We start from the raw sequence: 44,958 nt of genomic DNA, 5'->3' as shown, positions 1-44,958 counted from the left end.
CGAGGCGCAGGCCGCGCAGGAGGAACAGCGCCGCGCCGATGCCGAATTGCAGGCGCAGGCCGAGGAACGCGCCCGCCGCCAGGCAGCCGCCGACGCCGCTGCCGAGGCGCAGGCCCGTGCGCAGGCCGAGGCCCGCGCCCGCGCCCAAGCCGAAGCCGAAGCGCAGGCCGCAGCAGCACGCAACCAGCGCTATCGCCCCGCCGAGGTCGACGAGGAACCCGATGTCGTCGCCGCCGTCCCCCAAAGCGCGGTGGGCAATGCGGCGGCCTCCGCCACCGTCAAGGACGGGATCCGGCTGAACAGCACGCAGATCATCGGGACCATCGGCGCGGGCCGCGCAAGCCGCGCGCTGGTGCGGCTGTCGAACGGGCGCGTCATCACGCTGCGCATCGGCGACAAGATCAACGGCGGCACCATCACCGAGATCAAGGACAGCCGCATCATGTACAACAAGCGCGGCCAGGTGCAGGCGCTCGGGGTGCTGAACGGGCAGTAACCCTCAGCCGTCCAGCGGCGTGACCGAGAAGCCTTCGCGGGCCAGAAGCGCAAGCACGCCGTTCTTTCCCGGCAGGTGCAGCGCGCCAAAGCCTGCGACGATCCCCTTGCCGTCGCGCGCGGCATCCTCGGCCCCCTCGACCAGCGGATCGATCCAGGCGCGGTTCCGGTTGTCCATCAGGCGGGTCTGGGCAAGCTGCATCTGGCGTTCGATCTCGGGTCGCGGCAGGGCCTCGTTGCGCAGGGCTTCGAGGCGACCGAACTCCCAGATCTTCCAGACATCGCCCGCGAAATAGGCGTCCGCCAGGGTCACCGCGTAATCGTCGGCCAGCGTGGCCGAGGGAAGCGCGGCGCGGATCATGTCGATCTCGTCCTTGGGGCTGAGCCCGTCGAAGATGTCGAAGATCGTGTCCCAGGGTTCAAGCGCGCGGACGGGCACGCCGCGGGCCTCGGCGCCTTCGACCAGCTGGCGGTCCAGACCCTCGACCTCTCCGCCCCCCATCGAGCGGATCATGCAGGGTGAGACGCCCAGGATCATCGCCGCATACCAGGGCCGCATCCGCGAGGCGACGACCGCGGGCGTCCCGCGATCCTCCATCGCCGCCGACAGGGCCTGCCATTCGTCGGGGGTCAGGCGCTCCGGCAGGGTCGGCCCGTCGGTATCGACCATCAGCGTCGGGTCGCTGCGCAGCGCGTCGGTCAGGCGGGCCTCTTCCTGGGGGCCAGCCTCGACATAGAGCGCAGCGGCATCTTCGATGCGCGGCAGGATGCGGTCCAGCGTGGCACGATGGCGGGGATCGTCGAAGTGATAGGTGCCGACCAGCGTGATGTGCTGATCGCCCCGACGCGCCTGCCACAGGATGCCCCGACGATAGGGAATCTTGGCGGTCGCGGCCTCCAGCTCCTGCGCCTCGGAGGGGGTCAGATCGGCGAACAGGTTGCGCCCCTCGCAGCCCGATGCGGCATGGGACGCCCCTGCCCCGAACAGGCTGATGACAAGGGCAATCAGGGATTTGCGCATGGGTGCGGGCCTTCTTCGACAGGCGGTTTCGCGCAGGCTGTCACAACCGGTCGGCGGCTTCCAGTGGCGGGGCGGAAAAGCCATCAGAATACCGTTGACAGTCTGGTGAGCCTTTCCTAGATCAACGTCATTGGCACTCGCAGCCAGTGAGTGCCAACAGCAACAACACTGCAACCTGAAAGATCGGAGTGTTCAAATGGCATTCAAACCGCTGCAAGACCGCGTGCTGGTCCGTCGCGTCGAATCCGACGAGAAGACCAAGGGCGGCCTGATCATCCCCGACAGCGCCAAGGAAAAGCCCGCAGAAGGCGAAGTCGTCTCGGTCGGCGAAGGCGCACGCAAGGATTCGGGCGAGCTGATCGCACCTTCGGTCAAGGCAGGCGACCGCGTCCTGTTCGGCAAATGGTCGGGCACCGAGGTTTCGGTCGATGGCGAGGATCTGCTGATCATGAAGGAAGGCGACATCCTGGGCATCATCAGCTGATCGCCCGATCGCCGAACCTTCCAATCTAATTTCAGGAGAATCAAATGGCTGCGAAAGAAGTCAAGTTCAACACCGACGCCCGCGACCGGATGCTGAAAGGCGTCAACATCCTCGCGGATGCCGTCAAGGTGACCCTCGGCCCCAAGGGCCGCAACGTCGTAATCGACAAATCCTTCGGCGCACCGCGCATCACGAAGGACGGTGTCTCGGTCGCCAAGGAAATCGAACTGTCCGACAAGTTCGAGAACATGGGCGCCCAGATGGTCCGCGAAGTCGCTTCGCGCACCAATGACGAAGCCGGCGACGGCACGACCACCGCGACGGTCCTGGCCCAGGCCATCGTCAAGGAAGGCATGAAGGCGGTTGCCGCCGGCATGAACCCGATGGACCTGAAGCGCGGCATCGACCTGGCAACCGCCAAGGTCGTCGAAGCGATCAAGGCAGCCTCGCGCCCGGTCAACGACACCGACGAAGTCGCTCAGGTCGGCACCATCTCGGCCAACGGCGAAGCCTCGATCGGTCGTCAGATCGCTGACGCCATGCAGAAAGTTGGAAACGAGGGTGTGATCACCGTCGAAGAAAACAAGGGCATGGAGACCGAAGTCGAAGTCGTCGAAGGCATGCAGTTCGACCGCGGCTACCTGTCGCCCTACTTCGTGACCAACCCCGACAAGATGGTCGCTGAACTGGAAGACGCCTACATCCTGCTGCACGAGAAGAAGCTGTCGTCGCTGCAGCCGATGGTTCCGCTGCTGGAATCGGTGATCCAGTCGCAGAAGCCGCTGCTGATCATCGGCGAGGACGTCGAGGGCGAAGCCCTGGCCACGCTGGTCGTCAACAAGCTGCGCGGCGGCCTGAAGATCGCAGCCGTCAAGGCACCGGGCTTCGGCGATCGCCGCAAGGCCATGCTGCAGGACATCGCGATCCTGACCGGCGGTCAGGTCATCAGCGAAGACCTGGGCATGAAGCTGGAAAACGTGACCATCGACATGCTGGGCACGGCCAAGAAGGTCACGATCAACAAGGACAACACCACCATCGTCGACGGTGCTGGTGAGAAGGCCGAGATCGAAGCCCGCGTCAGCCAGATCCGTCAGCAGATCGAGGAAACCTCCTCGGACTATGACAAGGAGAAGCTCCAGGAACGCGTTGCCAAGCTGGCAGGCGGCGTCGCAGTCATCCGCGTCGGCGGCATGAGCGAGATCGAAGTCAAGGAACGCAAGGACCGCGTCGATGACGCACTGAACGCGACCCGCGCGGCCGTTCAGGAAGGCGTCGTGGTCGGCGGCGGTGTCGCACTGGTTCAGGGCGGCAAGGCCCTGGAAGGCGTCACCGGCATCAACAGCGACCAGGATGCGGGCGTCGCGATCGTTCGCCGCGCACTGGAAGCACCGATGCGCCAGATCGCCGAGAACGCAGGTGTCGACGGCGCCGTCGTTGCCGGCAAGGTCCGTGAATCGACCGACAAGGCCTTCGGCTTCAACGCGCAGACCGAAGAATATGGCGACATGTTCAAGTTCGGCGTCATCGACCCCGCAAAGGTCGTCCGCACCGCGCTGGAAGACGCAGCATCGGTCGCCGGTCTGCTGATCACCACCGAAGCCATGATCGCCGAGAAGCCCGAGCCGAAGGGCCAGGGCGGCGCACCCGACATGGGTGGCATGGGCGGCATGGGTGGCATGGGCGGCATGATGTAATCATCCGCCTTGCCAACCGGCAGGTTCGGGGGCGTCCTTCGGGGCGCCCCCTTTCTTTTGCGCAAGGCCCCGCCCGGCGCGCATGCAAAAGGCCGCCCCTGAAGGGACGGCCCTTGTCTGGAACGGTGGGTGCGGATCAGATCACGCTGCCCTCGACCCCCATCGACTTGCACATCGACTGGAAGCGCGAATGAGCGACCTCGCCCATCAGCGCGCGCCCGGCCGGGGTCAGCTTCAGTTCCAACCGGTTGTCGGGCTTCAGGGTCAGGCGCCCGGCCTCGGCGGGGTCGTCGGTCGCGAACATCGCGCCAAAGCGCATGGCCTTGCCGGTGATCTCGGCGGCCTTGATCTCATCCTCGGGGAGAAGGTCGAACAGCGGGGCAAAGCGCGATTTCGCGCGGCTGTTCTTGTAGCGGTGCAGCAGCGCCAACCCCAGGTAGACGCGTTCAGGGTGGCTGAGCGCGGCCATGTTCGCGCGGGTCACGTTGTCGAAGCATGCCTCAGCGCGGTAATCGGGATGCGTCCGCCAGGCAGTGTCGTGCAACAGGCAGGCGGCCTGCATCAGCCGGTCGCGTTCGGGCGTGATGTCGGGGAACAAGGGCAGAAGGAAGTGATACAGCTTCTTGCCGAAACCCGGCATCCGCGCCATCTGCTTCTCGGTAAAGCGGGCGGCCTCGATCAGCGGGTCGCGCTTGCGCAGCGTCGTGGACATGTGCTCGTACAGCAGCCCCTCGCGGATGCCATAGCTGCTGATGTCCAGTTCCTCGGGCTGGAAACGGTCGATCATCCGGCCCAGCACGCGCGAGGCCAGCGGCACCAGCTCCATCCGCGAGGACGAGATCCCGGTGCGCGAGCGCAGGTCCTGCAGGTCGGACTTGCCGATCCAGTCGATCGTTTCCCTCGCGGCGTCGGGGGTCATGCGATATTCGTGAAGGACGGTCATGGGATAGCCCGTCCGCTCCATGTCCAGCCGCGCGATGGCACGCCACGACCCGCCGACCAGGTACAGCCTGCGGTGATCCGTGCCCATGTGGTCGGCCAGTTGCGCAAGGATGCCGTCGATATGATCGGACAGCGCCTCGTCCGCGATCTGCTGCAGGCGGAACGGCCCCAGCTGCGAGGTCACGCGACGACCGATGCGGCCCTGCGACACCTCGGCCAGCTCCATCGAGTTGCCGCCGATATCGCAGACCAGGCCCTTGGCGTCGGGCCAGCCCAGCAGCACGCCCTGAGCGGAGAGCCGGGCCTCTTCCTCGCCGTCGATGACCCAGATCTTCAGACCCAGCTTCTTCTCGATCCGCGCCTGGAAGGCGGGGCCGTCCTCGGCCTCCCGCATGGCGGCGGTGGCGACGCAGGTCATGCTCTCGACGCCCATCGACCTGGCCAGCGACGCGAAACGCGTCAGCGCCTCATAGGCGCGCTCGACGCCCTTGGGGTTCAGGCGGCCGGTGCTGGCCATGTCCTGGCCAAGGCCCGCCATGACCTTCTCGTTGTAGAAATAGGCCGGCGACCGCGCGGCGCCGTCGAAGACCACGAAACGGACCGAGTTCGAGCCGACATCGACCACGCCCACCCGCCTCAGCGCCCGCTTGGGCAGCTTGCGGAATTTCGGGCCGAAAGGGTCGATCTTTCGACCGCCGGAGGTTCGCACGCCGTTCATCTTGCGCCTCTTGTTTCGTCGTCCTGATGGTCCTGCCCGCTGCCGGGGCAGAGGTCAATCCGCACCATGCGTCAATTCCGGGACATCCGCAGCCCCCGCCGTCCCGCGCCCGGACAGCGACGGGTTCTCCATGAAGAAGCGGTGGCAGTTGAACAGATCCTCTCGCCCCTCGGGCAGGAAGCGCAGGAAGCGGCCATCGGGTTGCAGGATCCAGCTCTGGGCCTCGTCGGCCATGTTCGCGGCCATCACCTGGTTCACGATCTGGGCCTTGACGGTATCGTTCATGCATTCGACCAGCGTCTCGACGCGGCGGTTGAGGTTGCGGTCCATCCAGTCGGCCGAACTGATGAAGACCCGCCCCTTGGGCGAGGGTAGCCCGTGGCCCGCGCCGAAGCAGACGATGCGGCTGTGTTCAAGGTATCTGCCGACGATCGACTTCACGCGAATATTCTCGGACAAGCCCTTGATACCGGGTCTTATTCCGCAGATGCCGCGGATCACCAGGCTGATCTTGACGCCCGCCTTGCCGGCCTCGTACAGCGCGTCGATCACCTCGCCCTCGATCAGCGAATTCATCTTGGCCCAGATCGCGGCGGGCCGACCCTGGCGGGCATATTCGGCCTCTTGCCGGATCATCGAGATCAGATAGGACTTCATGTCGATGGGCGCGATCGCCAGGTTCTCCAGCCCCTCGGGCTGAACATAGCCCGAGAGATAGTTGAAGACCTTCGTCGCGTCCCGCCCAAGCGCAGCATCGCAGGTGAACAGCGACATGTCGGTATAGATCCGCGCCGTGATCGGGTGATAGTTGCCGGTCCCGTAATGGGTATAGGTGACCAGCGCGTCGCCCTCGCGCCGGACGACCGTGCTGATCTTGGCGTGGGTCTTGTAGTTCACGAAGCCGTAGACGACATGCGCGCCCGAACGCTCCAGCCGGCGCGACTGGCGGATGTTCGCGGCCTCGTCGAAGCGGGCCTTCAGTTCGACCAGCGCGGTGACGGACTTGCCGGCCTCGGCGGCCTCGCACAGCGCGTCGACGATGGGACTGTCGCGGCTGGTGCGATACAGGGTCTGCTTGATCGCCAGCACATCGGGATCGCGGGCCGCCTGCGCAAGGAAGCGGACCACCATGTCGAAGGTCTCGTAGGGGTGATGCAGCAGCATGTCCTTGTGACGGATCGCCGCGAACATGTCGCCGTCATGGTCCTGCACCCGTTCGGGCACACGCGGGGTGAAGCCGGGCCACATCAGTTCGCGCCGGTGGTCCAGAACCAGTTCCTTCAGATCGGCCATGCCCAGAAGGCCCTCGACCTCGATGACCTCCTCGTGGCCGACCTCCAGCTCGTCCATGATCAGGCGGCGCAGGCGGTCGGGCGCTCCGGCCGTGATCTTCAGGCGGATGACGCTGCCGCGGCGGCGACGCTTCAGCGCGGTCTCGAACTCGCGGACCAGATCCTCGGCCTCTTCCTCGACCTCGAGATCGCTGTCGCGCAGCACGCGGAAGCTGCAATGCCCAACATCGCGATAGCCGGGGAACAGGCTGCTCAGATGCATCAGCAGCAGGTCTTCCAGCTTGAGGAACCGCTGGCCGCCCGGCAGCGGGACGAAGCGCGGAAGCTGCGCGGGGATCGGCAGCAGCGCCTGCATCTGCCGCCCGTCGGTCTGCCGTGCCAGTTCCAGCGCCAGCGAGAAACCGGCATTCGGGATGAAGGGGAACGGGTGCGCCGGGTCGATGGCCAAGGGCGACAGGACGGGAAAGACCTTTTCCTGGAAATAGGTGTGAAGGAAGGTCTCCTCGGCGACGGTCAGGCGCTGGCGCGACAGGATGACGATGCCGGCCTGCTCCATTTCGCGGCGGAGGCGGTTCCAGACGCCCTGCTGCGCGGCCATCAGGCGGCGCGCATCGGCATTGATCAGCGACAGCTGCTCGGACGCGGTCAGCCCGTCCTCGGAGGGCGAGGTGCTGCCTTCGCGGACCAGTTCGCGCAGACCCGCCACGCGGACGGTATAGAACTCGTCGAGGTTCGTCGCGCTGATCGACACGAAGCGCAGGCGTTCCAGCAGCGGCACGCGCGGGTTGCGGGCCTCGTCCAGGACCCGCCAGTTGAAGCTGAGCCAGCTGAGTTCGCGGTTGAAGAACCGCGCCGGTCCCTCGGGCACCCCGCCCGGCATCTCGTGGGGTTCGGGAAAGGGCGAACGAAGAAAGTCAGCTTGGGTCATCGGTTCCACGGCTCTGGTCGTCGGGGTCCATAGATGCCCCGCGCCCCGTCAGCTTGTCCAGCAGATCAGAGGCGAGGCGACGGGTCGGCGGGGTCTTCTGCGCCATCGCCGCGCGGTCCATCGCGGCGACCAGCCTGCGGGCAAGCCCGAGGTCGCGATCCATGTGCAGCACCAGCCAGTCGATCAGCGGGGCCGCGACCTGCAGCTGGCGATCCGCGAACAGCTTGACCAGAACGGCGGCCAGAAGCGCCTCGTCCGGTGGCCCAAGGCGCACCTGCGGCATCGCATCCATGCGCGATTGCAGGTCCGGCAGCGAAAGTCCCCAGTCGCGGGGCACCAGCCGCGCGGTCAGCAGAAGCAGGCATTCCCGCGCGCCGCACAGGTTCCACAGGTGGAACAGCGCCTCCTCGGCGCCGGCGGCATGGCCCGCGTGGTCGGCATCCTCGACCACGACGGCGCCGCGTTCGACGGCCAGCGCATCGGCGGCATCGGTCCGCAGCGCGGCGCAGCCGATCCGGCGCGCGCCGTTCTCGGCGGCCCAGAAGGCGGCCATGTGCGATTTCCCCGCGCCCTCGGGACCGATCAGCAGCATGCGGCCACCGGGCCACAGATGCGGGTGGTCAAGGACGCGCAGCGCGTCCTGGTTGGCGGGGGCTGGCAGGAAATCGGCCCGCGCCTCGGCGGGCGGCGTCGTCAGGTCCAGCGTCAGCTGGCGATGCGGCGCCCCGGCATTCACGCCGGATCGCCCTCCGCGACCTCGACCCGCAGCGCCTCGCGATAGGTGCCGGGGGGCACGATCTCGACCAGCAGGGGTTCGGGGGTGACGGCATCGTCGCCGATCCCGGTATAGAGCGCGCTGGCGCGGTAGCGTTCGATCGCGAAGCGCGCAAGGACGCCGACCGCCGCCGCCATCGGCACCGCCATCACGAGGCCCACGAAGCCGAACAGCGAACCGAAGACCGACAGGGCCAGCAGCAGCCAGACGGGATGCAGCCCGACATGGCTGCCCACGATCTTGGGCTGGAGATAGTTCCCCTCGACCACCTGCCCGACCGCGAAGATGGCGACCACGGCCCCGATCCACAGCGGATCGCCCCAGAAGCTGAACAGCGCGACGCCGATGGCGGTCACGCCGCCGATCAGTACCCCCACATAGGGGATGAAGGACAGCACCGCAGCCATGATCCCGATGAAGAAGCCGAAGGGCAGCCCCACGAACATCAGCGCCAGCGCGTACCACGTCCCCAGGATCAGGATCACCGTCGCCTGCCCGCGCAGGAAGCCCGACAGCGCGTCGTCGATCTCCGATGCAAGGCGGCGGATCGTGCCGGCATGTTCGCGCGGCAGCAGCTCGTCGATGCGCGCGACCATGCGGTCCCAGTCCAGCAGCAGGTAGAAGGACACCACCGGCACGATCACCAGGATCGAGATGGTCCCCAGGATGCCGCGCACCGATCCGAGCACCTTCGAGGCCACGTTGCCCGCCTGCTCGCCCAATGCGGCCTGAAGCTCGGTCAGGGTCTCCTGAAGGCCCGCATCGGTCGGGATCATGCCGGGAAAGCGCGACTCGACGAAGGCGCGGCCCTGGCCCAGCATCTCGGGGGCGGTCTGGATCAGCGCGGTCGCCTGCCGGATCAGCAGCGGAAGGATCAGCAGGATCAGCGCCACGGCGACCAGCACGACGACGAAGGTGATGACGACGACCGACATCGTGCGCGACAGGCCCATCCGCTCCAGCCGGTCGGCGACGGGATCCAGAAGATAGGCCACGCCCGCGCCGATCATGAAGGGCAGGATCGCCTGCCCCAGAAGCCACATGGAAATCAGCAGGATCGCCGCGGCAAGCCCCCACCAGATGATCTGCTTGCGAACGGGAACGCCCATCGGATGCCTCATGGTAACACGGGTGCGAATGTGCCGCCCCGCAGCGCCGGTTGCAAGCCGCATGACCGGCTGGTTCTTGGCATCGGCAGCCCGATCCGGTAACGCGGGGACAAAGCTGATCGAAGGATTACACGAATGCGTCTGTCGCGTTATTTCCTGCCCGTGCTGAAGGAAGATCCCAAGGAGGCCCAGATCGTCAGCCATCGGCTGATGCTGCGGGCGGGGATGATCAAGCAGCAGGCGGCGGGCATCTATTCCTGGCTGCCCATGGGCTTCAAGGTCCTGCGCCGGATCGAGCAGATCGTCCACGAGGAACAGATCCGCGCCGGTCACGTCCCCATGCTGATGCCGACGCTGCAATCGGCCGACCTGTGGCGCGAGAGCGGCCGCTATGACGATTACGGCGAGGAGATGCTGCGCATCAAGGACCGCCAGAAGCGCGACCTGCTCTACGGCCCCACGAACGAGGAGATGATCACCGACATCTTCCGCAGCCACGTCAACAGCTACAAGGACCTGCCGCTGACGCTGTACCACGTCCAGTGGAAGTTCCGCGACGAGATCCGCCCCCGCTTCGGCGTGATGCGTGGCCGCGAGTTCCTGATGAAGGACGGCTATAATTTCGACCTGACCAAGGAAGACGCGCTGCACGCCTACAACCGTCACCTCGTCAGCTATCTGCGGACCTATGAACGGATGGGCCTGCAGGCGATCCCGATGCGCGCGGATGGCGGCCCGATCGGCGGCGATTACACGCATGAATTCCTGGTCCTGGCCGAAACCGGCGAATCCGAGGTCTTCTATGACAGCGAGATCACCGAGCTGACCTTCGGCGACCGGCAGATCGACTATGACGATCATGCCGAATGCCAGGCCGTGCTGGAGGAATTCACCAGCCGCTATGCCCGCACCGACGAGACCCATGACGAGGCGATCTTCGCCGAGGTCCCCGAAAATCGCCGCCGCACCGCGCGCGGGATCGAGGTCGGCCAGATCTTCTATTTCGGGACCAAGTATTCAGAACCGATGGGCGCGACGGTCGTCGGCCCCGACGGTGCGCGCGTGCCCGTCCACATGGGCAGCCACGGCATCGGCGTTTCCCGCCTGCTGGGCGCCATCATCGAGGCCAATCACGACGACCGCGGCATCATCTGGCCCGAAGGCGTGACGCCCTTCCACGTCGGCATCGTTAACCTCAAGCAGGGCGACGCCTCGACCGACAGCGCCTGCGACGCGCTCTATGCCGAGCTGACCGCGAAGGGGTTCGAGCCGCTCTATGACGATCGCAACGACCGTGCGGGCGCGAAATTCGCCAGCATGGACCTGATCGGCTTGCCCTGGCGGATCACGGTCGGGCCGCGCGGGCTTGCGAACAACAAGGTCGAACTGACCAGCCGCCGCACCGGCGAATCCGAGGAGATGTCCCCGCAAGAGGCCGTCGCCCGCATCGAGCAGATCTATCAGCCCGTGCGCGACCGCGCAGGTCCCGGCCTGTAACCACGATCAAGACCGCGGCCCCGTTGCGGGCCGCGGTCCCCCGATCCTGAAATCTGACGAAAGGTCAGTAGGATCGACGATACATCACGCTTTCTTTTTCAGAATCGCCCTTCTAGGCTGCCCCAAGGACAATGTTCCAACTGGGAGACAACCAAATGAAGAAGATTCTTCTCGCGACCGCCGCCGGCGCGCTGATGGCCGGTGCCGCAGGCGCTGAAGAGATCAAGCTGGGCATCTCGCTCGGCTTCACGGGTCCGCTGGAATCGATGTCGCCCGCCATGGCGCAGGGCGCCGAACTGGCGATCAAGGAAATCAACGACAGCGGCGCCTTCCTCGACGGTTCGACCGTGACCGCCGTGCAGGGCGACAGCACCTGCATCGACGCCGCCGCAGCCACCGCGACCGTCGAACGCCTGATCACCGCCGAGGGCGTGAAGGGCATCGTCGGCGGCATGTGCTCGGGCGAGACGATCGCCAGCCTCGAGAACGTCGCCAAGGCCAACGGCATCGTCATGATCTCGCCCTCGGCCACCTCGCCCGCGCTGACCGACATCGAGGATGACGGCCTGTTCTTCCGCACCGCACCCTCGGACGCCCGCCAGGGCGAGGTGATGGCCGAGATCGTGCTGGAAAAGGGCATCGAGACGGTCGCCGTCACCTATACCAACAACGATTACGGCAAGGGCCTGGCCGACGCGTTCGAGGCCGCCTTCACCCAGAAGGGCGGCACCGTCACCGTCAACAGCGCGCATGACGACGGCAAGGCCGACTACTCGGCCGAGGTCGCGGCACTGGCGGCTGCGGGCGGCGATGCGCTGGCGGTCGTGGGCTATGTCGACCAGGGCGGTTCGGGCATCCTGCGCGGCGCGCTGGACAGCGGCGCCTTCGACACCTTCGTCTTCCCCGACGGCATGGTCGGCCAGGCGCTGGCGGACAATTTCGGCGACGAGATCGAGGGCAGCTTCGGCCAGAACCCCGCAGCCGAGGGCGAAGGCCGCGAGACCTATCTGAAGATGGCCGAAGAGGCCGGCTACGACGGTTCGGGCGCCTTCTCGGCCGAAGCCTATGACGCGGCGGCGCTGATCATGCTGGCGATGGCCAAGGCGGGCTCGTCCGATCCGGCCGAATACAAGGGCGCGATCATGGATGTCGCCAACGAACCGGGCGAGCAGATCCTGCCGGGCGAACTGGCCAAGGCGATCGAGATCATCAATGGCGGCGGCGATGTCGACTATGTCGGCGCGGCAGCCGTCGAATTCGTCGAGCCGGGCGAAAGCGCGGGCACCTTCCGCGAAGTCACCTTCGAGGGCGGAGAGATGAAGGTCGTCGGCTATCGCTGATCGGCACGCCTGACCTGATGGCCCGGCGTCCCCATGACGCCGGGCCATTTTTACAATTGATACAGCCCCTTGGGCGCAAATCCTTATCCATCGGATAAGGTCGGGGAACGAAGGATGATAAGGGTCGAGGACCTACACAGACATTTCGGCGGCTTTCACGCCGTCGACGGGGCCAGCCTGACGATCGAGACCGGATCGATCACCGGGCTGATCGGCCCCAACGGCGCGGGCAAGTCGACGCTGTTCAACGTGATCGCGGGCGTGCTGCCCCCGACCTCGGGGCGCGTCTTCATGGACGGGCAGGACATCACCGGCCTGCCCCCTCACGAGCTGTTCCACAAGGGCCTGCTGCGGACCTTCCAGCTGGCCCATGAATTCGCCAGCATGACCGTGCGGGAAAACCTGATGATGGTCCCCGCGGGCCAGTCCGGCGAGACGATCTGGAAGACCTGGTTCCAGCGCGGTCGCATCGCGCACGAGGAACGCGCCCTGCGCGCCAAGGCCGACGAGGTGCTGGACTTCCTGACCATCAGCCACCTGGCCGACGAGAAGGCGGGCAACCTGTCGGGCGGCCAGAAGAAGCTGCTGGAGCTGGGCCGTACCATGATGGTGGACGCCAAGATCGTGTTCCTGGACGAGGTCGGCGCGGGCGTGAACCGCACGCTGCTGATGACCATCGCCGATGCGATCATCCGGCTGAACAAGGAACGCGGCTATACCTTCTGCGTGATCGAGCATGACATGGATTTCATCGGCAAGCTGTGCGACCCGGTGATCGTCATGGCCGAGGGCAAGGTGCTGGCCAAGGGCAGCGCCAGCGACATCATGCAGGACGAGGCCGTGATCGAGGCCTATCTGGGCACCGGTCTGAAGAACAAGGACATGGTGGGCGCATGAGCGGACAGAACAGCTTCGGCAATCGCGGCAACCGCGATGCATCCGTCGTGAACACCCGTGGCATGGGCACGATCGACGGCAGCCGTCGTTCAGGCCCCGTGGGCGAGGGGCGCGCCGGCGATCCCTTCCTGATCGGCGAGGGCATGACCGGCGGGTACGGCAAGGGCGCCGACATCCTGCACGATTGCACGATCTCGGTCGAGAAGGGCCAGATCGCCGTGATCGTCGGCCCGAACGGCGCGGGCAAGTCCACCGCGATGAAGGCCATCTTCGGCATGCTGAACCTGCGCCAGGGCAGCGTGCGGCTGAACGGGCGCGACATCACCGCGCTGAACCCGCAGGACCGCGTCAAGGCCGGCATGGGCTTCGTGCCGCAGGTGAACAACATCTTCCCCTCCATGACGGTCGAGGAAAACCTGGAGATGGGCGCCTTCATCCGTGGCGACGACATCCGCCAGACCATGCAGCAGGTCTATGACCTGTTCCCCGCCGTCGCCGAGAAGCGCAAGCAGGCGGCAGGCGAATTGTCGGGCGGGCAGCGCCAGCAGGTGGCCGTGGGCCGCGCGCTGATGACGCAACCGCAGGTCCTGATGCTCGACGAACCGACCGCGGGCGTCAGCCCCATCGTCATGGACGAGCTGTTCGACCGCATCATCGCCATCGCGCGTGGCGGATTGCCCGTGCTGATGGTGGAACAGAACGCGCAACAGGCGATGAACATCGCCGACAAGGCCTATGTGCTGGTGCAGGGCGCGAATGCCCATACCGGCACGGGAAAGGAACTCATGGCCAATGACGAGGTGCGCCGCACCTTCCTGGGGGGCTGAGCGATGGATATCCTGAACGCCCTCGTGGTCTTTCTGAACTTCGTCTTCATCCCCGCCGCCGCCTATGGTGCGCAGCTTGCCCTGGGTGCGCTTGGGGTCACGCTGATCTATGGCATCCTGCGGTTTTCCAACTTCGCGCATGGCGACACGATGGCCTTCGGCACCGCGCTGGTGATCCTGGTGACATGGGGCCTGCAGGCGCTTGGGGTGGGCTTCGGTCCGCTGCCCACCGCGCTGATCGCCCTGCCCATCGGGATCGCGCTGACATCGCTGATGGTGCTTGGCACGGACCGCGTGGTCTATCGCTTCTATCGCAGGCAGAAGGCCGCGCCGATCATCCTGGTCATGGCCTCGGTCGGCGTGATGTTCGTGATGAACGGCCTGACGCGCCTGATCATCGGCGTGGACGAGATCCGCTTCGACGACGGCGAACGCTTCATCGTGACCGTCCGCGACTTCAAGGCGATGACCGGCCTGGACGAGGGGCTGGCCCTGCGCAGCACGCAGGCGCTGACGCTGGTCGTGGCCTTTGCCGTGATGATCGCGCTGTTCTGGTTCCTGAACCGCACCAAGTCCGGCAAGGCGATGCGCGCCTATTCCGACAACGAGGATCTGGCCCTGCTGTCCGGCATCGACCCCGAGCGCGTGGTCCGGCAGGTCTGGATCATCGCGGCCGCGCTGGCGACCATCGCCGGCACGCTCTATGGTCTGGACAAGTCGTTCAAGGCCTTCAACTATTTCCAGATCCTGCTGCCCATCTTCGCGGCGGCCATCGTGGGCGGCCTCGGCAGCCCCCTTGGCGCCATTGCGGGCGGGTTCCTCGTGGCCTTCTCCGAGGTGGCGATCACCTACCCTTGGCTGAAGATCGTGGGCTATGTCGCGCCCTGGTATGAACCGGGCGGGCTGATGCAGCTGCTGGGCACGGAATACAAGTTCGCCGTCAGCTTCGTGATCCTGATCGTGGTGCTGCTGTTCCGCCCGACGGGCCTGTTCCGCGGCAAATCGGTGTAAGGGGGTCATCATGGCAAGCAATCGTCAATCCACCGCATCCGCCAGCCCCTGGCGCGCCCCGATCCTGTTCGGCATCCTCGCCATCCTGTTCGTGCTGGAGGGGACGGTCCGCAACGACCTGTTCTCAGGCAGCTGGAACACGTCGCTGGCGATCCTGAACATGGGGCTGATCTCGGCCATCACGGCATTGGGCGTGAACATGCAGTGGGGCTATGCCGGGCTGTTCAACGTGGGCGTCGTGGGCTTCCTTGCGATGGGCGCGCTGGCGCCCGTGCTGGTATCCCTGCCCCCGGTCGAGGGGGCATGGCAGGCCGGCGGCCCTCGCCTGATCCTGTCGCTGCTGGCGGGCGTGGGCATCCTTGCGCTGGCCCGCATCGTCTGGGGCCGGACCCGCAAGGGCTGGGCCGTCGCGCTGGTGCTGCTGGCGGGCTTCTTCCTGTTCCGGTCGCTGTTCGACCCCGCGGTCCTCGCGATCGAGGGGAACAACCCCGCCCGTCACGGCAATATCGGCGGGCTGGGCCTTCCGGTGCTGCTGTCCTGGCTGGTGGGCGGCGTCTTTGCCGCCGGGGCGGCCTGGGCCATCGGCAAGGTGGCACTGGGGCTGCGCTCGGACTATCTCGCCATCGCCACGCTCGGCATCGGCGAGATCATCGTGGCCGTGATGAAGAACGAGGACTGGCTGGCGCGCGGCGTGAAGAACATCACCGCCATCCCGCGCCCCGTCGCCTACGAGGTGGACCTGCAGCAGAACCCCGACTTCGTGGCCTTCGCCCAGGGCTGGGGATTTTCCGCGACCGAGGCGTCGGGCATCTGGGTCAAGCTGTCCTACATGTCGCTGTTCCTTGTCGTGCTGCTGGTCCTGATCCTGCTGGCCGAGCTGGCGCTGAAATCGCCCTGGGGCCGCATGATGCGCGCCATCCGCGACAACGAGACGGCGGCCCGCGCGATGGGCAAGAACGTCACCCGCCGCCACCTCCAAGTCTTCGTGCTGGGGTCGGCGGTCATCGGCATTGCCGGTGCGATGATGGTGACGCTGGACGGGCTGGTCGCGCCGACGGGCTACAACCCGCTGCGCTATACCTTCCTGATCTGGGTGATGGTCATCGTGGGCGGGTCCGGCAACAACTGGGGCGCGGTTCTGGGATCGGTGCTGATCTGGTTCCTGTGGATCAAGGCCGAGGTCTGGGGCCCCGCCGCCATCGCCGCGCTGACCGGCCCGCTGGCCGATGGCCCGCTGAAGGAGCACCTTCTGGACAGCAGCCCGCACATGCGCTTCATCGCGATGGGCGCGGTCCTGCTGGCCGTGCTGCGCTTCGCCCCAAGGGGCCTTCTGCCCGAGAAGTGATGCCGACAGGGGCGCCCCATCCGGGCGCCCCTTTCCTCAGGCGCGGCAGTCGTTTCCAAGAACGACGCTGTGCCAGATGCGCCCATCCGCGCCGCGCGCGACCCCGCTTCCGATCTCGAATGACAGCTGACCCAGCACCTGTTCGCGGTTCGGACCGGGGATCAGCCAATCGGCGACGGTTCCTTCCGGGCTGGTCCCGCCACCGACCAGCTGCACCACGCCGCAGGTCGGATAGCCGACGGCCCGCGCCCGATCCACGACATTGCTGCCATTCGATCCCGCGACATCGGCGCGCCCCATCAGCGCCATGTCGCAGGCATGGGACTGCGCGATGCGGTCCAGCGCCTCGGTCCGCGCAAGGACGGTCTTGCCCTCGGCCACGCGCGCGGCTTCCACGGCCTGCGCAAGGCGGTCGGCGGCGGCCGCGTCGCCCACGCAGCTGGCGGCCAGCGACTGTTCCATCGGGTCGGCCACAGGCGCGGGCGCGATCCGGTCGCAGGCGCCAAGCGCGCCCAGGGCTGCGATTGCTGTGATCGAGGCACGGAACATGACGGAACCCTTTCGGATCGTTGGATGAACGGTTTGCAGGCGATTTCAGTCCCAACCCCATGCCATCGCACCGGTTCCCCGGATTGACGGGCGCGAAACCCTTGCATGGCCGCGCGGGCGCGCTTAAAGCGCATCCATGACCCAGCATCAGCGCCTTCTCATCATCGACTTCGGCAGCCAGGTGACGCAGCTTATCGCGCGCCGCCTGCGCGAGCTGAACGTCTACTGCGAAATCCATCCCTTCAACCTGCTGACCGACGAGAAGCTGCGCGAGATCGACCCGCGCGCGATCATCCTGTCGGGCGGCCCCGCCAGCGTGACCGAGACCGGCAGCCCCCGCGCGCCGCAAGCGGTCTTCGAGCTGGGCGTCCCCGTCTTCGGCATCTGCTATGGCCAGCAGGTCATGATGGAACAGCTGGGCGGCCGCGTCGAGGCGGGCCACCACGCCGAATACGGCCGCGCCTTCATCGCGCCTGCGCCTGGCCACAAGGGCGACGGCATCTTCGCGGGCCTCTTCGACGCGGGCCGCGAGGAAGTCTGGATGAGCCATGGCGACCGCGTGACCGAGATCGCGCCGGGCTTCGAGGTGATCGGCACCTCGCCCAACGCGCCCCTCGCGATGATCGCCGACGAGGCGCGCCGCTTCTATGCCGTGCAGTTCCACCCCGAGGTGCACCACACCCCGAACGGCCGCACGATGCTGGAAAACTTCGTCAGGATGGCGGGCTTCACCGGCGACTGGACGATGGCGTCGTACAAGGACGAGGCGATCCGCAAGATCCGCGAACAGGTGGGCGACCGCAAGGTCATCTGCGGCCTGTCGGGCGGCGTGGACAGCAGCGTCGCCGCCGTCCTGATCCACGAGGCGATCGGCGACCAGCTGACCTGCGTCTTCGTCGATCACGGCCTTCTGCGCCTGAACGAGGCCGAGGAGGTCGTGGAGATGTTCCGCGACAACTACAACATCCCGCTGATCCACGCGAACGAGGCCGACCTGTTCCTCGGCTCGCTCGAAGGCGTTTCCGACCCCGAGGTCAAGCGCAAGACCATCGGCCGCCTGTTCATCGACGTGTTCCAGAAATACGCGGGCGAGATCGACGGCGCCGAGTTCCTGGCGCAGGGCACGCTCTATCCCGATGTCATCGAGAGCGTCAGCTTCAGCGGCGGGCCTTCGGTCACGATCAAGTCGCACCACAATGTCGGCGGCCTCCCCGAGAAGATGGGCCTGAAGCTGGTCGAGCCGCTGCGCGAGCTGTTCAAGGACGAGGTCCGCGCCCTTGGCCGCGAGTTGGGCCTGCCCGACAAGTTCATCGGGCGTCACCCCTTCCCCGGCCCCGGCCTTGCCATCCGCTGCCCCGGAGAGATCACCCGCGACAAGCTGGAGATCCTGCGCAAGGCGGATGCGGTCTTCATCGACCAGATCCGCAAGCACAATCTGTATGACGAGATCTGGCAGGCCTTCGTCGCGATCCTTCCGGTCCGCACCGTGGGCGTGATGGGCGACGGTCGCACCTACGACTATGCCTGCGCGCTGCGTGCGGTGACCTCGGTCGACGGGATGACGGCGGATTACTATCCCTTCACCCATGAATTCCTGGGCGAGACCGCGACGCGCATCATCAACGAGGTCAAGGGCATCAACCGCTGCACCTATGACATCACCTCGAAGCCCCCGGGCACGATCGAGTGGGAATGACCTGAGAACTTGGGGAACGCGCAGGGCAACTTGCGCGTCCCTTTCGTTCAGGGGGTGCCATGACGCGATTGATACTGGTTCTGGGCGATCAGCTGTCCGACGATCTGTCCGCGCTGCGCGAGGCGAAGGACGGCGATGTCGTCGTCATGGCCGAGGTCATGGACGAGGCGTCCTATGTCCGCCACCACCCCAAGAAGATCGCGTTCCTGTTCGCGGCCATGCGCAAATTCGCCGAGCACCTGCGCGACAAGGGCTTCACCGTCGCCTATACGCGGCTGGACGACCCCGAGAACAGCCAGAAGATCGGCGGCGAATTGCTGCGCCGCGCGGCCGAACACGACGCGTCCGAGGTGATCGCGACGGAACCCGGCGAATGGCGCCTGATCGACATCCTGACCTATCTGCCGATCACGGTGCGCCAGCTGCCCGACGACCGCTTCTATGCCAGCCACAAGGATTTCCAGGACTGGGCCGAGGGCCGCAAGGAATTGCGGATGGAGTGGTTCTATCGCGAGATGCGCCGCCGCACCGGCCTCTTGATGGAGGATGACGAGCCTGCGGGCGGTCAGTGGAACTATGACCACGACAACCGCAAGTCTGCCGAGGCCGACCTGTTCCGCGAAGGCCCCCCGCGCTTCGAACCAGACCGGATCACCCTTGAGGTGCTGGATCTGGTCGAGCAGCGTTTCCCCGACAATTTCGGCGACCTGCGCCCCTTCGACTATGCGACCGACCGGCAGGGCGCGCTGAAGGTGCTGCGCCATTTCATCGACAACTCGCTGGACGAATTCGGCCCCTATCAGGACGCGATGCTGCAGGACGATCCGCATCTGCACCACTCGATCCTGTCGCCCTATATCAATGCGGGCCTGCTGTCCCCGCGCGAGGTCTGCGACCGCGTCGCCAAGGCCTATGCCGAGGGCAAGGTGCGCCTGAATTCCGCCGAGGGCTTCATCCGCCAGATCCTTGGCTGGCGCGAATACATGCGCGGCATCTATTTCATGCAGGGGCCGGATTACACCAACCGGAACGAGCTGGGCCACGACCGCGATCTGCCGCCGCTGTACTGGGGTGCGGAAACGCGGATGAACTGCCTGTCGCAGGCGGTGGGCCAGACGCAGCGCCTCGCCTATGCCCATCACATCCAGCGCCTGATGATCACCGGCAACTTTGCCCTGCTGTCCGGGATCGACCCGCACCAGGTCCATGAATGGTATCTCGAGGTCTATCTTGACGCCTATGAATGGGTCGAGGCCCCGAATGTCATCGGGATGAGCCAGTTCGCCGATGGTGGCATCGTCGGGTCGAAGCCCTATGTCAGTTCCGGCAACTATATCAGCAAGATGTCGGATTACTGCAAACACTGCTCCTACAAGGTGACGGCCAAGACGGGTAAGGACGCCTGCCCCTTCAACCTGCTGTACTGGGATTTCCTTGTCCGTCACCGCGAACGGTTCCAGAAGAACCCGCGCATCAGCCGCATCTATGGCACATGGGACCGGATGGATGCCGACAAGCGCAAGACGATCCGGGCCGAGGCTGCCGATTTCCTGAAACGCATGGATGCGGGCGAGACGGTCTGACGCCTTCCCCTTGCCGCCCTTTGCAGGCAATCTGCGCGCGAACGAAGGGGAACACCACATGAGCTGCGCCTGCGGACATCACCACGCGACCGAACGCCACGACTGCGCGGAAGGTGGCCTGCCCATCGCCCTTCCCGCCCCGATGGTCGCGCTGACCGGTCGCCTGACCTGCGCGGATGCGGGCCAGATGATGACGGCGCTGAACCTGCTGCCCGATCACGTCACGCTCAGCCGGGCCGAGGCCGGGAACCTGCGCTTCGATCTGTGGCAGGACGACGATCCGCTGGTCTGGCACCTGTCCGAGCTGTTCCGCGACGGCGCGGCCTTCGACGCGCATCAGGCGCGGACCGCCGACAGCCCCTGGGGCCACGCAAGCACGCAATTCGCCCGCGACTTTCACCGACACGACGTGACCCCCGCGATGCGCCCCGAGGAACGGGGCGATCACGATGCCATCGACCACCTGCTGCACATGGCCTTCGAAGGCGAGGCCGAGGCCCGACTGGTGCGCCTGTTGCGCGCGGATGGCGATCTGGCACTGTCGCTGGTGGCGGTTGCCGCGGGAACCGTCGTCGGCCACATCGCGCTGTCGCCCGTGGGCGGGGACCGCCCCGCGCTGGCCCTTGCGCCGGTCGCGGTCCATCCCGCCGCGCAGGGGCTGGGGATCGGGTCGGCACTGATCCGCGCCGCCATCCAGCATGCGGGCGACACGCCCATCGTCGTGTTGGGCGATCCTGCCTATTACGCGCGCTTCGGGTTCCGGCCCGCCGATCTGACCTCGCCCTATGCGGGGCCGTATCTGCAAGTGCTGGGCGATCTGTCGGAAGGAGCGACCATCGCCCATGCGCCCGCCTTCGCGGCGCTGTGACCAAGGCTTGCGGTTCGCACCATCAGGGTCCACATCTGTTGCGACAGAAGAAAGGACCCAACGCATGGCCGCCACACCGCTTTACGATGCCGCAGAACAGGTCAAGGGCACGCCCTTCGGGGATCTGCCGGAATGGGACCTCAGCGATCTCTATCCCGGTCCCGACAGCCCCGAGCTGAACTCGGATATCGAGCGTCTGGAGGGGCTGGTCCGCGACTTCGCCCAGACCTATCAGGGCAAGCTGGCCGATCTGGACGCCAAGGCCATGCTGGCCTGCATCAAGGCCTACGAGGCGATCGACATCATCGCCGGTCGCATCATGTCCTATGCGGGGCTGCGCTATTACCAGAACACCACCGACCCGGCACGGGCCAAGATGATGGGCGATCTTCAGGCCCGCATCACCGACATGACCACGCCGCTGGTCTTCTTCAGCCTTGAATTCAACCGCATCCCGGATGAAACCTACGAGGCCGTCTTCACCGCCCCGAACGGCCCCGCGCGCTACAAGCCCGTCTTCGACCGGATGCGCGCCATGCGCCCCCACCAGCTGTCGGACGAGCTGGAGCAGTTCCTGCACGACAACTCGGTCGTCGGTGCCGCCGCGTGGAACCGCCTGTTCGACGAAACCACCGCCGCGCTGACCTTCGATGTCGATGGCGAGGAACTGGGCCTCGAAGCCACGCTGAACCTGCTGACCGACCACGACCGCGCGCGGCGTGAGGCCGGTGCCCGCGCCCTGGCGCAGGTGTTCCAGAAGAATGTCGGCCTGTTCGCCCGCGTCCACAACACGCTGGCCAAGGAAAAGGCCATCGAGGACAAGTGGCGCAAGATGCCCACGCCCCAGCATGGCCGCCACCTGTCGAACCATGTCGAACCCGAGGTGGTCGAGGCGCTGCGCAATGCCGTCACCAAGGCCTATCCTCGCCTGTCGCACCGCTATTACGCACTGAAGGCGAAATGGCTGGGTCTGGACAAGCTCCAGGTCTGGGACCGCAACGCGCCCCTGCCGACCGACGCGCCCAAGACCATCGACTGGACCGAGGCGCGCGCGACCGTCATGGACGCCTATGCGGGCTTCTCGCCCAGGCTGGCGGAACTGGCCGAGCCGTTCTTCGACAAGGGCTGGATCGATGCCGCCGTGAAGCCCGGCAAGGCGCCCGGCGCCTTCGCGCATCCGACGGTCACGACGGTGCATCCCTATGTCATGCTGAATTACCTGGGCAAGCCGCGCGACGTGATGACGCTGGCCCATGAACTGGGTCATGGCGTCCACCAGCGCCTTGCGGCCGATCAGGGCGAGCTGCTGGCCTCGACCCCGCTGACGCTGGCGGAAACGGCCTCGGTCTTTGGCGAGATGCTGACCTTCCGCGCGCTTCTGGCCAAGACGACCGACCCCGCGCAGCGCAAGGCGCTGCTGGCCGGCAAGGTCGAGGACATGATCAACACGGTCGTCCGCCAGATCGCCTTCTACGATTTCGAATGCCGTCTGCATGCCGCGCGTGCCGAAGGTGAACTGACGCCCGACGACATCAACGCGATCTGGATGGAGGTCCAGCACGAGAGCCTTGGCCCGGTCTTCGAATACATGCCCGGATACGAGACCTTCTGGACCTATGTGCCGCATTTCGTGCATTCGCCCTTCTACGTCTATGCCTATGCCTTCGGCGACGGGTTGGTGAACGCGCTCTATGCCGCCTACGAGGACGGGCTGCCGGACTTCCAGCAGAAGTATTTCGACCTGCTGGCCGCAGGCGGGTCCAAGCACCACAAGGAGCTGCTGGCCCCCTTCGGGCTGGATGCCTCCGACCCCGCCTTCTGGGACAAGGGCCTGTCGATGATCGAAGGCTTCATCGACGAGCTGGAGCGCCTGGAGGATTGACGCAGCGGGCCGCCCTTCGGGGCGGCCCCTTGCCATCATTCCGCATGGCATCGCGGGGCTGCCGCGCTATGCTGATCCGCAGGGGATCAGTCGGAGGGGACCATGTGGAAGAAGATTGCGGCAGGCACGGGCCTGCTGCTTGTCGCGGGCGGGGCTGCGTTCTTCAGCTTCGCACCCGCCTATGTCGAACGCGGAATGAACCCGCTGACCATGCCCGAGGACGGGTGGGAGATCACCCCCGAGGCGCAGGACCTGCATGACGGGCTGACCATCGGGGACTGGCATTCCGACGCGCTGCTGTGGGATCGCGACCTGCTGACCCGCGTCGATCACGGCCATACCGATGTGCCGCGCCTGCAGGAAGGCAATGTCGCGCTGCAGGTCTTCACCACCGTCACCAAAAGCCCGCGCGGCCAGAACTATGCCGAGAACAGCGCCGAGGCGCCCGACAACATCACGCCCCTGTTCATCGGTCAGCTGCGTCCCATCCCCGCCTGGACATCGCTCAAGGCACGCGCCCTGGTGCAGGCGCGCGCGCTGCGCGACGCGGCCGAGCGTGACCCCGACGCGCTGCGCGTCATCCGCACCCGCACCGACCTGACCGAGCTGCTGGCCGCAAGGCAGGCGGGCGCGAACACGGTCGGCGGCATCCTGGGGTCCGAGGGTGGCCACCCGCTGGAAGGCGACATCGCGGCCCTGGACGAGCTGTACGATGCGGGCTTTCGCCTGATCGGGCTGACACATTTCTTCGACAACGAACTGGGCGGCAGCCTGCATGGCGAAGGCGGCACCGGCGCGGGTCTTTCGGATTTCGGGCGGCAGGTCGTGGCCGGGATGGTCGAACGCGACATGATCGTCGATCTGGCCCATGCAAGCCCGCAGATGGTGCGCGACGTGCTGCAGATCGAAGGCGTGCGCCCCGTCCTGTCCCATACCGGCATCCACGGCCATTGCCCCAGCCCCCGCAACCTCTCCGACGAGCTGGTGCGCGGGATCGCCGACAAGGGCGGGCTGATCGGCATCGGCTTCTGGTCGGACGTCGTCTGCGGCCCGACACCTGCCGACGTGGCCGCGTCGATCAAGGCCGCGATCCTGCTGGTGGGCGAGGATCACGTCTCGCTCGGGTCGGATCACGACGGATCGGTGGACAGCCCCTTCGGCGCGGCGCATCTTGCGGCGCTGACGCAGGCGCTGATCGATGCCGGCCTGACCGAGGCGCAGATCGCCAAGGTGATGGGCGGGAACATGGTGGGCTTCCTTCTGGACAGCCTGCCGGATGACGAAGGATAGGACATGAAGAAGACGACTTTGCTGAACGCCCGGCTTTCGGGGCTGATCGCATCCATGGGGCATGGCGACCTGATCGTGATCGGGGATGCGGGCCTGCCCGTCCCGCCGGGGGTCGAGGTGATCGACCTTGCCGTCACGCGCGGCCTGCCCGGTGTGTTCGACGTGCTGGACGCGATCCTGTCCGAACTGGAGGTCGAGCGTTCGGCCCTTGCGACCGAAGCCTCGGTCGATCTGTCCGCGCGCTTCCGCGAGCGCGCCATCGGCCAGGTCGAGACGCTGCCCCACGAGGAATTCAAGCGCCGGTCCCAGGCTGCGCGGGCGGTGATCCGCACGGGCGAATGCACGCCATATGCGAATATCTGCCTCTGGGCCGGGGTGGCGTTCTAGGGGGCAGGAACCGGCCTGCCGATGGCGACGTTTCAACCGCAGACAAATTCGGAGGTTTGAAATGTCCCGGAAGTTCCTTGGCCTCGGTGCCATCCTTGCCCTGATGGGCCTTGCCGCCTGCGAGACCGTTCAGGGTGCGGGGCGCGACATCTCGACCGCGGGCGCGGTCATCCAGGAGGAAAGCGCCGAGGCGCAGGCCGGCCTGTAAAATCGAAAGGCCCCCGGATCGCCGGGGGCCTTTCCTTTTCGGATCAGTTGTCCATCTTCAGGGCCTGGATGAAGGCGGTCTGCGGGATCTCGACCTTGCCGAACTGCCGCATCTTCTTCTTGCCGGCCTTCTGCTTCTCCAGCAGCTTCTTCTTCCGCGTCGCGTCGCCGCCATAGCATTTGGCGGTCACGTCCTTGCGCATGGCCGACAGCGTCTCGCGCGCGATGACGCGGCTGCCGATCGCGGCCTGGATCGGGATCTTGAACATGTGCCGCGGGATCAGCTCCTTCAGCTTCTCGACCATGACGCGGCCCCGGCTCTCGGCGCGGTCGCGATGGACCATCATCGCCAGCGCGTCCACCGGCTCGTCGTTCACCAGCACCGACATCTTCACGAGGTTGTCCTCGCGGTATTCGCTGATCTGGTAATCGAAGCTGGCATAGCCCTTGGTGACCGATTTCAGGCGGTCGTAGAAGTCGAACACGACTTCGGCCAGCGGCAGGTCATAGACCGCCATCGCGCGGCTGCCCGCATAGGTCAGGTCCATCTGGATGCCGCGACGGTCTTGGCACAGCTTCAGCACGTCGCCCAGATATTCGTCGGGGACCATGATGGTCGCCTTGATGCGCGGCTCGGTGATGTGGTCGATCAGCGTCATGTCGGGCATGTCGGCGGGGTTGTGCAGGTCGCGCACCTCGCCATCCTTCATGTGCAGCTTGAAGACCACCGAAGGCGCGGTGGTGATCAGGTCCAGATCGTATTCGCGTTCCAGGCGGTCGCGGATCACCTCCAGATGCAGCAGCCCGAGGAAGCCGCAGCGGAACCCGAAGCCGAGCGCGGCCGAGGTTTCCATCTCGTAGCTGAAGCTCGCGTCGTTCAGGGCCAGCTTCTCGATCGCCTCGCGCAGCGCCTCGAAATCGTTGGCGTCCACCGGGAACAGCCCGCAGAAGACCACCGGCTGCGCGGGCTTGAAGCCCAGCAGCGCGCGGTCGGTCGGCTTCTTTTCATGCGTGATGGTGTCGCCGACGCGGGTGTCGCGGACCTGCTTGATCGAGGCGGTGAAGACCCCGATCTCGCCCGGGCCGAGTTCCGCGATATCCTTCATCGCGGGCGTCAGCACGGCCAGCTTGTCCAGGCGATAGGTCGCGCCGGTCTGCATCATCTTGACCTGGTCGCCCTTGCGGATGACGCCGTCCATGACGCGGATCATGACGACGACGCCAAGATAGGCATCGTACCAGCTGTCGACCAGCATCGCCTTGAGGGGCGCATCGCGGTCGCCCTTGGGCGCGGGCAGACGGTGGACGATGGCCTCCAGCACGTCGGGGATGCCCATGCCGGATTTCGCGCTGATCGGGATGGCCTGCGACGCGTCGATGCCAATCACGTCCTCGATCTGTTCCTTGACGCGGTCGGGTTCCGCCGCAGGCAGGTCGATCTTGTTCAACACCGGGACGATCTCGTGGTCGGCGTCGATGGCCTGGTACACGTTCGCCAGCGTCTGCGCCTCGACGCCCTGCGTGGCGTCGACGACCAGCAGGCTGCCCTCGACCGCGCGCATCGACCGGCTGACCTCGTAGGCGAAATCGACGTGGCCCGGCGTGTCGATCAGGTTCAGGATATAGGTATGCCCATCCTGCGCCGGATAGGCGATGCGAACGGTGTTCGCCTTGATGGTGATCCCCCGCTCACGCTCGATGTCCATGGCATCGAGGATCTGGTTCTTCATGTCGCGTTCGGCGACAGTCCCCGTCAGCTGGATCAGCCGGTCGGCGAGGGTGGATTTTCCGTGGTCGATATGCGCCACGATGGAGAAGTTGCGAATGCGGTCGAGCTCGGTCATGGCCGGGCTATACAGGGCCGCGAGGCGCTGGAAAAGAGGATTCAAGCACCCCGCGGCACAAGGTCGTCAGATGACGGTCGGCAGATCGGCCGCCGCAATCATCAGCCGCGCCACCTCGGCCGAGGATTGCGGGTTCTGACCGGTGACCAGCTTGCCGTCGGCAAGGGCATAGGACGACCAGTTCTCGCCCGCGCTGTATTCGCCGCCCTGCTCCTTCAGGCGGTCCTCCAGCAGGAAGGGGACGGTGCCCGACAGGCCCACGGCCTCTTCCTCGGAGTTCGAGAAACCGGCGACGCGGCGGCCCTTGACCAGCGGATCGCCGTTCGACAGCGTCGCGCCCAGAAGCCCCGCCGGACCGTGGCAGACGGCACCGACGACGGCGCCCTTCTCGAACGCCTCGGCCAGCAGGCGACCAAGCGCCTCGTTCTGGGGCAGGTCCCACATGGTGCCGTGGCCGCCCGGCAGGAAGACGATGTCGCAACCCGAGACCTGGACATCCGCGACCTTCTCGGTGTTGTTCAGGCGGTTCATGGCGGCGTCGTCGGCCAGGAAGCGGCGGACGTCGTCGGTCATCGCGTCATCGGCCTCGCTGCTGGGATCGGCGGGCGGGCGTCCGCCTTCGATGGACGCGATCTCGATGTGGTAGCCGGCATCGGACAGCGCCCAGTAGGGGGCTGCCAGTTCTTCCCAGTAGAAGCCGGTGGGCGTGTCGGTGTCGCCCATCCTGCCATGCGAGGTGAGGATGATCAGTGCCTTGGGCATGGTGGTCTCCGATAGCTGTTCGACCAACAAATGTATGGCCGTCCTAGCGGGTTCCATCGCCCCGACGCCGACGGGACGCGCGCAGCAGGCTGCCGACGACCTGCCTGCCGCCGCCGCGCAGACGGGCCTCGCGCCACATGGCATAGCCCCCTGCCCCCGCGATCAGCGCCGCACCCGCCAGCGTGAGGGCGTCGGGCCGTTCACCGAAGACGAGGGCCGCGATGATCAGCGCGAAGCCCAGCCGGGCATAGCGGAAGGGCGCGACCATCGACGCCTCGCCCATGCGCAGGGCCGCGACCATGACCGCGTATCCGCTGACGCCGAAGACGACGGTCCCCGCGACATGCACCCATTCGATCGGCGTCGGCATGGCCAGCGTTTCGGACCGCAGCAGGATCAGCACGATCCCCGCCGGAACGATCGCGCCATAGGCCGCGCCCGACAGGATGTCGGATGGCAGATCGGCTGGGACCAGCCGCGTGACCAGATCGCGCAGAGCCAGACCGAAGACCCCGACCACGGCCCACAGCATCACAGGATCGAAGGATTGCGTGCCGGGCCGCAGGATCAGCAGGACGCCCGCAAAGCCCAGGATCACCGACAGCCAGCGGCGCCAGCCGACCGTCTCGCCCAGAAACAGCGCCCCGCCCATGACCAGCGCCAGCGGCAGCACCTGAAGGATCGCGGCGGTCGCGGCCAGGTCGCCCTTGGCCAGCGCCGTGACGAAACCGACGGCGCCGATGATCTCGCCCAGGGTGCGCAGCAGGACGACGGGGCGAAGGATGTCGCGCGACAGCATGCGACCGCCCCGAAGCCGCAGCCTGATCCAGAAGATCGCCGCACCCGGCAGGCCGGTCAGGACCAGAAGCAGCCCGACGCCCATGCCCGCGCCCAGCAGCTTGATGAAGGCGTCCTCGATCGCGAACAGCGCCATCGCGGCGACCATCAGCAGTGCAGCGCGGCCATTCGCCTCGGCGCTCATGCGGTACGGATCCGGTCCAGAAGGTCGGGCAGTTCGGCCAGCGTCGCGATCCGGCGGAAGCGCGGATCCTCAGGCTCTTCGGCATGTTCCAGCACCCAGGTCATCTCGTGCGGGACATGCACGCCCCAGCCGCCAAGCTCGATCACCGGGATCACGTCGCTTTTCAGCGAATTGCCGGCCATCAGGAAGGTTTCGGGAACGATCCCCTGCGCGGCAAGGACGCGGGCATAGGCCTCGGGCGATTTCTCGGCCAGGATCTCGACCGAGGCGAAGCGTTCCGCAAGGCCGGACGCCGCGACCTTGCGTTCCTGGTCCATCAGGTCGCCCTTGGTGATCAGCATCAGGCGATGGCCGGACAGGCGGTCCAGCGCATCCTCGACCCCCGGCAGCAGGTTGACGGGATGGGCCAACATCTCCTGCCCCAGTTCCAGGATGCGGTGGATCGTGCGACCGTCCACCGCACCGTCGGTCAGCTGGATCGCGGTTTCCACCATCGACAGCATGAACCCCTTGATGCCATAGCCATAGCGTTCGAGGTTCGCGCGTTCGACATCGACCAGCCGCGCGGCGATGTCGCCCGGTTCGGCATGGACCGACAGCATCGCGCAGAATTCCTCTTCGGTCAGCCGGAAGAAGCTCTCGTTTTCCCACAGGGTGTCGTCGGCATCGAGGCCGATGGCGCGGATCATGTGCCCTCCTGGCGCCCGCATGGGGCGATTTGTCCGCACCCGCGCGATTGAGCGGCGGGGGCGCTGATGCTATGATACCGGCTGCATGCGGGATCGCGAAGACCGGATCAACCGGCGGACCGCTGCCCGAGGATCAGGAAACCGAGGAGACAGTCATGTTCAATCGCCTAGTGATCGCGGCCGCCGCGGTCGTGCTGACGACGCCGCTTGCGATGGCGGGGCCCATCGACAACGCATGCGTCCGTTCCGACCGCGCGCGCGGCAACGCCCCCCTGTGCGGCTGCATCCAGCAGGTCGCAAACCGGTCGCTGTCGCGGTCCGACCAGCGCCGCGCGGCGCAGTTCTTCCGCGACCCGCACCGCGCCCAGGAGGTGCGGATGTCCAAGCGCGATTCCGACAACGCCTTCTGGCGCCGCTATCGCAACTTCGCCTCCCAAGCCGAGGCGCTGTGCCGGTAAGCCGCCTGCGGATCACGGTGCTGACCGGCGCCGGGATCTCGGCCGAGAGCGGGTTGCAGACCTTCCGCGCCTCGGACGGGCTGTGGGAGGATCACCGGATCGAGGACGTGGCGACGCCCGAGGGCTTTGCCCGCGATCCCGAACTGGTGCATCGCTTCTACAACATGCGTCGCGCCGCGGCGTCCGAGGCGCAGCCAAACGCGGCGCATCGCGCGCTGGCGCAACTGCAGGATCATCACGACCTGACGCTGGTCACGCAGAACGTCGACGCCCTGCACGAACGCGGCGGCAGCCGCGACGTGATCCACATGCATGGCGCGCTTGACGGGGCGCTGTGCGCGGAATGCGACCATCGCTGGCCCGCGCCCGCGATCATGTCGCCGGACGACCGCTGCCCCAACTGCGGCGCGCCCGCGACCCGGCCCGACATCGTCTGGTTCGGAGAGATCCCCTATCACATGGACCGGATCTGGACCGCGCTCGAGGGCGCGGACCTGTTCGTCGCGATCGGCACGTCGGGCAATGTCTATCCCGCGGCGGGATTTGCGCAGCACGCGTCGCGCAACGGGGTCGAGTGCGTGGAGTTCAACCTTCAGACCAGCATGAACGCCCGCGATTTCGACCGCCAGATCATGGGGCCGGCATCCGAAACCGTGCCCGAATGGGTCGCCACGCTGCTATAGCCGGGACAGGATCTCGTCGGTCAGGCCATTGACCTCGTCGCTGGCGGGACCGCGCCGCGCGGTTTCTGACGCACCCAGCCCCGCGCCGAGGCTCTCGGCATATGCCACACGGTTCGCAAGCTGCGTATCGGCCAGCGCCGCACCAAGGCCCTGCGCCCCTGCCGCAACCTCGGCCGCAAGGCGGGTATTGGGGCGGGTACGGTTCAGCACGATCAGCACGTCCGCCTTCTCGCGCTTGGCAAGATCCAGCACGCCCTCGGTCGCCCACAGGTCCACCTGGCTGCTGGCGACGGGCACCAGAACAAGGTCGGCCACGCGCAGCGCCGGGCGCAGGTCGCTGTCGATCTTGGGCGGCGTGTCGATGATGACGAAATCGAAGCGCTTCTTCAGCTTCTCGGATTCGTAGCTGGCCCCCCAGGCGGAAGAGGTCGAGAAATCCATCGCCTCGTCCTCGCCCCTCGACTGCATGCGTTCCATGAACCAGCGGCCCATGCTGCCCTGCGGATCGGTATCGACCAGCGCCACGGAATGGCCCCGCGCGTGCAGGCAGACGGCCAGGTTGACCGCCAGCGTCGTCTTGCCCGATCCGCCCTTCTGCTGCGCGACGGTGATGATGCGGCCTGCCATGAAGATGCCCCTTACCGATGGTCCTTCCGGGCAGGTTAACGAAGCGTCACGCGATTGCACGGAATTTCTGCGCTTGCATCATCTTGGTGGTGCAACAGGATTGCACACCCCGGAAAGCGCGGGCATGTTTGCACAAAATGAAAAGACAGGAGCACAGGGATGACGCCGATCTTCGACGGCCACAACGATCTTTTGCAACGCATCGTCGCGGCCGGGGCCGGCGGACAGGACCTGTGGCTGAAGGGGAACGGGCGCGGCCACCTGGACCTGCCGCGCATCCGCAAGGGCGGCATGGTCGGCGGCTTCTTCGCGATCTGGGTCCCCTCGCCCGCCGGTCTGGACGATGACGAGAGCCTCCGCCAGCTCGAGAATCCGCCCTTCCGCCTACCCCTGCCCGAGCCGATCGCCCCTGACGCCGCCCTGCCCCACGCGATGGCGCAGGCCGCGGCCCTGCTGTCGCTGGAACGCACCGGCACGCTGCGCGTCGTTCGCGACGCCGCCGATCTGCGCGACGCCATCGCGCAGGGCCAGATCGCCGCGATCATGCACATGGAGGGGATCGAGGCGATCCCGGACATGGACGCGCTGCATCTGTGGCACCGGATGGGGCTGCGGTCGCTCGGGCCGGTCTGGTCGCGGAACACGCGCTTTGCCGAAGGAGTGCCCTTCGCCTTCCCGGCTTCGCCCGATATCGGCGCGGGCCTCAGCGCGGAGGGCAAGCGGCTGGTCGCGGAATGCAACAAGCTGCGGATCATGCTGGACCTGTCGCATCTGAACGAGGCCGGCTTCGACGATGTCGCCGCGCTGTCGGATGCGCCGCTGGTCGCCAGCCACAGCTGCGCCCACGCGCTGTGCGAAAGCAGCCGGAACCTGACGGATCGACAGCTTCAGGTCATCGCCCAAAGCCGCGGCCTTGTCGGCCTGAACTTCGCCTCGAGCTTCCTGCGCAAGGATGGGCGGCGTCTGCCGCTGGACGATCTGGACGTGATGATCCGCCACATGGACCACATGATGGGCATCCTGGGCGAGGACGGCGTGGCGCTCGGGTCGGATTTCGATGGCGCGTTGATGCCCGCCGACCTTGCGGATGCGGCTGCACTGCCGAACCTCGTCGCCGTGATGGAGAAGGCAGGCTATGGGCAGGAACTGATCGCCAAGATCACGCACCGGAACTGGATCTCGGTGCTGGAACGCACCTGGAAGCCCTCCTGAACGAAAAAGGCCCGGTCGATGGACCGGGCCTTGTCATTCATTCCGACGTCTGATCGTCGGGGGGTGTGCCGGTATCCGCCTGCGCGACGGCCACCATCTCGGCCAGCTCGGGATCGGCCCCCAGATCGGCAAGCTCATACGCTTGGGTCAGGCTGTCGGATGCCAGCGCGATATTGCTGACGACCTGCGCGCCGGGCGCGGCAGGGCCATAGGTCTGTCCGTTCACCGCGAAGTAGATCGCGCCGGAATTGCCCGTCCGCAGGGTCGGCGCCTCTTCCAGCTTGGGCAGGGTGAAGCGTTCGCCCGCATCCATGATCTTTTCCAGAAGGACCGTGCCATCGGCTGCCTTGACACGGACCCATGCGGGACGCGCGGCCATCAGCTCCAGCTCGGGCGCATCGGGGGCGGTCGTGCTGACGCCTGCCTCGGCCAGCTGCTGTTCCGGCTGCGAGGGGCCCTCGACCTCGGTCGGCTGAGGCACCTCGGTCACCTGCCCTGCGGCGGCGATCACACTCTCGACCGCGGCGGCATTCTCGATAATGCCCGGATCGATGGCCGCGATGGGGCCGTCGCGCGCGGTCAGCACCGGCGCCTCGAGGATCTGCGGACGATAGAGACGGTCCAGCGATTCCGGCTGCGGCAGGTTCTGCGCAAGCGTGGCGCTGCCGTTCTGTTCGATGGTCGGATCGACGATGCCCGCGCCCTTGGTCGGGTCAAGCTCGGCCACGATGCTGGGCGTGTCGTCGCCCGGCGCAAGCGTGACGCGCTGCACCTCTTGCAGGACGGCATAGCCGCCATAGGCAAGCCCGCCGATCAGCGCGACCAGAACCAGCATCGCGCCGACGGCGCCGGGCTGGATCTCGGACCAGAAGCTTTTCTTCTGCGGGATGAACAGCGCGCGGGGATTGGCCAGCGCCTCGGCCGGATCAGACGGACGGCGTGCGGGCTTGGGACCGGATGCTGCGGCGGCCATGCCGTGGGTCGGCTGGAAACCGGATTCCTGGCAGAACCGGCGGAAGGTCCAGTCGGGGTCCATGCCCAGATAACGGGCATAGGAACGCACATAGCCCGAAATGAAACTGGGCGTGTCGAACGACGTGATATCGCAATTCTCGATCGCGGCGACATAGGACGCCCTGATGCGCAGCTCTCGCTGAACATCAAGAAGCGACTTGCCCAAAGTCGCCCGCTCGCCCCGCATGAGATCGCCCAAACGTGTATCTTCGTCGAGGAAATGCACGTCTTCCTCCACTTGCACGAAGTCCTCTGCCGGGTGTTTTGCCCGCAGCCTGCTCATCCCGAATGCCTCATCCGCCCCTATGGCCCACTCCGAATCGGAGATTAGGCCAGCTTCTTTACCAACACGTTATCACGGCGGCGAGAGCAGTTCACGGGCAGATTTCGTCAGGCGCTCAATTCGGCACGATTCAGCGCGCATTGGGACCAGAGGTTGTCCATCGCGCGCACCAGGTGGTCGATCTGCTTGGGATCGTGCACCGGCGACGGCGTAAAGCGCAGCCGCTCGGTCCCGCGCGGAACGGTCGGGAAGTTGATCGGCTGGACATAGATGCCGAAGTCGCGCAGCAGCATGTCGGACAGCGCCTTGCAATGCACTGGGTGCCCGACATGGACCGGCACGATGTGGCTGCCGTGATCGATGATCGGCATGCCGAGCGATTTCAGGCGCATCTTCAGGATGCGCGCATGCAGCTGCTGGGCATCCCGCAACTTCTGCCCCTCGGGCGTCTTCAGGAACGCGATCGAGGCCGCCGCACCTGCAGCCACCGCCGGCGGAAGCGAGGTCGTGAAGATGAAGCCCGGCGCATAGGACCGCACCGCGTCGCACATCTTGGCGCTGGCCGCGATATAGCCGCCGAAGACGCCGAATGCCTTGCCGAGCGTGCCGTTGATGATGTCGATGCGCCCCGTCAGGCGGTCGCGTTCGGACACCCCGCCGCCGCGCGGGCCGTACATGCCGACCGCGTGAACCTCGTCCAGATAGGTCAGGGCACCGAATTCCTCGGCGATGTCGCAGATCGCCTCGATCGGGCCGAAATCGCCGTCCATGGAATAGATCGACTCGAACGCGATCAGCTTGGGGGCCGCAGGGTCGTCGGCCTCCAGCAGCTCGCGCAGGTGGTCCAGATCGTTGTGGCGGAAGATGCGCTTGGCGCCGCCGTTGCGCTTGATCCCCTCGATCATCGAGGCGTGGTTCAGCGCGTCGGAGTAGATGATCAGGCCCGGGAACAGCTTGGGCAGCGTCGAAAGCGTCGCGTCATTGGCGATATAGGCGCTGGAAAAGACCAGCGCGGCCTCTTTGTGGTGCAGATCGGCCAGCTCGGCCTCGAGCCGCTTGTGATAGACGGTGGTCCCGCTGATGTTGCGCGTGCCGCCCGACCCCGCGCCGGTGGCGTCCAGCGCCTCGTGCATGGCCGACAGGACCGCCGGATGCTGGCCCATGCCCAGATAGTCGTTGCCGCACCAGACCGTGATTTCCTGCTTCTGCCCGTCCGGACGGTTCCAGACCGCCTGGGGGAAACGGCCCTTGTCACGCTCGATATCGATGAAGGTGCGATAGCGCCCTTCGTCGTGAAGCCGTGCAATGGCAGAATCCAGAGCAGCGTCGTAATTCATGGCGGGCGTTCCCTTGCGTAACCTGGCTGGGTGCGATCATCTGCGATCACGCGCGTTGCCGCCTTGATAGAGGTCAAAGCGCCGAAGTGACAGTCTAAAAACGATGCATCCGGTAAAAGATGCCTCGTCAAACCCAACAAAAACAGTGGAAAGATAGGTTTCATGGGCATCGACGCAAGGCTTGGCGACATCCTGACGCAGCTTGACCAAGGGCGCGAGGAAGCGCTTTCGCGGCTGTTCGAACTGCTGCGGATTCCCTCGATCTCGACCGACCCGGAATACGCCCCCGAAGTGCGCCGCGCCGCCGAATGGCTGGTCGCCGAACTGACGGATCTGGGGCTGGATGCGAAGCTGCACGACACGACCGGCCATCCGATGGTGGTGGCGCACACGCCTTCGGGCGATGCGCGTCCGGTGCTGTTCTACGGCCATTACGACGTGCAGCCGGTCGATCCGCTGATTCTGTGGGACCGCGATCCGTTCGATCCCGAACTGCAGGACACGCCCGACGGCACGGTGATCCGCGCGCGCGGCGCGTCCGACGACAAGGGCCAGCTGATGACCTTCGTCGAGGCGCTGCGTGCGTGGAAGGCCGTCCACGGCACCCTGCCCTCCGACCTGGTGCTGCTGTTCGAGGGCGAGGAGGAATCCGGTTCCCCCTCGCTGCTGCCCTTCCTCGAGGCGCATCGCGACGAGCTGTCGGCATCCATCGCGCTGATCTGCGACACGGGCCGCTATTCCGACGGGCGTCCGGCGATCACTACGCAGCTGCGCGGGCTGGTGGGCCAGGAGGTCGTGATCCGCGGCGCCGATCGCGACCTGCATTCGGGCGCCTTCGGTGGGCTGGCCGCGAACCCGATCATGGTGCTGTCGCAGGCGCTCGCGGCGCTCAAGGATACGGATGGCCGCGTCACCCTGCCCGGCTTCTATGACGGGGTCGAGGACCTGCCCGAACAGCTGGCCCGCGACTGGGAGGCGCTGAACTTTGACGCGCAGGCCTTCCTGGGCGGTGTCGGCCTCAAGACCCCCATCGGTGAAAAGGGCCGCACCCCGCTGGAGATGCAGTGGAACCGCCCCACCGCCGAGATCAACGGCATCGCGGGGGGATATGCGGGCGACGGCTTCAAGACCGTCCTGCCCGCCGAGGCCCGCGCCAAGGTCAGCTTCCGCCTGACCGGCCAGCAGGACCCGGCGAAGGTCCGCGAGGCGTTCCAGGCGCATGTCCGCAGCTTCGTCCCCGACGACTGCCGGGTCGAGTTCCACGACCACGGCGCAAGCCCGGCCAGCGTCATGGACATCACCGATCCCGCCTTCGGCCTTGCCCGCCAGGCCCTGTCCGACGAATGGCAGCAAGAGGCCGTCTTCATCGGTGCAGGCGGGTCCATCCCCATCGCGGGCGATTTCAAGCGGATGCTGGGCATGGACACGATGCTGATCGGCTTTGCCAAGGACGACGACCGCATCCATTCGCCGAACGAGAAATACGACCTCGAAAGCTTCGAGAAGGGCGCGCGGTCCTGGGCGCGCATCCTTGCTGCGCTGCGATAAGGGAAAGGGGCGGTGTTCTCACCGCCCCTTCTTCGTCCCCCGCTCGATTATCTCTCAGCTCTCGGTCGAGCAGTAGCTCTGCGACGAGGTCCATGCCGCGATGTCGGCCCGCTTGCGGTCGCTGCGCATCGGCGCCCAGTCGCGGGCAACGCCGCGCCAGCCGTCGCCATCATGCGCGACCGCGTTGTCGCGTCCGACCTGGTGCGACATGATCTTGACCGCGCAGGACATGTTGTCGGCGCCGTTCTTGATGTTGCCGGTGCAGCCATAATGCCGCCAGGTCGCGGGCGCGATTTGCATCAGCCCCAGCCAGCGGCCGCCGCCACCCGAAGCCTGCGGGTTATAGGTGCTTTCGTGCTTGGCCACCGCCGACAGCAGGCCCGCCCAGAACGCACGGCGGCCCGTCTGGGTCAGCTCGCGATAGTTGGGGCAGTACTCGTTGATGTCCTGGGGCACCTGCGACAGGATCGTCGCCCCTTCGCGGTCCAGTGCCGCCAGCGTCGCGCGGGTCCATTCGCTGGATCCCTGCTGTCCCCACCGCATCGGAGGCGTTTGCGCCAGGGCCATCTCCTGCACTTGGACCTCGGCCTTTTCCTCGGCCTTCGGGGTTTGGGTGCAGGCAGTGGCAACGGCCAGTGCGGCAAGAGAGAGCGCGACGCGCATTCGGACCTCGGCGGGTTGTTTCGTCGCCGTCCTGATTATCGACCCCGCGGAATCCCGCAAGCTTGGCGTGGCAAGCTCGGCAAGATCACGCCAATCGCCCGCGATGCGTGACGCAATCCCGCCCAAGGCCCGGCGAAATCCCGAATTCGTTAGAATGCGCGCGATTTTCGTGCTTGGCGGGCGCCCTCGAATCGCGGGCGTCATTGCGGCCCGTGACAAGCCCCGCGCCATCGCGTAGAAGCCCGCCAAGACCGATAGAACGCAATGAGGCGCCGATGCTTGACCTGACCTTCACCCCACCCGAGCCCAAGGTGATCCAGGGCGCGACAAGCGACTGGGAACTGGTGATCGGGCTGGAGGTCCACGCGCAGGTGGCCTCGAAGGCCAAGCTGTTCTCGGGCGCGTCCACCGAATTCGGGGCCGAACCCAACAGCAACGTGGCCTTCGTCGACAGCGCGATGCCCGGCATGCTGCCCGTCATCAACGAGTTCTGCGTGGCACAGGCCGTGCGCACGGGTCTGGGCCTGAAGGCCGCGATCAACCTGTTCAGCGCCTTCGACCGCAAGAACTACTTCTATCCCGACCTTCCGCAGGGCTATCAGATCAGCCAGCTCTATCACCCCATCGTGGGCGAGGGAGAGGTGATCGTGGACATGGCACCGGGCATCGCCCGCCGCGTCCGCATCGAACGCATCCACCTGGAACAGGACGCGGGCAAGTCGATCCACGACATGGATCCCAACATGTCCTTCGTCGACCTGAACCGCACCGGCGTCGCCCTGATGGAGATCGTCAGCCGCCCCGACATCCGCGGCCCCGAAGAGGCTGCGGCCTATGTCGGCAAGCTGCGCCAGATCATGCGTTACCTGGGCACCTGCGACGGGAACATGCAGAACGGCAACCTGCGCGCCGACGTCAATGTCAGCGTCTGCAAGCCCGGCGCATACGAAAAATACCAGGAGACCGGCGATTTCGGCCATCTGGGCACCCGCTGCGAGATCAAGAACATGAACTCGCTGCGCTTCATCCAGGCCGCAATCGACTACGAGGCCCGCCGCCAGATCGCCATCCTCGAGGATGGCGGCAAGATCGTGCAGGAAACGCGCCTTTACGATCCCGACAAGGGCGAGACGCGGTCGATGCGGTCCAAGGAAGAGGCGCATGATTATCGCTACTTCCCCGATCCCGACCTGCTGCCGCTGGAGATCGAGCAGGCATGGGTGGACGACATCGCCGCCGACATGCCCGAGCTGCCGGACGAGAAGAAGGCGCGTTTCGTCAAGGATATGGGCCTGTCGGAATACGACGCAGGCGTCCTGACCGCCGAGGTCGAGAGCGCGAACTTCTTCGAGGCGGTCGCCTCGGGGCGCGATGGCAAGATGGCCGCGAACTGGGTCATCAACGAGCTGTTCGGCCGCCTGAACAAGGAAGGGCTGACCATCCAGACCTCGCCCATCTCGGCGGCACAGCTGGGCGGCGTGATCGATCTGATCGCCAAGGGCGACATCTCGGGCAAGATCGCCAAGGACCTGTTCGAGATCCTGTGGACCGAAGGCGGCGACCCGGCCGAGATCGTCGAGGCCCGCGGCATGAAGCAGGTCACCGACCTCGGCGCCATCGAGGCCGCGGTCGACGAGATCATTGCCGCGAACCCCGCGCAGGTCGAGAAGGCCAAGGCCAACCCGAAGCTGGCAGGCTGGTTCGTTGGTCAGGTCCTGAAGGCCACGGGCGGCAAGGCCAACCCCGCCGCCGTCAACGAACTGGTCGCGAAGAAGCTGATCGGCTGACCCCGCATCCGCCGCGGGCGACCGCGGCGGCTTTCCCTTCAGGAGGACGCATGGACGCCTTTGAATACACGGTCATTCCCGCCCCCTCTCGCGGGGAAAAGGACAGCCAGGCCAAGACCGCGACCGACCGCTATGCGCTGGCCGTCACGTCCGAGCTGAACCGCATGGCGGCAGAGGGCTGGGAATACCTGCGCGCCGAGGCCCTGCCGAGCGAGGAGCGCAGCGGACTGACCGGGCGCGTCACGACCTATCACAACCTGCTGGTGTTCCGTCGCCCGAAGAAGCGCTGATCACGCCGCGCGGGTCAGGCGCATCGGGGCGAATTCCTCGATCCTGACCTGCGCGCGGTCGAAGGTGCAGAAACTGCCGGGCGGCACCTCGATCCAGTCCGCCTGGTCCTGCTCCAGCGGTTCGGAGACCACGGCGAAACCCTGCCTGCTGTTCGACCACCGATAATAGAGCGAGGGCGCGTGCTCGTCGCTGGCCGTCCGCAGGGCGAACAGCCGCCGACCGTCCGACAGCGCGCAGGCCGCGCGCATATGCGGCGCCTCGCCCCGCTCTCGCGCCAGGGCGGTCAACCGGCCTATCGCGATCTCCAACGCGGATTTCGGATCCTCGTCCAGCCCCGCCCCAAGCGCGATCAGGAACAGCGCCTCGCTGTCGGTCGCGCCGATGCGATGCCCGTATTGCGCATCCGCGATCAGCGCATCGGCCTGCCTGCGGAACCCGTCATAGCCGCCGAACTGACCGTTATGCATGAAGGACCAGCGCCCCACCGCGAAGGGATGGCAGTTGTTCCGACTGGTCGCCGTCCCGGTCGAGGCCCGCACATGCGCAAGGAACAGGCCGGACCGCACCTGCCCGACAAGGCTGCGAAGATTGGGGTCGGACCATGCGGGCATGACATCGCGGTAAAGACCCGGCTCGGGCCGTTCACCGTACCAGGCAAGCCCGAACCCGTCGGCGTTCACCGGCGTCGGGCAGCGCGTCGCGCCCTGGCTCTGCCGGATCAGCGAGTGCGCCGGTCGGCTGACGATGTCTTCCAGGAATATCGGTTGGCCCACATAGGCGGCCCAACGGCACATGGCACTGCCCCATCATGACTGCTTTGCGACAGTCCTAGCATGACGGGGCAGGCATTGGCACGCGGTTACGTCGCGGCGGGTGCCTCTTCGACGATCACCAGGTCGCGTTCGCTCGCGCCCTTGGCATGTTCCAGCGCTGCCTGGTACTCGCTGCTTTCATAGCAGGCAACAGCGGCCTCGAGGCTGGGGAAGCGCACGACGACGTTGCGCGCGCGATCGCGCCCCTCGAGCTGTTTGTGACGGGAACCGCGGGCAAGGAAAACCCCGCCATGGCCCTCGATCGCCGGACCCGCAGCCTTGGCATAGCGGCCATAGGCTTCGGCATCCGTCACATGAACATTGGCAATCCAGAGTGCGGTCATTTGCTGTCCTCGATCAGTTTGCGTGCGTCCTGGAACGCGGTTTCCGCGGCCGCAAGCGAGGGGGCGCCGCCCTGTGCGCGGTCGGGGCGGCCGCCACCGCCCTTGCCGCCAAGCGCCGCGGTCGCCGCCTGGACCAGTGCGACCGCGCTGATCCGATCCGTCAGATCGGCGGTCACCCCGGCCGCGACCGTGGCCTTGCCATCGGCTTCGGCCAGAACCAGAACCGCGCCGCTACCCAGCTGCGACTTCATGTCATCGACCAGGCCGCCCAGCTCCTTGCCGCCGACGCCCTCAACCGTGCGACCGATGAATTTCACGCCCGCGATCTCCTCGGCCTCGGATGCGCCACCGGCACCCATCGCCAGCTGGCGCTTCAGCTGCGCGACCTCGTTGGCCAGCGCCTTGCGTTCATCGGACAACGCCTTGACGCGGTTGACGACCTCGCCCGCCTGCGCCTTGAGGATGCCCGCGATCTCGCCCAGTTGGCGATCGGCGTCGCGCAGGTGGTCCATCGCAGCCTGGCCCGTCAGCGCCTCGATCCGGCGCACGCCCGCGCTGGATGCGCTGTCGCTCAGCAGCGCGAAGGCACCGATATCGCCGGTGCGCGCGACATGCGTGCCGCCGCACAGTTCCAGCGAATAGGTCCGGCCATCCGTGCCCTTGCCGCTGCCATCCTGCGCGCCCATCGACACGACGCGAACCTCGTCACCGTATTTCTCGCCGAACAGGGCCTGCGCGCCGATCGCGCGGGCATCGTCCGGCGTCATGATGCGCGTCACGACCGGGCTGTTCTGGCGGACGTATTCGTTCACCTCGGCCTCGATCCGCGACATTTCATCGGGGGTGACGGCATGGTTGTGGCTGAAATCGAAGCGCAGGCGGTCCGGCGCGTTCAGGCTGCCCCGCTGCGCGACGTGATCGCCAAGCGCGCGACGCAGCGCCTCGTGCAGCAGGTGCGTGGCCGAGTGGTTCGCACGGATCGCGCCGCGACGGTCGTGATCGACCGACAGCTGCGCGCCCTGCCCCGGCGCGATGGTGCCCATCGTCACCTCGGCCTGATGCAGGAAGACGCCCGCCACCTTCTTGGTGTCGGTCACGCGTGCCGCGCCGGTCTCGGTCTTGATCAGGCCGGTATCCCCGACCTGACCGCCGGATTCCGCATAGAAGGGCGACTGGTTGACGACGATTGCAATGCTTGCGCCCTCGGCGGCCTCGGTCACGGCAGCACCATCGGCGACAAGCGCCAGAACCTGGCCCTCGGCCTCTTCGGTTTCATAGCCCAGGAATTCGGTCGCGCCATGCTCTTCGGCCAGTTCGAACCAGATCGCGGCATCCTTCGTCTCGCCCGAGCCGCTCCAGGCGGCGCGCGCCTTGGCCTTCTGCTCGGCCATGGCGCTGTCGAAGCCCTCGGTATCGACGGCGCGGCCCTTCTCGCGCAGCGCGTCCTGCGTCAGGTCCAGCGGGAAGCCATAGGTGTCGTACAGCTTGAATGCGGCCTCGCCCGGCAGGTTCGCACCCTCGGGCAGCTTGCCCAGCTCGTCATCCAGCAGGCGCAGACCGCGGTCCAGCGTCTGGCGGAAGCGCGTCTCCTCGGACCGCAGCGTTTCCTCGATCAGGGCCTGCGCGCGGTTCAGTTCGGGATAGGCCGCGCCCATCTGGTGGACCAGCGACGGCACCAGGCGATGCATAAGCGGGTCCTGCGCGCCCAGGATGTGGGCGTGGCGCATCGCGCGGCGCATGATGCGGCGCAGGACGTATCCACGCCCCTCGTTGCTGGGCATGACGCCATCGGCGATCAGGAAGCTCGTGGACCGCAGGTGGTCCGCGATGACGCGGTGATGCACCTTGCCCGGCCCGTCGGGGTCCGCGCTGGTCGCATGCGCGCTGGCCTCGATCAGGCTGCGCATCAGGTCGGTGTCATAGTTGTCGTGCTTGCCCTGCAGCAGCGCGCCGATGCGTTCCAGCCCCATGCCGGTATCGATCGACTGCATGTCCAGCGCGCGCATCGAGCCGTCCTCGAACTGCTCGTTCTGCATGAAGACGATGTTCCAGATCTCGATGAAGCGGTCGCCATCCTCGTCGGGCGAACCCGGAGGGCCGCCCCAGATGTGGTCGCCATGGTCGAAGAAGATCTCGGTGCAGGGACCGCAGGGGCCGGTCGGGCCCATCTGCCAGAAATTGTCGCTGGTCGGAATGCGGATGATGCGGTCGTCGGACAGGCCCGCGACCTTCTTCCAGATGTCCGCGGCCTCGTCATCGGTGTGATAGACGGTGACCAGCAGCTTTTCCTTCGGGATGCCGAATTCCTTGGTCAGCAGTTCCCAGGCATAGGGGATCGCCTCGGTCTTGAAGTAGTTGCCGAAGCTGAAATTGCCCAGCATCTCGAAGAAGGTGTGGTGCCGGGCGGTATAGCCCACATTGTCCAGGTCGTTGTGCTTGCCGCCTGCACGGACGCATTTCTGCGCGCTGGTCGCACGGTTGTAGTCGCGCGTCTCGACCCCGGTGAACAGGTTCTTGAACTGGACCATCCCCGAATTCGCGAACATCAGCGTCGGGTCGTTGCGCGGAACGAGCGGGCTGCTGTCGACGACACGGTGGCCGTTCTTTTCGAAGTAGCCGAGGAAGGTGGAACGGATATCGTTCAAGCTGGGCATGGCGGGCCTTCATGCAATGAGTACTGTGCCGGCAGACCGGTTTGCCGGATGGTCTAACGGCCCCCCGCAGCGCTGTCCAGCAATCGCGGACGGGCGGAACGCAGAACGCCGGGCGCATGGCCCGGCGTTCGTGCGGTTTCCCGGTCGATCGGTCCCCGGTCAATCCTCGGTCAGGGCGTCGTCGCCCTCGCCGCCATCCATGCCGAACTCCAGTCCGTGGCTGGCGCGGATCTTGTCCTCGATCGCATAGGCGACCTCGGGGCGGTCGCGCAGGAACTGCTTGGCGTTCTCGCGGCCCTGGCCGATACGCTCGTCGCCATAGGAATACCAGGCGCCCGACTTCTCGACCACGCCGGCCTTCACGCCCAGGTCGATCAGCTCGCCGACCTTGCTGATGCCCTGGCCATACATGATGTCGAAATCGACCTGCCGGAACGGAGGCGCGACCTTGTTCTTGACGACCTTCACGCGGGTCGTGTTGCCCGTCACCTCGTCGCGGTCCTTGACCGAACCGGTGCGGCGGATGTCCAGGCGGACCGAGGCATAGAACTTCAGCGCGTTGCCGCCCGTGGTCGTCTCGGGGCTGCCGAACATCACGCCGATCTTCATGCGGATCTGGTTGATGAAGATGACCATGCAGTTGCTGCGCCCGATGCTGGCGGTCAGCTTGCGCATCGCCTGGCTCATCAGGCGGGCCTGGCTGCCCATCTGCATGTCGCCCATGTCGCCCTCGATCTCGGATTTGGGCGTCAGCGCCGCGACCGAGTCGACCACCACGAGATTCACCGCGCCCGAGCGGACCAGCGTGTCCACGATCTCCAGCGCCTGCTCGCCCGTGTCGGGCTGGCTGATCAGCAGCTCGTCCAGGTTCACGCCCAGCTTCTTGGCGTATTGCGGATCCAGCGCGTGCTCGGCGTCGACGAATGCGCAGACCCCGCCCTTCTTCTGTTCCTCGGCCACGACGTGCAGCGTCAGCGTCGTCTTGCCCGAGCTTTCCGGCCCGAAGATCTCGATGATGCGGCCCTTCGGCAGGCCGCCGATGCCAAGCGCGATATCGAGGCCAAGCGAGCCGGTCGAGGTCGCCTCGATCTCAGCGACGGGGCTGTCCTTGCCAAGCTTCATGATCGAGCCCTTGCCGAACTGGCGTTCGATCTGGGCCAGGGCGCTGTCGAGGGCCTTCTGCTTGTCGGCAGTCCGTTTGTCAGTCATGTCGAAAATGCTCGCCTGTGCCATTCAATCATCCTTGTTATTCCACAGCCCCCCGTTCGGGGCAATCAAAACACCGGTGGATGTTCGCTTCTTGTTCTGTCCATAGATGCGACAGTTCACAGACGATTTCAAGATGATCTTGGTTAACATCCCATCCGCCCGCCAAGCATAGGCGGCGATGTCTTAACGAACCGTTTACACGCACGCCCGCTTTCGATATTCCGGTTTGGGAAAACGAAATCCGAGGATCGACGACTGGCATGCTGATATTCTGGGAACAAAGGCTCGTATTCCTGGCAAACCCCAAGACCGGTTCTTCGGCTATCGAGATGGCGCTGGAATCGCTTGCCTCGGCGGCATTGCAGCGGCCCGCCCTACTGAAGCACACCGATGTCGCGACCTTTCGTCGCCATGTCGGCCCCTGGCTTCAGGCACAGACGGGCGAGGCGTTCACGACTGTCGCGCTGATGCGCGAACCCGTCGACTGGCTGCGCAGCTGGTATCGCTTCAAGCTGCGCGACGATCACGACGACCCCCACCACGCCATGCAGGGCGTCAGCTTCGCACGCTTTGCGGAACTCTATGCCGCAGATGACGGACCTTCACGGCTGGGCATCGGGTCGCAGGCGGGCTTCCTGACCGATGGCGACGCCCATGCCGACTGCATCTTCCGCTATGAGCAGATCCAGGACTTCGTGGACTTCCTCGAGAACCGGCTCGATTGCGCGATCGAGCTGCCGCGCATCAACGTCCCGCCAAGCGTCGACGTGGCCCTGTCCGACGAGGCCGAGGAAGACCTGCGCGAACTGATGGCCGAGGACATGATGCTGTACGACAGCATCTAGGGTCAGGACTCGTTCTCTCTCAAAGCCAGAAGATTACGGTCGCAGCGAGTGCTATTGCTGAGAAGAAGGTTTGC

At 66.2% G+C, this 44,958-nt stretch carries 40 protein-coding genes and 1 pseudogene; 23 read left to right on the top strand and 18 right to left on the bottom strand.

Annotation, left to right across the window (positions count from 1 at the left end):
- Nucleotides 1-496: pseudogene (locus QMZ16_RS15235) on the top strand (hypothetical protein); the annotation flags it as partial.
- 3 nt (nucleotides 497-499) lie between these two features.
- Here QMZ16_RS15235 and QMZ16_RS15230 read toward each other — a convergent pair.
- Nucleotides 500-1,516, bottom strand: a complete 1,017-nt coding sequence (locus QMZ16_RS15230) for a TraB/GumN family protein (protein WP_282603861.1) — start codon at nucleotides 1,514-1,516, stop codon at nucleotides 500-502.
- A 196-nt stretch (nucleotides 1,517-1,712) separates the two neighbouring features.
- Here QMZ16_RS15230 and QMZ16_RS15225 point away from each other — a divergent pair, with 196 nt between their 5' ends.
- Together QMZ16_RS15225 and groL are read left to right on the top strand one after the other, a co-directional pair.
- Complete coding sequence (locus tag QMZ16_RS15225; RefSeq protein WP_022706709.1) at nucleotides 1,713-2,000, top strand: co-chaperone GroES; 288 nt, start codon at nucleotides 1,713-1,715, stop codon at nucleotides 1,998-2,000.
- Between the two features lie 44 nt (nucleotides 2,001-2,044).
- Nucleotides 2,045-3,697, top strand: coding sequence for a chaperonin GroEL (gene groL / locus QMZ16_RS15220; protein WP_282603860.1), 1,653 nt, complete (start codon nucleotides 2,045-2,047; stop codon nucleotides 3,695-3,697).
- A 136-nt stretch (nucleotides 3,698-3,833) separates the two neighbouring features.
- Here groL and QMZ16_RS15215 read toward each other — a convergent pair whose 3' ends face one another.
- The 4 genes from QMZ16_RS15215 to QMZ16_RS15200 are packed head-to-tail and all read right to left on the bottom strand — an operon-like array spanning nucleotide 3,834 to nucleotide 9,461.
- The gene (locus QMZ16_RS15215; RefSeq protein ID WP_282603859.1) at nucleotides 3,834-5,357 is read right to left on the bottom strand and encodes a Ppx/GppA family phosphatase; all 1,524 of its coding nucleotides are present in this window, start codon (nucleotides 5,355-5,357) and stop codon (nucleotides 3,834-3,836) included.
- A 54-nt stretch (nucleotides 5,358-5,411) separates the two neighbouring features.
- Complete coding sequence (locus QMZ16_RS15210; RefSeq protein WP_022706712.1) at nucleotides 5,412-7,577, bottom strand: RNA degradosome polyphosphate kinase; 2,166 nt, start codon at nucleotides 7,575-7,577, stop codon at nucleotides 5,412-5,414.
- Nucleotides 7,564-8,313 carry a chromosomal replication initiator DnaA gene (locus tag QMZ16_RS15205; protein ID WP_282603858.1) on the bottom strand — a complete coding sequence of 250 codons (750 nt, stop codon included), beginning with the start codon at nucleotides 8,311-8,313 and terminating at the stop codon, nucleotides 7,564-7,566. Before QMZ16_RS15205 ends, QMZ16_RS15210 begins: the two co-directional genes overlap by 14 nt.
- Nucleotides 8,310-9,461 carry an AI-2E family transporter gene (locus QMZ16_RS15200; RefSeq protein WP_022706714.1) on the bottom strand — a complete coding sequence of 384 codons (1,152 nt, stop codon included), beginning with the start codon at nucleotides 9,459-9,461 and terminating at the stop codon, nucleotides 8,310-8,312. Before QMZ16_RS15200 ends, QMZ16_RS15205 begins: the two co-directional genes overlap by 4 nt.
- A gap of 135 nt (nucleotides 9,462-9,596) precedes the next feature.
- On the opposite strand from QMZ16_RS15200, the gene proS reads away from it, so the two are divergent.
- The 6 genes from proS (at nucleotide 9,597) to QMZ16_RS15170 (ending at nucleotide 16,378) form a co-directional block, all read left to right on the top strand.
- A complete protein-coding gene (gene proS, locus QMZ16_RS15195) occupies nucleotides 9,597-10,958 on the top strand; it encodes a proline--tRNA ligase (RefSeq protein ID WP_282603857.1) in 1,362 nt (453 codons plus the stop codon).
- Between the two features lie 155 nt (nucleotides 10,959-11,113).
- Nucleotides 11,114-12,298, top strand: a complete 1,185-nt coding sequence (locus QMZ16_RS15190) for an ABC transporter substrate-binding protein (RefSeq protein ID WP_282603856.1) — start codon at nucleotides 11,114-11,116, stop codon at nucleotides 12,296-12,298.
- Between the two features lie 114 nt (nucleotides 12,299-12,412).
- Complete coding sequence (locus QMZ16_RS15185; RefSeq protein ID WP_282603855.1) at nucleotides 12,413-13,195, top strand: ABC transporter ATP-binding protein; 783 nt, start codon at nucleotides 12,413-12,415, stop codon at nucleotides 13,193-13,195.
- Nucleotides 13,192-14,022, top strand: a complete 831-nt coding sequence (locus QMZ16_RS15180; RefSeq protein ID WP_282603854.1) for an ABC transporter ATP-binding protein — start codon at nucleotides 13,192-13,194, stop codon at nucleotides 14,020-14,022. The genes QMZ16_RS15185 and QMZ16_RS15180 overlap by 4 nt, the downstream gene beginning before the upstream one ends.
- A 3-nt stretch (nucleotides 14,023-14,025) precedes the next feature.
- A complete protein-coding gene (locus tag QMZ16_RS15175) occupies nucleotides 14,026-15,033 on the top strand; it encodes a branched-chain amino acid ABC transporter permease (protein WP_282603853.1) in 1,008 nt (335 codons plus the stop codon).
- A 10-nt stretch (nucleotides 15,034-15,043) separates the two neighbouring features.
- Nucleotides 15,044-16,378 carry a branched-chain amino acid ABC transporter permease gene (locus tag QMZ16_RS15170; protein WP_282603852.1) on the top strand — a complete coding sequence of 445 codons (1,335 nt, stop codon included), beginning with the start codon at nucleotides 15,044-15,046 and terminating at the stop codon, nucleotides 16,376-16,378.
- Nucleotides 16,379-16,414: 36 nt separating this feature from the next.
- On the opposite strand, the gene QMZ16_RS15165 is transcribed toward QMZ16_RS15170, so the two are convergent.
- Nucleotides 16,415-16,927 carry a CAP domain-containing protein gene (locus QMZ16_RS15165; RefSeq protein WP_282603851.1) on the bottom strand — a complete coding sequence of 171 codons (513 nt, stop codon included), beginning with the start codon at nucleotides 16,925-16,927 and terminating at the stop codon, nucleotides 16,415-16,417.
- 136 nt (nucleotides 16,928-17,063) lie between these two features.
- Between QMZ16_RS15165 and guaA the strand changes: the two genes are divergently transcribed.
- From guaA to QMZ16_RS15130, 7 genes are all read left to right on the top strand, one after another.
- Complete coding sequence (guaA, locus tag QMZ16_RS15160) at nucleotides 17,064-18,623, top strand: glutamine-hydrolyzing GMP synthase (protein WP_022706722.1); 1,560 nt, start codon at nucleotides 17,064-17,066, stop codon at nucleotides 18,621-18,623.
- Nucleotides 18,624-18,682: 59 nt separating this feature from the next.
- Nucleotides 18,683-20,206 (top strand): cryptochrome/photolyase family protein, encoded by a 1,524-nt coding sequence (locus tag QMZ16_RS15155; RefSeq protein WP_282603850.1) that lies wholly within the window; start codon nucleotides 18,683-18,685, stop codon nucleotides 20,204-20,206.
- A gap of 58 nt (nucleotides 20,207-20,264) precedes the next feature.
- The gene (locus QMZ16_RS15150; protein WP_282603849.1) at nucleotides 20,265-21,074 is read left to right on the top strand and encodes a GNAT family N-acetyltransferase; all 810 of its coding nucleotides are present in this window, start codon (nucleotides 20,265-20,267) and stop codon (nucleotides 21,072-21,074) included.
- A gap of 64 nt (nucleotides 21,075-21,138) precedes the next feature.
- On the top strand, nucleotides 21,139-22,956 hold the full coding sequence (locus QMZ16_RS15145; protein ID WP_282603848.1) for a M3 family oligoendopeptidase: 1,818 nt from the start codon (nucleotides 21,139-21,141) through the stop codon (nucleotides 22,954-22,956).
- A gap of 102 nt (nucleotides 22,957-23,058) precedes the next feature.
- Nucleotides 23,059-24,246, top strand: a complete 1,188-nt coding sequence (locus tag QMZ16_RS15140) for a membrane dipeptidase (protein WP_282603847.1) — start codon at nucleotides 23,059-23,061, stop codon at nucleotides 24,244-24,246.
- Between the two features lie 3 nt (nucleotides 24,247-24,249).
- Nucleotides 24,250-24,633 (top strand): D-ribose pyranase, encoded by a 384-nt coding sequence (gene rbsD / locus QMZ16_RS15135; RefSeq protein ID WP_282603846.1) that lies wholly within the window; start codon nucleotides 24,250-24,252, stop codon nucleotides 24,631-24,633.
- A gap of 61 nt (nucleotides 24,634-24,694) precedes the next feature.
- A complete protein-coding gene (locus QMZ16_RS15130) occupies nucleotides 24,695-24,841 on the top strand; it encodes an entericidin A/B family lipoprotein (RefSeq protein ID WP_022706728.1) in 147 nt (48 codons plus the stop codon).
- A 43-nt stretch (nucleotides 24,842-24,884) separates the two neighbouring features.
- Here QMZ16_RS15130 and lepA read toward each other — a convergent pair whose 3' ends face one another.
- The 4 genes from lepA to QMZ16_RS15110 form a co-directional block, all read right to left on the bottom strand.
- Nucleotides 24,885-26,684, bottom strand: a complete 1,800-nt coding sequence (lepA, locus tag QMZ16_RS15125; protein WP_022706729.1) for a translation elongation factor 4 — start codon at nucleotides 26,682-26,684, stop codon at nucleotides 24,885-24,887.
- 66 nt (nucleotides 26,685-26,750) lie between these two features.
- Nucleotides 26,751-27,446 carry a type 1 glutamine amidotransferase domain-containing protein gene (locus QMZ16_RS15120; protein ID WP_282603845.1) on the bottom strand — a complete coding sequence of 232 codons (696 nt, stop codon included), beginning with the start codon at nucleotides 27,444-27,446 and terminating at the stop codon, nucleotides 26,751-26,753.
- Nucleotides 27,447-27,489: 43 nt separating this feature from the next.
- On the bottom strand, nucleotides 27,490-28,428 hold the full coding sequence (locus tag QMZ16_RS15115) for a DMT family transporter (protein WP_282603844.1): 939 nt from the start codon (nucleotides 28,426-28,428) through the stop codon (nucleotides 27,490-27,492).
- Complete coding sequence (locus QMZ16_RS15110; RefSeq protein ID WP_282603843.1) at nucleotides 28,425-29,117, bottom strand: HAD family hydrolase; 693 nt, start codon at nucleotides 29,115-29,117, stop codon at nucleotides 28,425-28,427. The genes QMZ16_RS15115 and QMZ16_RS15110 overlap by 4 nt, the downstream gene beginning before the upstream one ends.
- Before the next feature lie 155 nt (nucleotides 29,118-29,272).
- Between QMZ16_RS15110 and QMZ16_RS15105 the strand changes: the two genes are divergently transcribed.
- Both QMZ16_RS15105 and QMZ16_RS15100 read left to right on the top strand, forming a co-directional pair.
- Nucleotides 29,273-29,575, top strand: a complete 303-nt coding sequence (locus QMZ16_RS15105; RefSeq protein WP_022706733.1) for a hypothetical protein — start codon at nucleotides 29,273-29,275, stop codon at nucleotides 29,573-29,575.
- Nucleotides 29,576-29,580: 5 nt separating this feature from the next.
- Nucleotides 29,581-30,258: an NAD-dependent deacylase gene (locus tag QMZ16_RS15100; RefSeq protein ID WP_282603862.1), complete on the top strand. Its 678-nt coding sequence runs from the start codon at nucleotides 29,581-29,583 to the stop codon at nucleotides 30,256-30,258.
- Here QMZ16_RS15100 and parA read toward each other — a convergent pair.
- On the bottom strand, nucleotides 30,253-30,885 hold the full coding sequence (gene parA, locus QMZ16_RS15095) for a ParA family partition ATPase (RefSeq protein WP_022706735.1): 633 nt from the start codon (nucleotides 30,883-30,885) through the stop codon (nucleotides 30,253-30,255). The two genes, QMZ16_RS15100 and parA, sit on opposite strands and share 6 nt — an antisense overlap.
- Nucleotides 30,886-31,044: 159 nt before the next feature.
- On the opposite strand from parA, the gene QMZ16_RS15090 reads away from it, so the two are divergent.
- Complete coding sequence (locus tag QMZ16_RS15090) at nucleotides 31,045-32,097, top strand: dipeptidase (protein ID WP_282603842.1); 1,053 nt, start codon at nucleotides 31,045-31,047, stop codon at nucleotides 32,095-32,097.
- Between the two features lie 37 nt (nucleotides 32,098-32,134).
- Here QMZ16_RS15090 and QMZ16_RS15085 read toward each other — a convergent pair whose 3' ends face one another.
- Together QMZ16_RS15085 and hemA are read right to left on the bottom strand one after the other, a co-directional pair.
- Nucleotides 32,135-33,355: a helix-turn-helix domain-containing protein gene (locus tag QMZ16_RS15085; RefSeq protein WP_282603841.1), complete on the bottom strand. Its 1,221-nt coding sequence runs from the start codon at nucleotides 33,353-33,355 to the stop codon at nucleotides 32,135-32,137.
- 146 nt (nucleotides 33,356-33,501) lie between these two features.
- Nucleotides 33,502-34,731 carry a 5-aminolevulinate synthase gene (gene hemA, locus QMZ16_RS15080; RefSeq protein ID WP_022706738.1) on the bottom strand — a complete coding sequence of 410 codons (1,230 nt, stop codon included), beginning with the start codon at nucleotides 34,729-34,731 and terminating at the stop codon, nucleotides 33,502-33,504.
- Nucleotides 34,732-34,893: 162 nt separating this feature from the next.
- On the opposite strand from hemA, the gene QMZ16_RS15075 reads away from it, so the two are divergent.
- Nucleotides 34,894-36,279: a dipeptidase gene (locus tag QMZ16_RS15075; RefSeq protein WP_282603840.1), complete on the top strand. Its 1,386-nt coding sequence runs from the start codon at nucleotides 34,894-34,896 to the stop codon at nucleotides 36,277-36,279.
- Between the two features lie 54 nt (nucleotides 36,280-36,333).
- Here the strand turns inward: QMZ16_RS15075 and QMZ16_RS15070 are convergent, their stop codons facing one another.
- On the bottom strand, nucleotides 36,334-36,942 hold the full coding sequence (locus QMZ16_RS15070; RefSeq protein WP_282603839.1) for a lytic transglycosylase domain-containing protein: 609 nt from the start codon (nucleotides 36,940-36,942) through the stop codon (nucleotides 36,334-36,336).
- Between the two features lie 275 nt (nucleotides 36,943-37,217).
- Here QMZ16_RS15070 and gatB point away from each other — a divergent pair, with 275 nt between their 5' ends.
- Both gatB and QMZ16_RS15060 read left to right on the top strand, forming a co-directional pair.
- Entirely contained in the window at nucleotides 37,218-38,729 is a 1,512-nt protein-coding gene (gatB, locus tag QMZ16_RS15065; RefSeq protein WP_282603838.1) for an Asp-tRNA(Asn)/Glu-tRNA(Gln) amidotransferase subunit GatB, read from the top strand.
- Between the two features lie 50 nt (nucleotides 38,730-38,779).
- Nucleotides 38,780-39,019, top strand: coding sequence for a DUF4177 domain-containing protein (locus QMZ16_RS15060; RefSeq protein WP_051142294.1), 240 nt, complete (start codon nucleotides 38,780-38,782; stop codon nucleotides 39,017-39,019).
- On the opposite strand, the gene QMZ16_RS15055 is transcribed toward QMZ16_RS15060, so the two are convergent.
- The 4 genes from QMZ16_RS15055 to recA form a co-directional block, all read right to left on the bottom strand.
- Entirely contained in the window at nucleotides 39,020-39,814 is a 795-nt protein-coding gene (locus tag QMZ16_RS15055; RefSeq protein WP_282603837.1) for a class II glutamine amidotransferase, read from the bottom strand.
- 65 nt (nucleotides 39,815-39,879) lie between these two features.
- Complete coding sequence (locus QMZ16_RS15050) at nucleotides 39,880-40,176, bottom strand: DUF1330 domain-containing protein (RefSeq protein WP_282603836.1); 297 nt, start codon at nucleotides 40,174-40,176, stop codon at nucleotides 39,880-39,882.
- Complete coding sequence (alaS, locus tag QMZ16_RS15045) at nucleotides 40,173-42,830, bottom strand: alanine--tRNA ligase (protein ID WP_282603835.1); 2,658 nt, start codon at nucleotides 42,828-42,830, stop codon at nucleotides 40,173-40,175. Before alaS ends, QMZ16_RS15050 begins: the two co-directional genes overlap by 4 nt.
- A 159-nt stretch (nucleotides 42,831-42,989) precedes the next feature.
- Nucleotides 42,990-44,063 (bottom strand): recombinase RecA, encoded by a 1,074-nt coding sequence (gene recA, locus QMZ16_RS15040; RefSeq protein WP_282603834.1) that lies wholly within the window; start codon nucleotides 44,061-44,063, stop codon nucleotides 42,990-42,992.
- A gap of 236 nt (nucleotides 44,064-44,299) precedes the next feature.
- Between recA and QMZ16_RS15035 the strand changes: the two genes are divergently transcribed.
- The gene (locus tag QMZ16_RS15035; protein ID WP_282603833.1) at nucleotides 44,300-44,884 is read left to right on the top strand and encodes a hypothetical protein; all 585 of its coding nucleotides are present in this window, start codon (nucleotides 44,300-44,302) and stop codon (nucleotides 44,882-44,884) included.
- Nucleotides 44,885-44,958: the final 74 nt, after the last annotated feature.

This window comes from Paracoccus sp. PARArs4 (assembly GCF_947311865.1).
Classification (GTDB): Bacteria; Pseudomonadota; Alphaproteobacteria; order Rhodobacterales; family Rhodobacteraceae; genus Paracoccus; species Paracoccus zeaxanthinifaciens.
This window is presented reverse-complemented; position numbering and strand designations above follow the sequence as displayed.

Bases quoted from the DNA above. Each gene is read 5' to 3' on its own strand.
- QMZ16_RS15165 (WP_282603851.1), bottom strand. From the start codon at position 16,927: ATGTTCCGTGCCTCGATCACAGCAATCGCAGCCCTGGGCGCGCTTGGC.
- QMZ16_RS15175 (WP_282603853.1), top strand. From the start codon at position 14,026: ATGGATATCCTGAACGCCCTCGTGGTCTTTCTGAACTTCGTCTTCATC.
- QMZ16_RS15075 (WP_282603840.1), top strand. From the start codon at position 34,894: ATGGGCATCGACGCAAGGCTTGGCGACATCCTGACGCAGCTTGACCAA.
- QMZ16_RS15230 (WP_282603861.1), bottom strand. From the start codon at position 1,516: ATGCGCAAATCCCTGATTGCCCTTGTCATCAGCCTGTTCGGGGCAGGG.
- groL (WP_282603860.1), top strand. From the start codon at position 2,045: ATGGCTGCGAAAGAAGTCAAGTTCAACACCGACGCCCGCGACCGGATG.
- QMZ16_RS15185 (WP_282603855.1), top strand. From the start codon at position 12,413: ATGATAAGGGTCGAGGACCTACACAGACATTTCGGCGGCTTTCACGCC.
- QMZ16_RS15120 (WP_282603845.1), bottom strand. From the start codon at position 27,446: ATGCCCAAGGCACTGATCATCCTCACCTCGCATGGCAGGATGGGCGAC.
- QMZ16_RS15110 (WP_282603843.1), bottom strand. From the start codon at position 29,117: ATGATCCGCGCCATCGGCCTCGATGCCGACGACACCCTGTGGGAAAAC.
- hemA (WP_022706738.1), bottom strand. From the start codon at position 34,731: ATGAATTACGACGCTGCTCTGGATTCTGCCATTGCACGGCTTCACGAC.
- QMZ16_RS15200 (WP_022706714.1), bottom strand. From the start codon at position 9,461: ATGGGCGTTCCCGTTCGCAAGCAGATCATCTGGTGGGGGCTTGCCGCG.
- QMZ16_RS15090 (WP_282603842.1), top strand. From the start codon at position 31,045: ATGACGCCGATCTTCGACGGCCACAACGATCTTTTGCAACGCATCGTC.
- alaS (WP_282603835.1), bottom strand. From the start codon at position 42,830: ATGCCCAGCTTGAACGATATCCGTTCCACCTTCCTCGGCTACTTCGAA.
- QMZ16_RS15130 (WP_022706728.1), top strand. From the start codon at position 24,695: ATGTCCCGGAAGTTCCTTGGCCTCGGTGCCATCCTTGCCCTGATGGGC.
- QMZ16_RS15115 (WP_282603844.1), bottom strand. From the start codon at position 28,428: ATGAGCGCCGAGGCGAATGGCCGCGCTGCACTGCTGATGGTCGCCGCG.
- QMZ16_RS15180 (WP_282603854.1), top strand. From the start codon at position 13,192: ATGAGCGGACAGAACAGCTTCGGCAATCGCGGCAACCGCGATGCATCC.
- rbsD (WP_282603846.1), top strand. From the start codon at position 24,250: ATGAAGAAGACGACTTTGCTGAACGCCCGGCTTTCGGGGCTGATCGCA.
- QMZ16_RS15225 (WP_022706709.1), top strand. From the start codon at position 1,713: ATGGCATTCAAACCGCTGCAAGACCGCGTGCTGGTCCGTCGCGTCGAA.
- QMZ16_RS15050 (WP_282603836.1), bottom strand. From the start codon at position 40,176: ATGACCGCACTCTGGATTGCCAATGTTCATGTGACGGATGCCGAAGCC.
- QMZ16_RS15150 (WP_282603849.1), top strand. From the start codon at position 20,265: ATGAGCTGCGCCTGCGGACATCACCACGCGACCGAACGCCACGACTGC.
- parA (WP_022706735.1), bottom strand. From the start codon at position 30,885: ATGGCAGGCCGCATCATCACCGTCGCGCAGCAGAAGGGCGGATCGGGC.
- QMZ16_RS15070 (WP_282603839.1), bottom strand. From the start codon at position 36,942: ATGCGCGTCGCGCTCTCTCTTGCCGCACTGGCCGTTGCCACTGCCTGC.
- QMZ16_RS15170 (WP_282603852.1), top strand. From the start codon at position 15,044: ATGGCAAGCAATCGTCAATCCACCGCATCCGCCAGCCCCTGGCGCGCC.
- QMZ16_RS15140 (WP_282603847.1), top strand. From the start codon at position 23,059: ATGTGGAAGAAGATTGCGGCAGGCACGGGCCTGCTGCTTGTCGCGGGC.
- QMZ16_RS15145 (WP_282603848.1), top strand. From the start codon at position 21,139: ATGGCCGCCACACCGCTTTACGATGCCGCAGAACAGGTCAAGGGCACG.
- QMZ16_RS15215 (WP_282603859.1), bottom strand. From the start codon at position 5,357: ATGAACGGCGTGCGAACCTCCGGCGGTCGAAAGATCGACCCTTTCGGC.
- QMZ16_RS15155 (WP_282603850.1), top strand. From the start codon at position 18,683: ATGACGCGATTGATACTGGTTCTGGGCGATCAGCTGTCCGACGATCTG.
- QMZ16_RS15190 (WP_282603856.1), top strand. From the start codon at position 11,114: ATGAAGAAGATTCTTCTCGCGACCGCCGCCGGCGCGCTGATGGCCGGT.
- gatB (WP_282603838.1), top strand. From the start codon at position 37,218: ATGCTTGACCTGACCTTCACCCCACCCGAGCCCAAGGTGATCCAGGGC.
- QMZ16_RS15210 (WP_022706712.1), bottom strand. From the start codon at position 7,577: ATGACCCAAGCTGACTTTCTTCGTTCGCCCTTTCCCGAACCCCACGAG.
- guaA (WP_022706722.1), top strand. From the start codon at position 17,064: ATGACCCAGCATCAGCGCCTTCTCATCATCGACTTCGGCAGCCAGGTG.
- QMZ16_RS15060 (WP_051142294.1), top strand. From the start codon at position 38,780: ATGGACGCCTTTGAATACACGGTCATTCCCGCCCCCTCTCGCGGGGAA.
- lepA (WP_022706729.1), bottom strand. From the start codon at position 26,684: ATGACCGAGCTCGACCGCATTCGCAACTTCTCCATCGTGGCGCATATC.
- QMZ16_RS15035 (WP_282603833.1), top strand. From the start codon at position 44,300: ATGCTGATATTCTGGGAACAAAGGCTCGTATTCCTGGCAAACCCCAAG.
- QMZ16_RS15055 (WP_282603837.1), bottom strand. From the start codon at position 39,814: ATGTGCCGTTGGGCCGCCTATGTGGGCCAACCGATATTCCTGGAAGAC.
- proS (WP_282603857.1), top strand. From the start codon at position 9,597: ATGCGTCTGTCGCGTTATTTCCTGCCCGTGCTGAAGGAAGATCCCAAG.
- QMZ16_RS15105 (WP_022706733.1), top strand. From the start codon at position 29,273: ATGTTCAATCGCCTAGTGATCGCGGCCGCCGCGGTCGTGCTGACGACG.
- recA (WP_282603834.1), bottom strand. From the start codon at position 44,063: ATGGCACAGGCGAGCATTTTCGACATGACTGACAAACGGACTGCCGAC.